Raw genomic sequence first — 56,543 nt, forward strand, 5'->3', positions numbered from 1 at the left:
CCCCCCAACCCCGGGGGCAGGCCTTCCCTGGCGGCCCGCGCCCTGCCGTAGCGACCGCTACGGCAGAGCCCGTGACGCAATGAAAGACCTGACCCCGGATTCAACAGCTGGGGCTGGCGCCGGTGGAGAGCGCGCGCACGGCTTTGGCGATGTCGGCGGCGACGCGGGTGATGGCGCGGCGGTGGCCGGCGACGAGGTCGTCGTAGCCGGCGCCGACCGGCTCCTGCGCCGTGCTGCGGCAGGTCAGCACCGCCGTGCTGCCGACCTGGCGCACGCTCCACACGGCGTCGATCAGGGCGTACCGGCCGGGCGCGGATTCGAAGCGCTGGATGTTGGTGCTGATGCGGTACACCGTGGCCTTTTCCGGCGCCGGCGTGCGGAATACGTCCACCGTGCCCAACTCGCCGGTGACGGCCAGCGACAGCGCCTGCTGGATCTCGGCCGCCGGCGGCGATGCCCAGCGTTCCTGCTCCAGCAGGTCCATGCGGCCCGAGCCCGTCGTCACCAACAGCTGGCTGCGCGCGACCTGCTGCGGCACCGTCACCGCCGGAATCTCGACATAATAGGCGGCGCGCGCGGCCGGCGTTGGTGCCACGCCCATGCCGTTACTCAGGCTGTAGAAGTGTTCCGGCGGTGAACTGGCGCAGCCGGCCAGCGCCAGCACCGTTGCCACGGCAAGTGCACGCATCATTTCTGTTCTCCTTTTTTCTCGGCCTTGCCGCGTATCAGCGATTCGGGATGGCGCTCGAGGTAATCCGACAACGCGTTCAGCGATTGCAGCGTCTGCGTCAGCTGCTGCAGCGCTTCACGCAGGTCCGACTGCACCGGCGAGTCTTTTTGCAGCAGCTGGTCGGCTTCGTTGAAGGTCTTGCGCGCGGCGCCCAGGGTCTCCTTCATCTCGGGCACCACCTGCGCGTCGACCTGCTTGAACAGCTGGTTGGCGGTTTTCAGCGTGTCGCGCAGGTTGTTGCCGATGTCCTCGAACGGCACTTTGTCGAGCTTGCGGGCGATGCTGGAAATCTGCGTCTGCAGCTCGTCCAGCGAATTCGGCACGGTCGGCACCTCCAGCACTTCCTGGGTGGTGTCCAGTTTGACCGGCGCCGCGTTGGGGAAGAAGTCCAGCGCCACGTACAGCTGGCCGGTCAGCAGGTTGCCGGTGCGCAGTTGGCCGCGCAGGCCGCGCGACACCAGCCGTTCCAGCACCGCCGGCCCGGCGCTGCGCTCCTGATCGTCGGCGATGGTCTTGGCAAAGCTGCGGCCCAGCCGCGCCGGATACATGTCGACCGTGACCGGCATGCGGAAGTTTTTCTTGACCGGATCGAATTCCACTCCCACCGAGCGCACTTCACCGAGCACGATGCCGCGGAAGTCCACCGGCGCCCCGGCCGACAGGCCGCGCAGCGACTGGTCGAAGTAGAACACGGTGGTGATCGGCACGCCGTCCGGTTCGCGCAGCGCGCTGGCCTGGTCCGCCGCCAACGCGAAGTGGCTGCCGCCCGGCGCCTGCACCTGCGGTTTCTGGCCGGTGATGGACTCGAACGCCAGTCCGCCCACCAGCAGCGCCGCCAGCGATTGCGTGTTGACCTTGAAGCCGCTGGAATCCAGCCGCACGTCGACGCCGCTGGCATGCCACCAGCGCGTGTTCTTGCCGACGTACTGGTCGTACGGCGCGCCGACGAACACCGTCATCTTGATGCCGCGTCCCGAATCATCGAGATCGAAGCTGGTCACCTGCCCCACCTGGATGCGACGGTAGAAAATCGGCGAGCCGACGTCGATCGAACCGAGGTTATCGCCATGCAGGATATAGCTGGAGCCCTTCTCGTCCCGCGCCACCTGCGGCGGCTTTTCCAGTCCGGTGAATTCGGTGGTGGTCTCTTCCTGCTTGCCCGCGTCGACGCCGATGTAGGAGCCCGACAGCAGCGTGTTCAGCCCGGTGATGCCGCTGGCGCCGATGCGCGGCTTGACCACCCAGAAGCGCGTGTCGGCCGCGGTGAAGCGCTTGGCGTCCTTGCTCATGTCGATGGTGACGATCACCTTGGACAAGTCCTTGGCCAGGGTGATCGAGCGCACCAGCCCGATATCCACATCCTTGTATTTGACCTTGGTCTTGCCCGGCTCCAGCCCGTCGGCGCTGCGGAAGCTGACCGTCACGGTCGGTCCCTGCTCCAGCACCGTGCGTATCACCAGCGTCAGGCCGATGAGCGCCGCCAGCAGCGGTATCAGCCACACCAGCGACGGCAGCCAGCGGTTGACCTGGTCGACCTCCGGCTCCGGCAGCGGCGGATGGCCGCTCTCGTTTTCAGACATGCTTCTCTCCGTGTGTATCGATGGGATCCCAGATCAGGCGGGGATCGAATTGCATGGACGCGATCATGGTCAGCACCACCACCGCGCAAAACGCCATCGCCCCCGGCCCGGCGGTGATCACCGCCAGCGACTGGAAGCGCACCAGCGCCACCGTCAGCGTGATGACGAAAATATCCAGCATCGACCAGCGGCCGACAAACTCCACGATGCGGTACAACAGCGTGCGCTGCATCGGCCGCCAGCGCGAGCGCCGCTGCGCGGTGTACGCCAGCAGCGCCAATGCCGCCAGCTTCAGCACCGGCACCACGATGCTGGCGATGAAGATGATAGCCGCCAGCCCTGCCGAGCCGCTGTGCCAGAAGTAGACCACTCCGCTGATGATGGTGTCATCCTCCTTGCCGAACAGCGAATGGGTGTACATCACCGGCAGCAGATTGGCCGGTATGTACAGGATCGCGGCCGCCAGCAGGAAGGCCCAGGTGCGGCCCACCGAATCGGGATGGCGGCGGTGCAGCCTCGCGCCGCAGCGCGCGCAGTACTGGTGGCGCACCGTTTTCTGCAGCGATTCGACCAGGCCGCAGCTGTGGCAGGCCACCAGCGGCACGCCCTTGGCCAGCGCCGCGTAATGAAAAGTCTTTTTCGCGGTGCGGCGCGGTCCGGGCAGATGCTCGCCGATATTCCACAGGATCTGCGGATCGAAGGACACCACGATGGCCAGCATCAGCGTCAGCGCGCCAAACGCGAATACCCCGGGCTGCACCATGACCTGCGCCAGGCTGGTCATCTTGACGATGGTGATCAGGATGCCGATCATCAGCACCTCGGTCATGCCCCAGCGCCGCGCCGCGCCCACCGCGCGCAGCAGATGGTCGAAGCCGGGCGGCCGCCGGCCCTGGCGCAACGACAGCGTCACGTACAGCAGCGACGCCAGTTCCACTGCCGGCAGCAGGATGGTGAACACGAACACCACCGCCGCCACCGCCTGCATGCCCTCGGTCCACAGCACGCGGATGGCGCCCAGCAGCGTGGCGCTGGTGCTGTAGCCGCCCACCTCCAGTTCGACGATGGGGAAGAACTGCGCGATCAGGAAAGTGAATACGGCGGCCAGCACGATGGCCGCCATGCGGCTGGCATCCGAATAAATCCCGCGATACAGGACCGAGCGGCAACGCACGCACCGCGCTTTCTGGCGCGGGCGTACCGGGCGGCGCTTATGCAGCACGCCGCAGTCGTGGCAGGCGATCAGATCGTAGCGATGCACAGGATGGGATCAAGTAACAATCGTTGTTGTAATCCAATCTGCATCATACGACATTCCGTTCGGCTCCACCGTTCAACTGATAACATAGTGCAAATATAAAAAGGAGGAAAATTCAGTGCTAGTACGCTATCGCCTGGCCGTCTGCCTGCTGGCACTGGGTGCACAAGGCGTCGGCGCGCAGGGGCCGGACATTCTGGTATTCGGCAGCACGCACGAACCCACCTCCTTTGCCTACCGCTACGCCAGCGACTATCTGCAGCGGCTGTGCGCGGACATCCGCCAGCGCTGCCAGTTACAAAGCCTGCCGGGACGGCGTGGCGCCGCCATGCTGGCCGCCGGCAGCATCGCCGGCGAGGTCGGACGGGTGAGGGAGTACAATCGCCAGCATCCGGAATACCGGCGCATCGAGGAGCCGTTCCTGATCATCCGCACCTATGTCTTCACGCGCACCGATGGGCCGGAAATCGACAGCTGGGACGCGCTGGCACGGAAAGCCGGATCGGTCAGCTACAAGCGCGGCGTGTACACCTATCAGACGCGGTTGGAAGCGATGAAGCCGCGCACGCGGCCGCACGATGTGCAGAACGTGGCGGCCTGCCTGCGCATGGTGCTGGCAGGCCGCGACGACGCCTGCGTCTTCGACGACGGCAATCTGGATGCGGAAGCCGAAGCGCTGCTGCCGCGCGGGCGCCTCAGCAAGGCCCTGGAAGACCTGCCGCTGTATATCTACCTGGGCAAGGACCATGCAGTCCTGGCGCCGGCGATGAACGATGCCGCGAAACGCCTGAACGCCCACGGCATCAAGCATTTCACCTTGCTTTGACGCTGGAGGGAAGCTGCTGGAAGTCGTCGGTCTGCTCCAGCGCCTGCCAGGTGGCCATCAGCGCCGGCGGCGGGGCGATCAGCCTGCGTGCTTCGAGGTCCAGCCAGCCGCCGGTGCTGTTGACGCGCGCGGCCAGCTTGCCGTCGGGGCGGATGATGTCGGAGCGCAGTATCCAGCGGCTACCGTCTTCCGCCAGGCCGGCCAGGCTGAGGGTGACGGTGATCTCTTCCAGCAGCAGCACTTCCTTGAAGTAGGAAATCTCGTCCTTCATCACCACCGGACCAAGGTTCAGGCGCATGAACTCGCGCATGGGGAAGCCGTGCTCGGACAGGAACAGCATGCGCACGTCGCCGGCTTTGTCGAGAAAGGCGGTGTTGCGCATATGGCTGTTGAAGTCCATGTCGCCCCAGCCGGCCATCAGCTTTTTCGAAAACATCTCACGCTCCAAGAAAATCGAACAGGGTGCATGCTACCACCTTGGTCGCTTTCCGCAGGTCTTCCAGGTAGAGACGTTCATCGGCTTTCTTGGCGTTCGACTCCGGCACGGTACGCGGGCCGGCGCCGTACAGCACCGCCGGGATGCCATGCTCGCCGTACAGCCGCGCGTCGGCGTACAGCGGCGTGCCCTGCGCCGGGATCTTCTCGCCGATGAAGATTTCGGCGTTCCGCTGGATGCTGGCCACCAGCTTTTCCGTACCGGGACGTTCGCGCAGAGCGTGCGACAGCAGCAGGCGCCTGATCTCCAGCGTGATGCCCGGCACGTTCCGCACCGCGTCTTCGATCAGGGCGCGCAACTGGGCTTCCACCTGCGCCGGGTCTTCCTCCGGGATCATGCGACGGTCCATTTTCAGCACCACTTTGCCCGGCACCACGTTGGTATTGGTGCCGCCGTCGATGCGGCCCACCAGCATGGTCGGCGAGTCGATGCCGGCGACCTTCGACTTGATCTTCTTCAGTTCCGGCAGCTGGCCGTATATCGCGTTCAGGATGCGCGTGGCGGCCTGCAGGGCGTCATGCCCCGTCTCCGGCATGGCGCCGTGGCCGGACTTGCCGTGCACGGTGATTTCCAGCTGGAGGCAGGCGTTGTGCGCGGTGACGATGTTGTAGCTGAATCCCGCCGCGATTACATAATCGGGCCTGGTCAGCTTCTGCTCCAGCAGCCAGCCGGGGCCGAGCAGGCCGCCGAATTCTTCGTCGTAGGTGAAGTGCAGTTCCAGCGCGCCCTTCAGCGGCACGCCCAGCGCTTCCAACGCGCGCGTGGCGAAGATGTAGGTGGCGAAGTCGCACTTGGACACGGCCGCCGCACGGCCGTAAATGTAGCCGTTGTCGACCACGCCGCCATACGGCGGATAGGTCCAATTGTCGCCCGGCGGCACCACGTCGCCGTGCGCGTTCAGCGCCACGGTCGGCCCGCCGGCCTGATAGGGGCGGCGCACGATCAGGTTGGTGATGGTCTCCATGCCGTAATCGCGCACGGTCTGCTCCGGCACCGCGTGCTTCTCGGCGCGCCAGCCGTATGCCGACACCAGATCGGCGACCATGTCGGCATGCGGCGCGTTGTTGCCGGGCGGGGTATCGGTGGGCACGCGCAGCAGCTGCTGCAGCACGCCGACTTCTTCGTCAAAATGCGCGTCGATCCACTGCGCCAGTTGTTCTTTGGTGTTCATGTCATTCCTCATTTGGCGCCGGCTTCATACCAGGCGGCGATCTGCGCCCGTTCGGCGTCGGTCATGTTGGTCAGGTTCGCCAGCGGCATGGCCTTGGTCTGCACCACCTGCTTGTAGATTTTTTCCGCACTTTGATGAATCTGGTTGGCGCTGTCGAACATCACGCCCGCCGGTGCGGTGGCAAAGCCGGCCTGTCTTGGCGTGGCCGAATGGCAGGCCACGCAGCGCTGGTCGATGATGGATTTCACGCCGGCGAATTGCGCCGCCGGATCGGCCGCCGGCGCCACGGCCACCGGTCGCGCCGGCGCGATCGCCACCGCCACGCAGGCCAGCAGCGCCACGCCGATGGCCGGATAGCGCCACTCGATGCGGCCCTTGTGGCGCAGATTGAAGAAGTGGCGGATGAACACCCCGGCCGCCATGATAAACGCCAGCACCAGCCAGGCATGGTCGTTCCGGTAGGTCATCGCGTAGTGGTTGCTGATCATGATGAACAGCACCGGCAGCGTGAAGTAGTTGTTATGCACGCTGCGCTGCTTGGCCTTCTGGCCATGTACCGGGTCCGGCATGCGGCCGGCCGACATGGCCTCCACCATCTTGCGCTGGCCCGGAATAATCAGCATCAGCACATTGCCGACCATGATGGTGCCGATCAGCGCACCAATGTGGATATAGGCCGCGCGCCCGCTCAGCACATGGGTCAGGCCATACGCCGCCGCCACGATCAGCGCGAAGATCACCACGCCGAACAGGCCATCGCGTTTGCCCAGCGGCGAACGGCAGAGGAGATCGTAGACGGTCCAGCCGATCACCAGCGTGCCGATGCCGATGCCGACTGCCTGCAGGCTGCCGATGTCCGCCACCGACTTATCGATCATCATCGCCTGCGCGTTGAAATAGTAGGCCACGGTCAGCAGCGCGATGCCGGACAGCCAGGTGGAATACGCCTCCCATTTGAACCAGTGCAGCTCCTTGGGCAGTTCGGCCGGCGCCACCAGGTATTTCTGCGGGTTGTAGAAGCCGCCGCCGTGCACCGCCCACAGTTCGCCCGAGACGCCCTTCTTCGCCAGTTCCGACCCCGGCGCCGGCGGACGGATGGAATTGTCCAGCCAGACGAAGTAAAACGAGGCGCCTATCCAGGCGATGCCGGTGATGATATGCAGCCAGCGCACCAGCAGGTTCGCCCACTCGAGGCCATAGGGGATCAGGTATTCCATGTAGTTTGAAAGGTCAGAATGTGGCTAATTTACAGAAGATAAACGGATTTGATTCCTGCTACATGAACATTAGAGTATATTAAACATATCCATTCCCGTATAAACGAAACACGCACATGTCCGCTTTGCCGCAACACCTGGACCTCCACCTGATCCGCATCCTGTATCTGCTGCTGGTGGAGAAAAACGTCTCCCGCGTCGCCCTCAAACTGAATCAGCCGCAGCCCTCGATCTCCGCCTCGCTGCGCAAACTGCGCGAACTGACGGGCGATCCACTTTTGGTGCGCGGCGCGCGCGGCATGGTGCCGACCCAGCATGGCGAAAGTCTGCTTGCACCAGCAAAGCGCATCCTCGACGAGACCGAGAACCTGTTTTTGAAGAAGGCACCTTTCGTGCCACATGAGGAAGCGCGCACCTTCAACGTCGCCGCGCCCGATTATCTGGACAGCCAGTTTCTGCCCAATCTGGTTGCGCTGCTGCGACGCGGCTCGCCCAACAGCCGGGTGAAAATCCACGGCCTGGGGCCGGGCACCGACTACGTGCGCCTGCTGTCGGACGGCGACATGGACCTGGTGATCGCCAACTGGGAGGAGCCGCCCGAACATCTGCACATGTCCAAGCTGTTCGAGGACCCGATCATCTGCGTGATGCGCGCCGATGCGCCCTATGCGCTGCGCACCGCCAGCGACAAGATGACGCTGGAAGACTACCTCAGCCTGCCCCACGTGGCGCCGACGCAGATCCTGCCCGGCTACCTGGGCGTGATCGACGACTTCCTCGACCGCCAAGGCCTGCAGCGCAACGTGGTGGTGGAATCGGCCTACTTCGGCCTGATCCCCAACATGCTGGCGCAGACCGACCTGGTGCTGACCACCGGCCGCCAGTTCGTGCGCCGCTACGAACAGCAGATGGACCTGAAGATTTACACGGTGCCGGTCAAATTCCCGGCCATGCGCTTCTACCAGCTGTGGCACGAACGCGTGCACCAGGCGCCGGAACACAAATGGCTGCGCGAACAGGTGGCGGCGGCGGCGAAGTCGCTCAAATAAATCGTCCCCATATCGGACGCGATATGTCGCGCCGCCTGCGGCGCGTTAAGATGCTGGTCATGATCACACTCTCCGACCTGAACAGCTGCGACAGCGGAACTTTTGTCGAACGCCTGCGCGGCATCTACGAACATTCGCCATGGATAGCGGAACGCGCCGCCGCGCAGCGGCCGTTCAACAGCGTCACCGCCCTGAAACAGGCGATGCAGGCCGTGGTCAGCGCGGCCTCGGTGGATGAACAACTGGGACTGATACGCGCTCACCCGGAGCTGGCCGGCAAAGCCGCCGTCGCCGGCGAACTGACGGCCGAATCGACCAGCGAGCAGGCCAAATCCGGTCTGCACCTGTGCAGCGCCGAGGAATTCGCCACCCTGCACCAGCTGAACGCCGACTACAACGCCAAATTCGGCTTTCCCTTCATCCTGGCCGTCAAAGGCCCGACCGGACAGGGACTGACGCGGCAGCGCATCATCGAGACTTTCACGCGCCGCCTGAAGAATCAGCGCGCCGATGAAATCGCCGAGTGCCTGCGCCAGGTCAAGCGCATCGCCGAGTTGCGCATCAATGACCTGCTGGGCGTGGCGCTGGCATTCGGACCGGCCATCATGCAGTGGGCCGAGACCATCGGCGCCTGGAGCGACGACCAGGACGGCCTGACCTGCGCCTACATGACGCCGTCGCACCGCCAGACCGCGGCCCAGCTGCTGGACTGGATGCGCGAAGCCGGCATGGAAGCGCACATCGACGCCGTCGGCAACGTGGTCGGCGTCTATCGGGCGGCCGCCGCCGATGCCAAAACGCTGATGACCGGCTCGCACTACGACACCGTCCGCAACGGCGGCAAATACGACGGCCGCCTCGGCATCCTGCTGCCGATCGCCATCGTGCGTCACCTGCATGAGCGCGGCGAACGGCTGCCGTTCAACGTCGAGATCGTCGGCTTCGCGGAAGAGGAAGGCGTGCGCTTCAAGAGCACTTTCCTCGGCAGCACGGCGATCACGGGGCGCTTCGACCCGGCATTGCTGGAACAGGCGGATGCCGATGGCGTCACCATGCGCGAGGCCCTGCTGGCCGCCGGCCACGACGTGGCGCGCATTCCCGCCATCGCCCGCAACCCGGCCGACCTGCTGGGCTACGTGGAAGTTCATATCGAACAAGGTCCGGTGCTGCTGGAACGCGACCTGCCGCTGGGCGTGGTCACCGCCATTGCCGGCAGCTCGCGTTATCTGCTGGAGCTGACCGGTCTGGCCAGCCATGCCGGCACCACACCGATGAGCATGCGCAAGGATGCCGCCGCCGCCGCCGCCGAAATCGTGCTGCTGGTCGAACAGCGCTGCGCGCGGGCGCCATCGCTGGTCGGCACGGTCGGCCAGTTGCAGGTGCCCGGCGGCTCGGTCAACGTGATCCCCGGCGCCTGCAAGCTGTCGCTGGACATCCGGGCCGCCGATGACGCGGTGCGCCTGGCCGCCGTCAAGGACGTGCTGGACGGCGTCGCCGCCATCTGCGCGCGCCGCCAGATCGAATACACCCTGCGGCAGATCGTCGACGCCGCCGCCGCGCCATGCGCGCCGCGCCTGATGCGGCAGCTCGGCGACGCGGTCGAACGCGCCGACCTGCCGCGTTTCGAGCTGCTGTCCGGCGCCGGCCACGATGCCATGGAGATGGCGGCCATCACCGATGTCGCCATGCTGTTCACCCGTTGCGGCAACGGCGGCATCAGCCACAATCCGCTGGAAACCATGACGGCCGACGACGCCGACATCGCCGCCCGCGTGCTGCTCGACTTCCTGCGCAGTTACGTCGCCTGATCGCGCACGTACTGGCGCGGCGAGCAGCCCATCACCCGCTTGAAGGCGGTGCTGAAGGCGCTTTCCGATTCATGGCCCAGCGACTGCGAGATCAACGATACCGGCTGGCTGGAATTCAGCAGCCGGTCGCCCGCCACCAGCATGCGCCAGCGCGTCAGGTATTCCATCGGAGAGGTGCCGACGATCTGCTTGAACTTCAAAGCCAGCATGAAGCGCGACATGCCGACATGCTGCGCCAGCGTCTCCAGCGTCCAGCGTCCAGCGTTGCGACGGATCGGCGTGCAGCGCCGATCGCGTCGCCGATCTGCGGATCGGCCAGCGCATACAGCCAGCCTACACCGCCGCTGTCCTCTTCCGACAGCACCAGCCGCAGCGCCTGCACCAGCATCATGTGCGCCATGTGCTGGGCGATCAGCACGTGGCCCGGACGCTGCTCGCGCAATTCGGTCGCCAGCCTTTGCAGCGGCCAGCGCAAGGTGTCGCGGTCGGACTCCATGTGCACATGGGCGATGGGCGGCAGCGGCTCCAGCAGAATACCGGTGTGCTGTGATCCGCCTCCCGCATCCAGCGCGTGGACGCAGCAGCAGACGGGCTGGTGACCGGCCGACATCGGACTCATAGACGACCTGCTGCGACACTACGCAGCGCCGCCGCCACCTCGGCGATGACGGGCGCCCAGCCGCCCGCGCGCGGCTGGCGGAACAGGCGCATGGAAGGATACCAGGGCGAGTCGCCGCGCTCCTTCATCCAGCGCCAGTCGCAGCGATAGTCCGGCAACAGCAGCCAGCATGGCTTGCCCAGCGCGCCGGCGAGGTGGGCCACCGCCGTGTCGACGCTGATTACCAGATCGAGATTGGCGATGACGGCGGCCGTGTCGGCGAAGTCGCCGAGCTGCGGGCCGACCGGATACATGGTCATGCCGACCGGCGGCTGCAGGGCTTCCACCTCGCCGGCACCCTTCTGCAGACTGACGAACTGCGCGCCGCTGCCGGACAGCGGTGCAAGCGTCAACAAGGAAGGCAAGGAGCGGTCGGCATCGTTCTCGAAGTTGGCGTTGCCGCGCCAGGCCAGGCCGACGCGCAGCCCTTGTTGCGGCAGCGCTTCGCGCCAGTGTGCGAGCAACGCCGGCTCCGCCCGCAAATAGGGCACGTCGGCAGGAATCGTCGACATGCCGGTGCCGGACAATCCCGGCAAACGCATCGGGCGTGTCCAGTAATCCCAGCCGCCCGGCAGCGTCTCGCCCAGCGCATGAACGCCGTCCACACCCGGCAGCGTGGCCAGCAAGCGTCGCAGACCCGGGTGACAGACCAGGTCGACGCGCACCGCTCCGCGCGCTTTGAGCAGCGGCGCGTAACGGCAGAAGTGGATCATGTCGCCATGGCCGGCCTCCAGCCCGATCACGACGGACTTGCCATGCAACGCCTCGCCTTCCCAGAACGGGCAATCGAAGGATAGCGGGAAGCGATCGAACTGCCAGCGCGCCTCCAGCATCCGCCATCCTTCCGCGAAACGCGCCTGGCGCAGCAGCAGATAGCTGAGATTGAATTGTGCCCGCACATGCCGCGGATCGATCGCCAGCGCGCGGCGGTAGCATGCTTCGCCTTCTTCCTCGCGGTGCGTGCACACCAGCAGCACACCCAGCTGACTCCACGCGGTCGGCGCATCGGGCGCCAGCTCCAGCGCCTGGCGCATCGCCGCCTCGGCCTCCTCGAAGCGCTTTTCCTTCAGCAGCAGCGCACCCAGGTTCTGATGCAGTTGCGTGTGATCGGGCATCAGCGCGATCGCCTGCCGGTAGTGAAACTCCGCTTCCGCCGCCGCGCCCTGGCGCTCCTTCACGAAACCCAGATTCGCCCGTGCCGCCGCATGCCAAGGCTGCAAGGACAGCGCCGCAAGGTAACAACGTTCGGCCGCCGCCAGTTCGCCGGCGGCCAGTTGATGATTACCATCGAGGTAGGCTTGCTGAGGATCGGTATAGGTCATGCCACCGATGATAACGGAAAACCGCTACGCCACGCGCGCACGCTCCAGCATCGCATGCAGCAGCACGTTGCAGCCGGCTTCCAGATGCTCCGGCTTGGCGTCCTCGATTTCATTATGGCTGATGCCATCCTTGCAGGGCACGAAGATCATGCCGGACGGCGCCAGCCGCGCGGCGTAGATGGCGTCATGTCCAGCACCGGATACCACGTCCATGGTGCTGTATCCCAGCTTTTCGGTGGCGCCGCGCACCGCTCCCACGCAATCGGGATGGAAGGGACAAGGCGGATAATAGGACACGCGTTCTACCGATATCCTCAAGCCCGTTTCGCCGCGGGTCTTGTCGATAAAGGCCAGCATCTCTTGGTGCATGGTGTTGAGCAGCTCATCGCTGACGTTGCGCAGGTCGATACTGAACTTGACTTCACCCGGAATCACATTGCGGCTGTTGGGGAACACCTGCACCATGCCGACCGTGCCGCGTCCGTACGGCGGATAGCGGTTGGCGATGGCCACCACTTCCTGCATGATCTTCGTCGACACCTGCAATGCGTCCTTACGCAGATGCATGGGCGTCGGACCCGCGTGCGCCTCCATGCCGGTGACGACACAGTCGTACCACGACAAGCCCATCACGGCGGGCACCACGCCGATCACTTTGTCGGCATCCTCCAGCACCGGGCCTTGTTCGATGTGGGTTTCGAAGTAGGCGCCGATCGGATGGTCGCCCGGCACCTGCGTCCCCTTGTAGCCGATGCGCTCCAGTTCCTCGCCCACCGTTTTGCCGTCGATATCCCTGGCGGCGTACGCCGTCTCCAGGCTGAAGGCGCCGCAGAACACGCCGGAGCCCATCATCACCGGCACGAAGCGCGAGCCTTCCTCGTTGGTCCAGAAGGCCACCTCGATCGGCGCTTCGGTCTTGATTTTCAGATCGTTCAGCGTGCGCACGACTTCCAGGCCGGCCAGCACACCGTAATTGCCATCGAACTTGCCGCCGGTGGGCTGGGTATCGATATGGCTGCCGGTCATCACCGGCGGCAGCGCGTTGTTCGTGCCGTCGCGGCGCATGAACACGTTGCCTATCTGGTCGACGGTGATCGACAGCCCGGCCTCTTTGGCCCAGCCGACCACCAGATCGCGGCCCTGCTTGTCGAGGTCCGTCAGCGCCAGGCGCTTGACGCCACCCTTTTCCGTCGCACCGATCTTCGCCAATTCCATCAGCGATGCCCACAGGCGATCACCATTCACTTTCATCTCGTACTCCTTAACGCGCCGACGTTGTGCTGAACGCCGGACGATTGATGTAACGTCCCGCTCCTTCCACCGCCATCAGCACGCCGCGATGGAACACGACGTTGCCGGCGGAGAGCGTGGTGCTTGGGATGCCGCGCACCGTGCGGCCTTCGAACACATTGAATCCGCCTTTGGCGAACTGGGTCAGCGCGGAGATGGTGCGCGTGCCTTCCGGGTCCCACACCACCACGTCGGCATCGGCGCCCGGTGCGATCAATCCCTTGCGCGGGTACATATTGAAAATCTGTGCCGCGTTGGTCGAGGTGACCTTGACGAATTCCGAAGGCGTCAGCATGCCGCTGTTGACGCCTTCGTCCCAGATCACCGACATGCGGTCTTCCACGCCGCCGCAGCCGTTCGGGATTTTGGTGAAGTCGTCCTTGCCCATGGCCTTCTGCTCGGCACAAAAGGTGCAGTGGTCGGTGGCGGTGGTATGCAGGTTGCCGCCGCGCAGACCGTGCCACAGCGCCTTCTGATGATGCTTGCTGCGGAAAGGTGGGCTCATTACGTGTCCGGCGGCGAATTCCAGATCATCGCTCTGATAGACGCTGTCGTCGATCAGCAGATGGCCGGCCAGCGCCTCGCCATACACGCGCTGGCCGTGCGCGCGGGCGCGCGTGATGGCTTCCAGCGATTCGGCGCAGGACACGTGCACGATGTAGATCGGCGTATGCATCACGTTGGCGATGGCGATGGCACGGTTGGCCGCCTCCGCCTCCACTTCCGGTGGCCGCGACAGCGGATGCGAACTCGGTCCGGTCAGGCCGCGCTTCAGCAGGTCCTGCTGCAGCTGGTACACCAGCTCGCCATTCTCCGCATGCACGGTCGGCATCGCGCCCAGCTCCAGGCAGCGGCGGAAGCTTTTCACCAGCGTCTCGTCATCGGCCATGATGGCGTTCTTGTACGCCATGAAGTGCTTGAAGCTGTTGACGCCATGGTCGCGTACCAGGATGCCCATGTCGCGCTGGACGGTGTCGTCCCACCAGGTGATCGCCACGTGAAAGGTGTAATCGCCGGCCGACTTTTTCGCCCATTCGCGCCACTGCTGGTAAGCCTCGATCAGGTTCTGCTTCGGCGCCGGGATGACGAAATCGATGATGGTGGTGGTGCCGCCGGCCAGGCCGGCCGCCGTGCCGGTGTAAAAATCATCCTGCGTCACCGTACCCATGAAGGGCAGGTTCATATGGGTGTGCGGATCGATCCCGCCCGGCATCACGTACTGGCCACCGGCGTCGATGATCTTGGCGCCGTTGGGCACATCCAGATTTTCCGCCACGGCGATGATCTTGTCGGCCTCGCACAGCACATCTGCGCGGAAGGCGCGGTCGGCATTCACCACGGTGCCGCCACGGATGATAGTCTTCATGTAGTCTCCTTATGGGTGAGCCGGCGCCCGCACCGCGGGGACGGTCTTCCCTTTCATCATAAGCCCGTACACCACGGCCGAGATGGCGATGCCGACGAACCAGGCATAGGTATAAATGGTCTTGAATCCCGCCGACACGTCGGGGAAGGACGCGGGAAAAGCGGCATTGAGAAACCCCGGAATATTCGGCGCCACGCCGATCACGAAGGCCACCAGCGCCGCCGTGTTCCAGCCATTGCCATACGCGTACTGGCCGGCTTCGCGATACAGCTCGGCCACGTTCAGCTCCGTCTTGCGCACCAGGTAGTAATCGACGATCAGCACGCCGGCGATAGGCCCCAGCAGCGCGGAATAGCCGATCAGCCAGGTGAAGATGTAACCCTGCGTCGACTCCAGTATCTTCCACGGCATCATCAGGATGGCGATGGCCGCGGTGATGTAGCCGCCGGTCTTGTACGAGATCAGCTTGGGCGCCAGCGAGGAAAAATCATAGGCCGGGCCGACCAGATTGGCGGCCAGATTGACCGACACGGTATCGATCAACAGGATCAGCAACGCCACCAGCACCGCCACACCGGTCATGCGCGCCGACAGGTCGACCGGGTCCCAGATCGCCTTGCCGTACAGGACCACGGTGGCCGAGGTGACGATCACCGCCATCGCCGCCAGCAGGCCCATAGGCACCGGCAGGCCGACCGTCTGGCCGATCACCTGGTCGCGCTGCGTTTTCGCGAAGCGGGTAAAGTCCGGAATATTCAGCGCCAGCGTGGCCCAGAAGCCCACCATCGCCGTCAGCGACGGCCAGAAGGTGGACCAGAACTGGCCGGCCTTCTTGCCGCCCTCGACGAACTGCGACGGCGTCGACAGCAGATCGCCGAAGCCGCCTGCCTTATTGTAGACCCATCCCAGCAGCACGAAGCAGATCAGGATTTTCAGCGGCGCGGTATAGGTCTCCAGCTTGCGGATCGCTTCCATGCCGTGCACGATGTACCAGAACTGGATCGCCCAGAAAGCCAGAAAGCAAAGCAGCTGCGCGCCATTGATGCCCAGGCCGGCGATCTTGCCGCCGCCGATCTCGCCACCCATCAGCGCCCCGAGCAGCGTATAGATCATCTGCCCGCCGAACCAGGTCTGGATGCCGTACCAGCCGCAGGCCACGATGGCGCGCATCAGCGCCGGCAGCCGTGCACCGGCGGTGCCGAAGGAAGCGCGCGCCAGTACCGCATACGGAATGCCGTACTTGGTGCCGGCATGGCCGATCAGCAGCATCGGCAGCAGCACGATGGCATTCGCCAGAAACACCGTCAGCACCGCCTGGTAACCGGACATGCCGCCCTCGATCAGACTCGCCGACAAGGTGTACGCCGGAATGCACATCACCATGCCGACCCACAGCGCGGAGAAGTGATACCAGCGCCAGGTCCGCTGCGCCGCCGTCGTCGGCGCCAGGTCTTCGTTCCAGAGTTGCGTGCTGCCAGTCGCTTCATTGCTCAAAACGTTCTCCCGAAAGGTTGAGTTATCGCTTTAGCTCTGCAAGTTCCATACCTAGGCTGCCTGCTCCACCTTCAGGTTTTCGGCGCGCGGATTGCGCGGGTCCTGCGTCCAGTTCATGTAAGGCTTGCCGGTATCCTGCGGCACCATGGTGATGCACCCCTGCACCGGACAGGTGATCTCGCATAGATTACACCCAACGCACTCCTCCTTGATCACTTCATAGGTGCGCGTACCGGTAGCCGCATCGATCAGCTGCGCAATCGACTGGTGCGAAGTGTCCTCGCAAGCCACGTAGCAGCGGCCGCACTTGATGCATTCATCCTGGTTGATCTGGGCGATCACCTTGTAGTTCATGTTCAGGTATTTCCAGTCGGTGGTGTTGGGCACCGCCCTGGCCTGGAAGTCGCTGATGCGTTGATACCCCTTGTCGTCCATCCAGCGCGACAAACCGTCCTTCATCTGCTCGACGATGCGGAAGCCGTGCAGCATCGCCGCCGTGCAGACCTGCACGCAACCGGAACCGAGGGCGATGAATTCGGCCGCGTCGCGCCAGCTGCCGATGCCGCCGATGCCGGAAATCGGCAGGCCGGCTGTCTGCGGATCGCGCGCGATCTCGGCCACCATGTTGAGCGCGATCGGCTTGACCGCCGAACCGCAATAGCCGCCATGCGTGCTGGCGCCGCCGACCACCGGGAAGGCCACCATCTGGTCCAGGTCCAGGTGGGTGATCGAGTTGATGGTGTTGATCAGCGAGACCGCATCCGCGCCGCCGGCCTTGGCCGCGCGCGCCGGCGCGCGCACGTCGGTGATGTTGGGCGTCAGCTTGACGATCACCGGCAGCCTGGTGTTTTGCTTGCACCAGCGCGTGACCATCTCCACGTATTCCGGCACCTGGCCCACGGCCGCGCCCATGCCGCGTTCCGGCATGCCGTGCGGGCAGCCGAAATTCAGCTCGATGCCGTCGGCGCCGGTGGCTTCGATCTTGGGCAGGATATCGGCCCACAGGCGCTCCTCGCAAGGCAGCATCAGCGAAACGATGATCACGCGGTCCGGCCAATCCTTCTTCACCTGCGTGATCTCCTGCAGGTTGATCTCCAGCGAACGATCGGTGATCAGTTCGATGTTGTTGAAGCCGAGGACTTCGCGGTTCTTGCCGTAATGCGCCGAGTAGCGCGACGACACGTTGACGGCGGCGGGGTCTTCGCCCAGCGTCTTCCACACCACGCCGCCCCAGCCCGCTTCAAACGCGCGCACGACGTTGTAGGCCTTGTCGGTCGGCGGCGCGGACGCCAGCCAGAACGGGTTGATCGATTTGATGCCGCAGAATTCGATACTCAGGTCAGCCATGATGCAGCCTCACTTTCATTGCGTTGATATCGTTATGAATGGCGTGGGCCGCCAGCTTGCCATGTTGGACCGCCTGCACGGTCAGATCCTGTCCGGGCGCCACACAGTCGCCGCCGGCGTAGATACCCGGCAGCACCGTGCGGAACTGATCGTCGACATGGATCTTGTCGCCGTCGCGTTTCAGCGTTTTCGCCAGCGGATCGCTGATGCTGGTTTCGTCCATGCTCTGGCCGATGGCCTTGAAGATGGCGTCGGCGGCGATCTCGAAACTCTCGCCGGTGCCGGCCAGGCGGCCGTTGACCATGGCGGTCTTTTCGAAGCGCATGCCGCGCACGCGGCCCTGTTCATCCAGCAGCACCTGCTGCGGCTGCGACCAGGTGCGCATGCGCACCTGGTTTTCCCTGGCGATGTGTTGTTCGTGTTCGGTCGCGCTCATGGCCTCGAAGCCGCGCCGGTAGACCAGCGTAACTTCCTCCGCACCCAGGCGCTGGATCTGCACCGCCATGTCGATGGCAGTATTGCCCGCACCGATGACGATGGCGCGCGCCGGCACCGGCAGCTTGCTCAGGTCATCCGCCTGGCGCAGCGCGGCGATGTAATCGACGGCGGCCAGCAGGCCGTGCGCATCTTCGCCGGTCAGGCCCAGCTGCCTGCTGGCGCCGAGGCCCAGGCCGAGAAACACGGCATCGTATTGCGCGTGCAGATCCTTCAGTTGCACGTTCACGCCCAGCGTCTGACCATGCTTGATGGTGATGCCGCCGATCTGCAGCAGGAACGCCACTTCCTTCTGCGCGAAGTTATCGGTCAGCTTGTACTTGGCGATGCCGTACTCATTCAGGCCGCCGGATTTCTCCTTCGCTTCATAGATCACCACGTCGTTGCCCAGCATCGCCAGCCGGTGCGCGCACGACAGTCCGGCCGGACCGGCGCCGACCACCGCCACGGTCTTGCCGGTGGCGGCCATGCGCGAGAACGGATGTTCCTCGAATTTCATGTTATCGATGGCGTAGCGCTGCAGCAGGCCGATTTTCACCGGCTGGCCTTCCGCGTCGTGGTTGCGCACGCAGGCGTCTTCGCACAGGATCTCGGTCGGGCAGACACGCGCGCAGCTGCCGCCCAGGATGTTTTGTTTCAGGATGCCGGCGGCGGCGCCGTTGACGTTGTCGTCGTTGATGTTGCGGATGAAGCCCGCCACGTCGATCTCCGAGGGACAGATGCGCGTGCACGGCGCGTCGTAACAGTACAGGCAGCGGGCCGACTCGATTGCCGCCTGGCGCGCGCTCAGTGCCGGCGCCAGGTCGGTGAAGTGTTTCGCCAGTGATTCATTGGCTTCCTTCGATTTCGGCAGGTAGCTGATCGATTCCAGAATCATGATTTTCCTCGGTATTTACTTCATCTGTGGGAATGCAAATTCTGCGCCAGCACTTGCCGTGTTGGGCCAGCGCTGCATTACCGCCTTGTGGCGCGTGTAGAAGCGCACTCCCTCGGGACCGTAGGCATGGTGATCGCCGAACATGCTGCGCTTCCAGCCGCCGAAACTGTTGAACGCCATCGGCACCGGCAGCGGCACGTTCACGCCCACCATGCCGACCTGGATCTGCCGCACGAACTCGCGCGCCACGCCGCCGTCGCGCGTGTAGATGGCGACGCCGTTGCCGTACTCGTTGCGGTTGATGAGTTCCACCGCGCTGCCCACGTCCGAAGTGCGCAGCATGCACAGCACCGGACCGAAAATCTCTTCCTTGTAAATCGACATATCGGGCGTGACGTGATCGAACAAGGTGCCGCCGATGAAGAAGCCGTTCTCGCGTCCAGGCACCTTGTAGTTGCGGCCATCGACCACCAGTTTCGCGCCTTGTTCCACGCCCTCGCCGATCAGGCGTTCGATGCGCTGCTTGGCGGCGCTGGTCACCACCGGTCCCATTTCGGCATCGGACGCCATGCCATCGCGCACTTTAAGTGCGGCGGTGCGCTTTGCCAGTGCATCGACGATCTTGTCGCCGGCATCGCCCACCGCGACCACCACGGAGATGGCCATGCAGCGTTCTCCCGCGGAGCCGAAGGCCGCGCCCATCAGCGCATCGACCGCCATGTCCATGTCCGCGTCCGGCATCACCACCATGTGATTCTTGGCGCCGCCCAGTGCCTGCACACGCTTGCCCGATGCGCTGCCGCGCGAGTAAATGTATTCCGCAATCGGGGTCGAACCGACAAAGCTTACCGCCTGCACCGCGGGGTGATCGAGCAGGCCGTCGACCACCGCCTTATCTCCCTGCACGACGTTGAACACGCCGTCCGGCAGCCCGGCTTCCTTCAGCAGCTTCGCATGCAGCAGCGATGGCGAAGGATCGCGTTCGGATGGCTTGAGCACAAAGGTATTGCCGCAGGCGATGGCGATCGGGAACATCCACATCGGCACCATCACCGGGAAGTTGAACGGCGTGATGCCGGCCACCACCCCCAAAGGCTGGCGCATCGACCAGGCGTCGATGCCGCGCGAAATCTGGTCGGTGAATTCGCCTTTCAACAGCTGCGGGATACCGACCGCGAACTCCACCACCTCGATGCCGCGCGCCACCTCGCCCTGCGCGTCGGCGAAGGTCTTGCCGTGCTCGCGCGTGACCATGGCCGCGAATTCGTCGGTATGCTGCTGGCACAACTGCAGATACTTGAACAGAACCCGCGCACGCGTCAGCGGTGGCGTCGCCGCCCAGGAAGGAAAGGCCTGTTCGGCTGCGCGCACTGCGGCGGCGACATCGTCCGCCGTGCCCAGCGCCACCCTGGCTACCGGTTCGCCCAATGCGGGATTGAACACGTCTGCATGGCGGCCGCTCTGCGTATCGACCGCGCTGCCGTTAATGAAATGGGTGATGGTATCCATGGTGCTCTTTCAAATAGGCGGATCAGCCCAGCAGGCTGTCCGCGTCGACATAGTTATAGCCTAGGCCGTGCGCCACCGCTTCATAGGTGACGTGGCCGCGGCAGACGTTCAAACCGTGCTTCAGATGCGGGTTGGCTTTCAGCGCTTTCTGCCAGCCCTTGTCCGCCAGCGCCAGCGCGTGGCCGATGGTGGCATTGTTCAGTGCGAAGGTGGAGGTGCGCGCCACCGCGCCCGGCATGTTGGCCACGCAGTAGTGCACCACGCCGTCCACCACATAGGTCGGCTGCTCATGCGTGGTGGCGTGCGAGGTCTCGAAACATCCGCCCTGATCGATCGCCACGTCCACCACCACCGCGCCCTGCTTCATGCGCGCGATCATGGACTTGGTCACCAGTTTGGGCGCCGCCGCGCCGGGCACCAGCACGCCGCCGATCACCAGGTCCGCATCCAGCACCGCTTCCTCGATCGAATGGGCGTTGGAATACATGGTGGCCACGCGGTTGCCGTACACCAGGTCCAGCTGGCGCAACCGGTCGACGTTCTTATCGAGGATGGTGACGCGCGCACCGATGCCGACCGCCATCTGCAGCGCGTTGGTGCCCACCACGCCGGCGCCGATGATGGCGATGTGGCCGGGCGCCACGCCGGGCACGCCGCCCAGCAACAGTCCCATGCCGCCCTTGGATTTTTCCAGGTGCGCGGCGCCGGCCTGGATCGACATGCGTCCCGCCACCTCGCTCATCGGCGCCAGCAGCGGCAGGCCGCCGTTAGCACCGGTGATGGTTTCGTAGGCGATGCACACCGCACCCGACGCCACCAGCGCCCTGGTCTGCTCCGGGTCCGGCGCCAGGTGCAGATAGGTGTACAGGATCTGCCCCTCGCGCAGCATGGCGCATTCCTGCGGCTGCGGCTCCTTCACTTTCACGATCATCCCGGCGCGGGCGAAGATCTCTGCCGCGCTGTCGATGATGTTGGCGCCCGATGCTTCATACATCGCATCGGTCAGGCCGATGGCCGCGCCGGCATTTTTCTGTACCAGTACTTGATGACCACGCAATACGAGTTCCTTCACGCTGGCCGGGGTAAGGCCAACGCGGGACTCCTGGTTCTTGATCTCTTTTGGGACGCCGACCAGCATGGTAGTTCTCCTCATTCCAGGTTTTTAAGGACTTCCCTCAACTTTCCGAACAACTCATCAATGTGTTTTTTCTCGAGGACCAGCGGCGGCGACAGGGCGATGATGTCGCCGGTGACGCGGATCAGGATGCCGTCGGCGTAGGCCTGCTTGAAGGCGGCAAAGGCGCGCGCCCCCGGCTTGCCGGCGATCGGCGCCAGCTCGATGCCGGCGATCAGGCCGATGGTGCGGATGTCGATCACGTGCGGCAGACCTTTCAGCGAGTGCACGGCGTCGGCCCAGTACTCGGCCATGCCGGCCGCGTGGTCGAGGATCTTCTGCTCCCTGAATACCTCCAGCGTCGCCAGCGAGGCGGCGCAGGCCACCGGGTGGCCCGAGTAGGTGTAGCCGTGGAATAGTTCGATGCCGGCCGGCGCGTCCATGAAGGCATCGTAGATATGCTGTTTGCTGAACACCGCCCCCATCGGAATGGTGCCGTTGGTGAGGCCCTTGGCGGTGGTCATCATGTCCGGCTCGACGTCGAAGTAATCGCCGGCGAACGGCGTGGTCAGGCGGCCGAAGCCGGTGATCACTTCATCGAAGATCAGCAGGATGCCGTGCTTGGTGCACAGCTCGCGCAGGCGCTTGAGGTAGCCCTTGGGCGGAATCAGCACGCCGGTCGATCCGGCCACCGGCTCGACGATCACCGCGGCGATGGTGGAAGCGTCGTGCAGCGCGACGATGCGTTCCAGCTCGTCGGCCAGGTTGGCGCCGTGTTCCGGCTCGCCGCGCGTGTAGGCGTTCTTTTCCAGGTTGTGCGTGTGCGGCAGGTGATCGACGCCCGGCAGCATCACGCCGTACGGCTTGCGGTTGCCGGCGATGCCGCCCACCGAGATGCCGCCGAAGCCGACGCCATGGTAGCCGCGCTCACGGCCGATCAGGCGCGTGCGGCTGGCTTCCCCGCGCGCCTTGTGATAGGCCAGCGCGATCTTCAGCGCGGTATCCACCGCTTCGGAACCGGAGTTGGTGTAGAACACGTGGCCGTAGCGATGGTTGGTGTATTCCATCAGCTTCTCGGCCAGGTCGAACGCGGCCGGGTGGCCCATCTGGAAGGTCGGCGCGAAATCCAGCTGGCCGACCATCTCGCGCACGGCGGCGACGATCTTCGGCTGCGCATGGCCGCACGGCACGCACCACAGGCCGGCGGTGCCGTCCAGGATGCTGCGCCCGTCCACGTCCTTGTAGTACATCCCTTGCGCCGACACCAGCAGGCGCGGATGGGCTTTGAAATCGCGGTTGTTCGTGAATGGCATCCAGAAGGACGACATCGATTCTGGTCGGGACTCGTTCATGCACCTCTCCTATGAAACAACTTTCTTCGGATTTTTTTGACAAACCGTAAAAAAATTTACCAGTTGGCAAAATGATGATGCAATAATAGACAGCAGGACAACTATGGCACAGATACACAAATCATCAAAACTGTCCAACCGTACTGGCAACAAAAACACTACAGTTTTGTTTTCACGCTGCGTGGAGTCAAGGATGGAAGAAGCAAGTCCTGCGCTCGATCAAGCCGGCTGGCCCGTGCTGAATATCGAGCGCAAACACAAGGGCAGCCTGGTCGAGCAGATCGTGGCCGCCATCAGCGCCATGGTCGGCCGCCGCGAGTTGCGCGTCGGCACCAAAATGCCGTCGGTGCGGCAGTTCGCCAAGTGTAATGGTGTCAGCACCTTTACAGTTGTCGAGGCCTACGACCGATTGGTGACGCTGGGATTGCTGTCGTCGCGGCGCGGGTCCGGCTACTTCGTGGCGCGTCAGGACCTGCCCGCCGCGCTGGCGCCGGCCGTGCTGCAGGCCACGCCGGCCGCCATCGACGCGCTCACGCCAGAGCTGTATTCGGGCGTCTCGGAAGCGCTGCCGGTGGGCGCCGGCTGGCTGCCGCCCGAGTGGTACGGCGAGGATACCATCCTCGATGCCGTGCGCCAGGCCATGCGCATCCCGGCCAACCGCCTGCGCGGCTACGGCCACCCGCTCGGCTTCCCGACACTGCGCCAGTACATGGCCAGTACGCTGGGCGAGGAACTGTTCGCGGTCGAACCGGAACAGATCCTGCTCACCCATGGCGCCACCCACGCCTTCGATCTGGTACTGCGCACGCTCACCCGTCCCGGCGACACGGTTTTCGTGGAAGATCCCGGTTACAGCAACCTGCTGTCGCTGATACGCCATCACGGCTGCATCGCGGTCGGCATCCCGCGCGGCGAACATGGCCTCGACCTGGAGGCGCTGGCCCGGCAGGCGGCCGAGACCCAGCCCAAGCTGATGTTCGTCAACACCGTGCTGCAAAACCCGCTGGGCACCTCGCTGACCGTCGCCCAGGCGCACCGCCTGCTCGCGCTGGCCGAGCAGTTCGATTTCTGGCTGGTGGAGGATGACATCTATCGCGAGCTGGCGCCGCGTGGAGAAGCTTCATTGGCCGCGATGGACGGCCTGCGGCGTGTGATCCGTGTCGGCAGCTTTTCCAAGACGCTGTCGCCGGTGCTGCGCGTGGGCTCGATCTGCGCCTCCGCCTCGCTGATCCCCGAGCTGTTGCGGGTAAAGATGCTGGCCGGTCTCACCACCTCCGAGATCAACGAGCGCGCCGTCTACCACGCCATCACCGCCCGCCCCTACCGGCGCATGGTGGAGAAGCTGGTGACCCAGCTCGACGCCGGCCGCGAACGCGCCATGGCCAGCCTGCGCGAAGCCGGCATGACGCTGCTGGCGCGCCCGCGCGGCGGCATGTTCGTCAGCGCCGGCTGGCACGACGCGCCGACGCCGGAATGGAACGGCAAACTCATCGCCGACCAGGCGCTCAAGCACGGCATCCTGCTGTCGCCCTGCGATTTCTTCATGCTGCGGCCACCGGAAGCGATCTGGTTCCGTTTCAACGTGGCCTACGCCGATCACCCCCAACTCCTGACCTTCCTGAGACTCATATGCCGGCAGAAAAACTGAAGATCAATCGTCGTCTCCTCAACCGCGACAAGCTGGAAGCGGAGATCACGGCCGAAGCGGTGCGGGTGTTCGCCGAATTCGGCTACGAGGGCACGTCCATCGCCACCGTGGCGGAGAACGTCGGACTGTCCAAGCAGAACCTGATGTACTACTTTCCCACCAAGCAGTCGCTGTACCAGCGCGTGCTGGACGAGGTGCTGGACGACTGGCTGGCGCGCATGGAAAGCCTGGCCGACGCCGCCCAGGACCCGCGCGAAACGCTGCGCACCTATGTGCAGGCCAAGCTGAAATTCTCGCGCGAGAATCCGTGGGCCTCGCGCGTGTATGCGATGGAAGTGATCAGTGGCGCGCCGCTGTACGGCGGCCAGATACAGAGCCGCGTGGTGCCGCTGGTGCGCAAGGATATCGAAGTGTTCGAGCAGTGGATCAGGGAAGGCCGCATCGCGCCGGTGAACGCGACCCACCTGCTGTTCGCGATCTGGGCGATGACGCAGTCCTATGCGGACTTCTCGGCCCAGATGGCGCTGGTGTTGAACCGCAAGCAGTTGAACAAAAAGGATTTCGACGATGCCGAAAAGGTCATCGTCGACATGGTGCTGGCAGCGATCAGCGTGCCTTTACCGCGGCAGGCTGACGGCGGCGGCGCGCCGTAACAGCGACCAGCGCCAGGCCGCCGAGCAGCATGGCGTAAGTCGACGGTTCCGGCACCGCGGTGGCAAAGCCCGGCACATTCGCGGCCTTGAAGTAGTGATTGGCGTTGATCTGGATCGACGAGGCCCAAGAGTCCACGATCACGTTGCCGTTGATGACGCCACTGCCGCCGTTGACCGCGGCCTTCGGCGCCAGGATGTTGGCGGTCAGGCCGGTGTTCACGCCCAGGCTGGTGGCGTCGTAGAAGTTGAACAGCACGTTGTAGTTTTCGAAGCCCTGGTAGCCGCCGCCCAGCTTGGCCGAACTACCGCTGATGTTGAAGATCAGGGTCGAACCGGCGTTCAGGTTGCTGAAGTTAAAATAAGTCACCGACGACAGCGTGGACGCCGAGATATCGATGATCTCCACCGCGCTCTTGGAACCCTTGATGTTCAGACCGCCCCACTGCACGCTGGCGCTGCCGGTGGTGGCCAGCTTGGACAGCGAAGACGAGGTCGCCGTCAGTTGCGAACTCATCGTGCCGAGGTTGGCCGGCGATGTACCGGACTGCACTTTCGAATACACGTCGGCATTCTTGATGCTGCTCTTGCCGCCGACATAGGTGTCGCCGTTCTTGATCGAACCGCCGGTCAGGGTGAGGTTGCCGCCGGCGATCAGCGAATAATGGCCGAAGGCGTCGACATTGTTGGCATTGACGGAATAGCTGCTCAGGCTGACGTTGCGACCCGCTAAGATGGCACCCTCCACATCCGCGCTCGGCGCCGAGAAGTCGGTGAAGGAAAATACGTTGGCACCGTGCAGGCCCAGATCCAGCACGGCGGCATGGGCCGTGCCCAGCGCGGCAACGGCAAGCACGGCGGCGGAAACAGCGGTTTTGGTCATGGCAGCCATAGAATTTTCCTCATGAGCAATTTAAGTTACTCTAACGATATCATAATCCAAGCCCATCTTTCCACATGGAAAATAAAAATCCCCGGCAAGCGCGGCTTGCCGGGGATTTTGCCGGGACCTGCTGTGTCTTATTTGCGACGACGGCGGGCGATCGCGCCCACCAGGCCCAGGCCGGCCAGCAGCATGGCATAGGTTTCCGGTTCCGGCACCGGCGCGGCCGGCAGCACGCCGGTGAACGCCTGCTGGTGAATTTCGCCGTACTGGTTGAGGGTCTTGGCGAACACGCCGCCTTCGACGTTGGCGCCGCCGGTATTGCTGAAGGTGCCATCCGCCACCAGCACCTGGCCGCCGAAAGTGCGGCCGACGCTGACGCTGGTATTGGCGCCGGCGAAGTTCCAGATCAGTTCGCTGCCCAGACTCTGCGCCTGGTTGAAGTTCGCCGACAAGTTCAGCGTTTTATCGTCGGTGTTGAAGATCACCGTGCTGGCGCCGGTCAGATTGAAATGCAGGTCGGTGGTGGTGGACGAGAAGATCTTGCTGTCCAGCGCGGTCAGGTCGAACACCAGCACGCCGTTGACGGCCTTGCCGTTGAAGGTGACGTCGTGATCGTTGTTGCTGAATACGACCGAAGTGCCGGCCGTGCCCTTCAGCGCCGACAACTGGCTCGACAGCCCTTGCATCACCGACGAAAAATTGGTCGAGGTCGATGCGGCCAGGGTGCTGTTCATGGTGCTGGTGGTGGCGTTCAGCACCTTGTTGTTCAGGTTGATGTTATCGTAGCTGGCCGCATGGATGTTGTTGCTGAAGTTCACGCTGCTGGCCGCGCCATTGATCCACACATCGCCGCCGCTGAAGCTGGAGTTCCTGGCGCCGCCGCCGACATACGCTTCGCCGGTATTGACGGTCGAGTTGTTGAAGTCGCCGGCCACCACCGCGCCCAGGCCGTTGACGTGGACGTTGTTGCTGACGCTGCCGCCCACGGTCAGGCCGGCGTAGGCCGAGGCTGGCGTGGTGTTGGTATGCTGCACATAATCGCCGCCCGACACATCGCCACCCACATAAGTGCGGCCGTCGACGTGCGAGGTCGAGGTCAGCTTGCCGCTGACGACCACATTGAACTGCTGCAGCATCTGGGTGGCGGTCAGCGGCGTAGTGGCGGCCTGGGCTGCGCCGGACAACAGTACGGCGGCGGCAATAGCGATACGGGTGCGAGCGATCATGTATCTATCCTTGAGAGATTAATAACAATTATTGCAATTAGGATAGCATGATTTATTAAAGCTTGCATAATGAAATAGTCGTCCATCTGTTAAAAATCCGCTAAGCTAGCCGTTATGAACAGTTTCCAGCCCATCCAGCTCCACACACCGCGCCTGACGCTGCGCTTTGTCGAGAGCGGCGACGCCGCCGCCGTGTTCCGCATCCTGTCCGATCCGGAAACGATGCGCTATTTCAGCAGCACGCCATGGCTGCATATCGCGCAGGCGGTCGACAATATCGAACAAACCCTCAAAGGCTACCTGGACGGCAGCGCCTTGCGGCTGGCCATCGTCCCGCGCGAGGGGGAACAGGCGGGCGAACTGATCGGCAGCGTCACCCTGTACGCCTTCGACCGCCGCAACCACCGCTGCGAAATCGGCTATATCCTCGATCGCCGCCACTGGGGCAAGCGCTACGCACAGGAAGCCCTGCGGGCGACGATCGAGCACGCCTTCGGCCCGCTGGAACTGCACCGCCTGGAAGCGGACATCCATCCCGACAATATTGCGTCCGAACGCCTGCTGGCCAGCCTGCATTTCCAGCGCGAAGGCCACCTGCGCGAGCGCTGGTTCGTCGGCGGCGAGATTTCGGACAGCGTCATCTACGGCCTGCTGCGCAAGGACTGGCACGCCGCCGTTCATCGCCCGGAATGACCGGTTATCCCCGTCAAACCGCAGTTGATCGGAATCCGCTGTCGTCGCCGGAAACGTCTGGTTACAGTGATCCCATCGCAACACGTTTTGATGGAGAGACAAGATGAGCAAATTGAACATGCAGTCGGTGCTGGACCTGTTCGAGGAAATTTTCCAGGCCCTGTGCCGCATGGCGCGCTACGGCGTGCGCCTGATCGGCCGCATGTCGCCGCAGGCGCTGCTGGGCGCGGCGCTGGTGCTGGCCTTCATCTGCTCGATCCTGCCGCTGGCCCTGGTGCTGTTCGTGATCTTCCTGCTGATCAAACTCGCGGTCGGCGCCAGCGTGCTCGGCGCCCGCCGCCACCGCCGCCACCAGGAGCACGTTGAATGAAGAAACACCGGCTGGCCGAGGCCGGCTACAACAACGCCCGCAGCCTGCTCGACATCGTGCGCGAAGTCGGCGAAACCGCCATCCACCTGTGGTGGCGTTTTTTCGACTGGCTGGCCCAGGTCGAATGGCGCAAGCTGGCGATGATCTGGGTGGTGCTGATGCTGGCCGCGGCGCCGTTCGGCATGCCGCGCCAGGTCGGCATGTTCATCCTGTTTTCCTGCGGCCTCAAGGTGCTGGCCGGCGGCAAGCGCAAGGCCGAGCTGGAGGCGCGCAGCGCCGAGTCGCACGCCGACGAGGAAAGCATAGAACGGCGCGTGGTCGAGGCGCGCATGGCGGCGCTGCAGGCCCAGGTCGAGCCGCACTTCCTGTTCAACACCCTGGCGCTGATCGGCCAGCTGATCGAAACCGATCCGCCGCAGGCCGCGCGCATCCACCAGAACCTGATCGACTACCTGCGCGCCACGCTGCCGCAGATGCGCGCCAAGGGCGCCGGCACGCTGGGCCGGCAGATCGAGATGTCGCGCGCCTACCTGGCCATCATGCAGGCGCGCATGCGCTCGCGGCTGGCGGTGTCGATCGACGTGCCGGCGGAAATGCTGAGCGCCACCTTTCCGGTGATGATGCTGCAGATTCTGATCGAGAACGCCATCAAGCACGGGCTGGAACCCAAGATCGACGGCGGCCGCATCGACATCCGCGCCGCGGTCGACCACCAAATGCTGCAGGTCGACGTGATCGATGACGGCGTCGGTTTCAATCCCTTCGCCGGCGACGGCGTCGGCCTGGCCAATGTGCGCGAACGCCTGCGTATCCAGTACGGCAACCGCGCGCAGCTGGTGATCGAGGCGCCCCTGACCGGCGGCACCCGCGCCAGCATCCGCGTGCCCTACGCGCCCGACATTTTTGCAGCGAGTGCCAAATGAACCGCCCTACCGCACTGATTGCCGATGATGAAGAAGGCATGCGTCAGCAGCTGCGCAGCCGGTTGCTGGAAGCCTGGCCGGCGCTGCAGATCGTGGCCGAGGCCAGCAACGGCATCGAAGCCGTGGCCCTGGCCGGCCAGCACCAGCCCGACATCGTGTTCCTCGACATCCGCATGCCGGGCCTGTCCGGCATCGAGGCGGCGCGCATGCTGTTCAACCGCTGCCACCTGGTGTTCGTCACCGCCTACGACCAGTATGCGATCGAGGCCTTCGAACAGGGCGCGCTCGACTATCTGCTCAAGCCGGTCGGCGGCGAACGCCTGAAAGCCGCCTGCGCGCGCGTACAGGGCCGGCTGGGCCGGCAGCCGGCCGACATCGAACGCCAACTGAGCCAGCTGCTGGCGCAGCACCGGCCGCCGGCCGCGAAGCAGGAATATCTACGCTGGATACAGGCCGTGGTCGGTGCCAACCTGCGCATGATCAGCACGCGGGAAGTGCTGTTCTTCCAGGCCGACGAAAAATATACGCGGGTCCAGACCGGGCAATCGGAAGTCCTGATCCGCAAGACGCTGAAAGAGCTGGCGGACGAACTGGACCCGAACGAATTCTGGCGCATCCACCGCTCGACGCTGGTACGGGTGGATGCCATCGCCGAAGTCACGCGCGACCTGCGCGGGCGACAGATGGTTCGCATCCGCAACCATCCGGCGCTGTTGGAAGTGAGCCGCGGCCACACACATTTATTCCAGCAAATGTAACGCCTCCGGCATCGGCGCGGGGCTATACTGATCCTTCTAACTCAAGGGAGGCTCCGCGATGTCCAACATACCCAAGCAAACGCTTTGCAACGTCATGCCCTGCATGCGCTACCGCGATGCGCCGGCCGCGATCGACTGGCTGTGCGGCACCCTGGGCTTTGAAGTGCAGTTCGTGGTGCCGAACGAAGACGGCACCATTGCCCACGCCCAGCTCACCTTCGGGAACAGCATGATCATGCTGGGCTCCGCCTTCGACACCGAATACGGACGCCTGCTCAAGCAGCCGGACGACATCGGCGGCTACGTCACCCAGAGTACCTACCTGGTGGTCAACGATGCCGACGTGGTCTACGACCGCGTGCGCGAAAACGGCGGCCGCATCCTGCTGGATATCAAGGATGAAGACTACGGCGGCCGCGGCTTCACCTGCAGCGACCGCGAAGGCCATGTCTGGAGCGTGGGCACATACGATCCCTACGCCTGATGCCTACAGGCCGGCGAGCCAGTTGTAGCCGTGCGATGGAAGGCAGGACCGCGCACGTCGAAAATATTTCCGCAAGCTCGATTGCAATACCCGCGCCGCCGCCCCCTGAAGGCGACGACCTTGCGGCTACTGTAGGGCAGCGATCAACGCCCGGTCCGCAACCTGCGTGGGACGGATGCGGATGACGCTGCGGTACAGCGGCGGCATGGCCGCACACAGCGCCGCCAGTTCGTCTTCCGGCAGCGACGGCAGCACATATTGCAGCTGCGCCGGATTCTTCAACGGCAGCGGGCCTTCCATGGTGGAGCCGTACGCACCCAGGTTCATGAAGCTGACGGCGCCTGCGTCCGGCCCCTGGGCGAACACGAAAGTACCGTCCTTGGGATGGCCGAGATAGTGGCGGATTTCGTCCTGCTGTTGCGGCGTGGCGCCGTTCATCAGCTTGTAGCGCAGCTGGGCGTAGGAGCGCGTGGCTTCCATGAACGCGCTGCGGATGCCGGACTGGCTCATGCGGCCGGACATGCACAGCAGCAGATTGCCGTAGGAATCCAGCAGCGCGACGGCGTCCCCTGCCCCGCCATGTTCGCGGTCGCGCGCCATGGCTTGTCGCAGAAACGGCGCCAGTCCCGCATCCGGCTGATGTGGCTTGGCGCGGTAGGTCAGCGCATCCGGATACATCTGCTTGAGCGCGCGCACCACCGAATGATCGGCCGGCAGCGTGGCGGGGTCTTGCAGTTGGTCTTGCGACGGATCGGTGTCGAACATGTTCATCACATCTGACGACGTGGCCTCGAACACCAGTGAACACAAGGCTTGCGTCGGTTCGGCGATGGTCTTGCCGATGAAGAACGACTTTGGCGCGGCGCCGCTGCTGGCGCGCGCGTACTGCGACGAGCCGAGAATGGCGGGATAGCTGAAGCTGTCCGCGGCCTGCGCGCGCAGCGCTTGCGGCAACGCCCGGAAGCTGGCGCTGTTGTCGTAATTGATGCCGGCGTTCTTATCCGGCGCGGCCACCACCACGTTAAAGCCGCCGGCCAGAATGGCCCCGCTGCACATGCAGCATGGGTCCAGCGAGGTGACGATGGTGATGTCCTGCGGCGCGGGCAATTCGCGGCCCTTGGCGCGCTCGGCGTAATACCAGTCGATCAGCTGGCGCTCACCGTGCGCGGTGGGGTCGAAGATCAGACCATCCTTGACGACGTTGTTGTGCAGCGACTGCAGCACGTTGCCATGCTGGTCGAGCATCAGGCCGCCGACGCCGAACGTGCCCTGGGTCTTGGCGGCGATGGCTTCGGCGGCGGCGATGGCCACTGCCGCCTGCACATCGATCGTCTTCTTGTGCGCCATTACTTCTTCTTCAGATCCTGGCCGCCGAAGGCGTTCGGCAGCTGTTCGGCGGCGGTGGTTTCGAAGATGTCGCCTTTCAGGTTGGTCAGCAGGACCGGCAGCTCGTTGCCGCCCAGTTCCAGGATCACCTGGCGGCAGGCGCCGCATGGAGCGATCGGGCCATCGGTTTCGCCGATAACGACCAGTTGATCGAAATCGCCCGGCTGGTAGCCGTGGGCCAGGGCGCTGAAGAAGGCGGTACGTTCGGCGCAGTTGCACAGGCCATAGGAGGCGTTTTCCACGTTACAGCCGTGGAATACCTTGCCATCCTTGGTCAGCAGCGCGGCGCCGACCTTGAAGTTGGAATACGGCGTATAGGCCTTCAGGCGCGCGGCGGCGGCTTCTTTGATCAGTTGTTGCTTGTCCATGTCAGATATCCTCGGCTCCGTCGCCCTCGCGAAGGCGGCGCCCCATGGAACGTCGGCGCAGCGCCAGCGTGCCATGGAGTCCCGCCCTCGGGAATGACGGGGGTTGGTATTAGGGGCGGATAGTACGATAGATGACCGGGTTCGCGGCGGGCGCGGCGTCGGCGATCTGGTAGGCCGCCTGGATTTCGCGGATGGCCTGCTCGGCCGCCTCCCGCGTGCGCGCGTGCACCATCGCCAGCGGCTGGCCGGCTGCCACCTTTTCGCCCAGTCCCACCAGGTCGGTCAGGCCGACCGCATAATCGATCGGATCGGCGGCGCGACGGCGTCCGCCGCCCAACGACACCACCGCCAGGCCAATCTCCCGGCAGTTGGTCGACGTGGCATAACCCGACTTCAACGCGGGCGCCGGCAGCACGATAGGGGAACGTTCCAGGTACTTGTCCGGAGTGGCCATCAGATCGGCCGGGCCGCCCAGCGCCACCACCATGCGGGCGAAACGCTCGGCCGCTTCGCCGCTGTCCAGCGACGCCTGCAGCTTTGCGCGCGCTTCTTCTTCGGTCGCCGCCAGCTTGCCCAGCACCAGCATCTCGGCGCACAGCGCCATGGTCACTTCATGCAGACGCGCGGGGCGCGACTTACCGGTCAGGTAATCGATGGCGCCGCGCACCTCGATCGCGTTGCCGGCATATGGCGCCAGCGATTCGTTCATGTCGGTCAGGATGGCCGAGGTCATCATGCCGGCGCCATTGCCCACCTTGACGATACTGTCGGCCAGTTCCACCGACTTCTCGTAGGTCGGCATGAAGGCGCCGCTGCCCACTTTCACGTCCATGGCCAGCGCATCCAGTCCGGCCGAGAGTTTCTTCGACAGGATGGAGCCGGTAATCATCGCCACCGATTCCACCGTCGCGGTCACGTCGCGCACGCCGTAGAAAATCTTGTCCGATGGCGCCAACGAAGCGGTCTGGCCGATGATGGCCACGCCGACTTCCTTGACCACCTTGCGGAACAAGGCATTGTCCGGCACCGTGGTGTAGCCGGGGATGGAATCGAATTTATCCAGCGTGCCGCCGGTGTGGCCCAGGCCACGACCCGAGATCATCGGCACGAAGCCGCCGCAGGCTGCGACCATGGGGCCGAGCAGCAGCGAGACCACGTCGCCGACGCCGCCGGTGGAATGCTTGTCGACCACCGGGCCCGGCAGGTCCAGCGAGCGCCAGTCCAGCACTTCGCCCGAGTCGCGCATGGCCTGGGTGAAGGCGACGCGTTCGTCCATGGTCATGTCTTTGAAGTAGACCGCCATGGCCAGCGCGGCGATCTGACTTTCGGTCACGCGGCCGGAGGTGATGCCGCCTACGAAGAACTGTATTTCTTCGGCCGACAGGATGCCGCCGTCGCGCTTTTTGCGGATGATCTCTTGAGGTAGGTAAGACATGAATTATCCGTTGATTAATCGTGGTCTGTCCCCGGGGACAGACCCCGGGGACAGACCACGTTTTTGAAACGTTAGACGCCGTAAGGAATCCAGATGTTTTTTACCTGCGACGCGTGCGCCAGCACGGCGCGGCCGCCGGACTGAGCGGTGCTGTACCAGTCGCGGCCCTTGGCGCCGCCGACCCAGGTGCGCTTCAGCGATGCCGCCGACAGACGCTCCACTTCGGCGCAGCCCTCGGCCGAGCCGTCGTGACGCCACACCGCATCGATATCCGCGTGCGACGCCAGCGTGCGTGCCAGCTCGTCGGCCGAACCGGTGACGATGTTGACTACACCGCCCGGCAGGTCCGAGGTATCGAACACCTGATACAGATCGGTGGCCGACAGCGGATGCGTTTCCGATGGCACCACCACCACGCGATTGCCCAGCGCGATCGCCGGCGCCACCAGCGAGATGAAGCCTAGCAGCGGCGCCTCGTTCGGGCACACGATGCCGATCACGCCCAGCGGCTCGTTCAGCGCCACGGTGATGCCGTGCATCGGCGGCTGATGCGCCAGACCGTCGTACTTGTCGGCCCATGCAGCGTAGTAGAACAGACGCTCGACCGACGCCTGCACTTCTTTCTCGGCGTTTTTGGAGCCGGTCATGGCGGCGATGCGGGCCGCGAATTCCTCGCCGCGCGCGGCCAGGTTTTCGGCGATGTAGTACAGCACCTGCGCGCGGTTATGCGCGGTGGCCTTGGTCCAGCCGCTGGCCTTGTGCGCGGCTTCCACCGCGTTACGGATATCCTTGCGGTTGCCCTCGCCCACTTCGGCGATGAAGGCGCCGTCGGCGCCGTGGATCGCGCGGCTGTAAGCGCCGTCAGGGCGGGCCTGCTTGCCGCCGATGTACAGTTTGGCGGTGCGGTCGATGCCGAACGGACTGCCGGCCGGCACGCCGCCCCTGGCTTTCGCCTTCGGCTCCACCACCGGCGCTGCGGGACGCGCATCTTCCGCCAGTGCGGTCATATATTCGTACATGCCTTCGCGGCCGCCCTCGCGGCCGTAGCCGGATTCGCGGTAGCCACCGAAGCCGCAGGCGGCGTCGAACTGGTTGGCGGTGTTGATCCATACCACGCCAGCCTTGATCTGTGGCGCGACGTCCAGCGCCAGCGAGATGTTCTCGGTCCACACGCAGGCGGCCAGGCCGTAGACGGTGTTGTTGGCCAGTTGCACGGCTTCCGGCGGTGTGCGGAAGCTCATCGCCACCAGCACCGGGCCGAAGATCTCGGCCTGCGCCACGGCGGCCGACGTCGATGCGCCTGTGATCAGCGTCGGCGGGAACCACGAGCCGTCGGCCGGCAGTTCGCAGGCCGGCTGATACACGCTGCAACCCTCGTCGCGCGCCGATTGCACCAGACCTTCGATGCGTTGCTTCTGCACCGGATCGACCAGCGCGCCGATGTCCATCGACTTGTCCAGCGGCGAACCGAGGGTCAGCTTGTCCATGCGCGCGCGCAGCTTGCCCAGGAATTTTTCCTGGATCGATTCCTGCACCAGCAGGCGCGAACCGGCGCAGCAGACCTGGCCCTGGTTGAACCAGATCGAATCGACCAGCCCTTCGACGGCGGCATCGAGGTCGGCGTCTTCGAACACCACGAACGGCGATTTGCCGCCCAGCTCCAGCGAAAGCTTCTTGCCGCTGCCGGCGGTGGCTTCGCGGATCAGACGACCCACTTCGGTCGAGCCGGTGAAGGCCAGCTTGTCGATGCCGGCATGCTTGACGATGGCCTCGCCGACGCGGCCGTCGCCGGTGACGATGTTGACCACGCCGGCCGGCACGCCGGCCTGCACGCAGATGTCGGCGAACAGCATCGCGGTCAGCGAGGTGAATTCGGCCGGCTTGAACACCACGGTGTTACCGGCGGCCAGCGCCGGCGCGATTTTCCACGCCAGCATTAGCAGCGGGAAGTTCCACGGCACGATCTGCCCGACCACGCCGACGGCGCGGTAGTCGGAAAACTCTTCGGCCTGCAGTTGCGCCCAGCCGGCGTGGTAGTAGAAGTGACGCGCCACCAGCGGCAGGTCGACGTCGCGGGTTTCGCGGATGGTTTTACCGTTGTCCAGGGTTTCCAGCACGGCGAACAGGCGCGCATGCTTTTGCATCAGGCGCGCGATCGCGTACAGCACCTTGGCGCGGCCATGACCGCCCAGCGCCTGCCAGCCCGGCTGCGCGGCGCGCGCGGCGGCGACGGCACGATCGACGTCTTCCGCGCTGCCCTGGGTCAGGTCGGCCAGCTTGGCGCCGTTGGCGGGATTGATGGAGGCGAACAGCTCGCCCGCTTCGCTCCACTCGTTGTTGATGAACAGGCCGAACTGGCGGCCGCGCTGCTCCAGCCACGCTTGCGCTTCTTTCGTGCTTTCCGGTGCTGGGCCGTATTCCATGGTGTTCAGGATCTCTTTGATGGTTGGCATGACGGTGTCCGTAATTATGGTTGCGCGTGGCGGTGAGCGGCCGAATAGTTGCCGGTCACGTAGTGTTCGAGCTGACGTTCGATATCGGTCAGCAGGCTCGATGCGCCGATGCGGAACAGGTGCGGCTCCAGCCATTCGTTGCCCAGTTCTTCCTTCATCAGGGTCAGGTACTGCAGCGCGGCCTTGGCCGTGCTGACGCCGCCCGCCGGCTTGTAGCCGATCTTGAAGCCGGTCTGCTCGTGGTAGTCGCGGATCGCGCGCACCATGGTCAGCGAGACGGGAATCGTCGCGTTGACCGGTTCCTTGCCGGTCGAGGTCTTGATGAAGTCCGCGCCGGCCATCATGCAGACCCACGATGCCTTGGCCACGTTTTCCAGCGTGACCAGTTCACCGGTGGCCAGAATCGCCTTGACGTGGGCATCGCCGCAGGCCTTGCGGTAAGCCAGCATCTCGTCATACAGCGCCTGCCAGTTGCCGGTCAGGACGTGCTGGCGGGTGATGACGATGTCGATCTCGCTGGCGCCGGCGGCGACCGACAGCTCGATCTCGCGCACCTTGGTTTCCATGCTGGTCAGGCCGGCCGGGAAGCCGGTCGACACCGCGGCGATCGGCAAACGGCCCTGCAGAACCTGCACGGCCGGCTTGATCATCTCGTGGTAGACGCAGACGGCGCCGGTGGCCAGGTTGTAGTCCTGCAGGCCCATGGCCTGCACCAGGTCCGAACGCAGCGGACGCATGGCCTTCATGCACAGGCGCTCGACGCGGCCCGGGGTATCGTCGCCGGACAGCGTGGTCAGGTCGATCAGGCCGATGGCCTTGACCAGCCAGGCGGCCTGGTATTCCTTCTTCACCGTGCGGCGGTTCGCCAGGCTGGCGGCGCGGCGGTCGGCGGCGGATTTGTTGACGCGGATATGGTGAATCCAGCTCAGGTCCAGCGGGACCGCTTCGTTGCGCTTGAAGTCAGCAATGATGCTCATAGCAGGTTGGTTCCGTTCGAGAGTGGCTTGACGCCGAGGTGATGGGCCAGGGTCTGGCCGATATCGGAGAAGGTTTCGGAGATGCCCAGCGACTGCGCCTTCACGCCCGGACCGAAGAAGATCATCGGAATGTGTTCGCGGGTGTGGTCGGAGCCCGGCCAGGTCGGATCGCAGCCATGGTCGGCGGTGATCACCACCAGGTCGCCGTCCTGCAGCTTGGCCATGAATTCGGGCAGGCGCGCGTCCATTTCGTGCAGCGCGTTGGAATAGCCGTTGACGTCGCGGCGATGGCCGAAGGCCTGGTCGAAGTCGACGAAGTTCACGAAGGTCAGCGATTTGTCGCCCGCCTCGTCGGCCACCTTCAGCAGCGCGTCGAACAGCGCCATGTTGTCCTTGCCCTTGACCACGCGCGACACACCCTGGGTGGCGAAGATGTCGCTGATCTTGCCCAGCGCGATCACTTCGCCGCCATCGTCCTTGACGTGGTCCAGCAGCGTCGGCGCCGGCGGCGCGACGGCGTAATCGTGGCGGTTGGAGGTGCGGGTGTAGTTGCCATTGGCACCGACGAACGGACGCGCGATCACGCGGCCGATGTTGTACGGCTCGACCAGCCTGAAGGCGATCTCGCACACTTCATACAGGCGCTCCAGGCCGAACGATTCCTCGTGCGCGGCGATCTGCAGCACCGAATCGGCCGAGGTATAGATGATCGGTTTGCCGCTGGCGACGTGCTCGTCGCCGTGCTTGTTGATGATCTCCGTGCCGGAAGCGTGGCAGTCGCCGAGGAAGCCCGGCACGCCGGTCAGTTCCTGCAATTTGGCGGTCAGTTCGGCCGGGAACGACGGCACGGTTTTCGGGAAATAGCCCCAGTCGAATTCCACCGGCACGCCGGCGATCTCCCAGTGGCCGGACTGGGTATCCTTGCCGGTCGAGCGCTCGCGCGCGGCGCCGTAGGCGGCGGTAAAGCCTTCGCGCCGGGTGAAGCCGGTGGCCCACTCGCCGCTGGCCAGATGGGCGGCGGCGGTCAGGCCCAGTTTTTCCATGGTCGGCAGCGACATCGGCTTGCCGCTGTTGGCGACCTGCGCGGCGATGTGGCCGAAGGTATTGGCGCCGGCGTCGTTGTACTTCGCCGCGTCGGGCGTGGCACCCAGGCCAAAGGAATCGAGCAAGAGGATAAATGCGCGTTTCATGATGTACTCCTAAAAAGCAAAAGGGGCGGACCTCGCCGCCCCTTGGGTGTCTTACGCCTGCGGCGTTTTCGCTACCGTTTTTTCCACATTCGCGAGGAAGCCCAGGATCACTTCCACCAGCGAGGTCGCCGCGACGGCGGCGTACTTCAGCGTCTGTTCATGCGACAGCGGGAACGGCGACAGGCCTTCCGCCAGGTTGGTGATGGCCGATACGCCCACCACCTTCAGGCCGCAATGACGGGCCGACACCACTTCCGGCACCACCGACATGCCGACCACGTCGGCGCCCAGCGTCTTGAACGCGCGGATCTCGGCCGGCGTCTCGAAGTTCGGGCCGGCGTAGGCGATGTACACACCTTCGTGCAGGGTGACGTTCTTTTCCTTGGCCGCGGTGTGCAGCAGCGCGCGCAGTTCGGCGTCGTAGGCGTTGGCCATGCTGAAGAAACGCGGACCGAAACGCTCGTCGTTCCGCCCCATCATCGGCGTGCCCGGCAGGAAGTTGATATGGTCGGTCAACGCCACCAGCGAACCGGCGTCCACCTCGGTGCGCAGCGAGCCGGCGGCATTGGTCACGAACAGCATCTCGCAGCCCAGCAGCTTCATGGTGCGCACGGCGCTGGTCATCACGCCCAGGCCGTAGCCTTCGTAGACGTGGCCGCGGCCTTTCATGCACACCACCGACACGCCAGCCAGCGTGCCGATCACCAATTCGCCGGCGTGGCCGTGCACGGTGGAGATCGGGAAGCCCGGCAGTTCGTCGTAGCCGATGGTGACGGCGTCCAGCATCTGTTCCGCCAGCACACCCAGGCCCGAGCCGAGGATCAGCGCCACGCGCGGCTTGAAACCTTCAGGGAGACGGGCGCGAATGATGTCCGCTGCCTGGAATGGAGAGTTATTAGACATGAAGATCCTCTGTTTTTTTGATATGGCTGGGGAAGCTGACACTATGCATCATCGTCCATATGTATGGCAAATACCATTTTTCTTAGCCATTTATATTTAAGTGATATAAATCGGCGGTATTATAAACCAAGGCAAACTTCGTTGCAGTCTTGGGTTTGACTTGGTTTGGACAAATGTTTACCATTCAAGACAAATGTTTAACTGGGCCACCGCCGTGACCGACTCCTCCAAAAAGGAACAGCTTTACCAGCTGATCCGCGCCAACCCTTTCATCTCCCAGCAAGACCTGGCGGTGGAACTGCGCCTGTCGCGTTCCGCCGTGGCCGGACACATCGCCGGCCTGATACGCGAACGTCGCCTGCTGGGTCGTGCTTACGTGTTGCCGGACAAGCGCCCGGTGATGTGCGTGGGCGCCGCCAACCTGGACCGCAAACTGCGCACCATCGCGACCATGCAGCTGGGCACCTCCAATCCCGCCACCGCCGAGGAAGTCTATGGCGGCGTGGCGCGCAACATCGCCGAAAACCTGGCGCGCCTGAATCTGCCGACCGCCCTGCTGACCGCCCTGGGCGACGACGGCGCCGGCCGCGCCCTGCAGGACCATGCGGAGGCGGCCGGCATCGATACGCGCGGCAGCCTGAAACTGCAGGACACCGCCACCGGCACCTACACCGCCATCCTCGACGACAAGGGCGAACTGGTGGTGGCGCTGGCCGACATGGCGCTATATGACCGCATCACCCCGGACTTCCTGGCCAGCCGCGCGCCGCAACGCGCGGCCGCCGCGATGACGGTGGCGGACCTGAACCTGCCGGCCGACAGCATCAGTGCGCTGCTCGACAGCGCGCGGCTCGATAATGTGCCGCTGGTGATCGTCGCCGTGTCGCAGCCGAAGATGGCGCGTCTGCCAGCCGATCTGCAAGGCCTGCGCCTGCTGATCCTCAACCGCGGCGAGCTGGAAACCCGTACCGGCCGCGCGCTGCCGACCGAAGCCGATGTGCGCCTCGCCTGCGCCGCGCTGAAGCAACAGGGCGCGCAGGATGTCATCGTCACCTGCGGCAGCCAGGGCGTGTATCACACGCGCGGCGCCGAACTGGTTTGGCTGGCCGCGCACCAGGTGGACGTGGTCGACGTCACCGGCGCCGGCGACGCCTTCTCGGCCGCCGTCTGCTGGTCGCTGTACCAGGGCAGCGATGATCTGACGCTGGCTTGCCGCCGCGGCCTGAAGGTGGCGGCCATGACGCTGGAAAGCCAGGAGACCGTGTCGCCCGTGCTGGCCGCCGACGTGCTGGACGAAATACACGACTTTGATATGAGCGCTCCGCTCTTCCCGAATAAAGGATAAACCCATGCACCAATACCTGCTCTTTTCGCCGGAAGTGGCCGCCGCCCGCGCCGCCGGCAAGCCCGTGGTCGCGCTGGAATCGACCATCATCTCGCACGGCATGCCATATCCGCAGAACGTGCAGATGGCGCGCGAAGTGGAACAGATCATCCGCGACGGCGGCGCCGTGCCGGCCACCATCGCCATCATCGGCGGCAAGATCTGCATCGGCCTGTCGGATGAACAGCTGGAGCTGTTGGCCACGTCCAGCGACGCGCTCAAGGTGAGCCGCCGCGACCTGCCCTACGTGCTGGCGCAGAACAGGCTGGGCGCGACCACCGTGGCGGCGACCATGATCTGCGCTGAACTGGCCGGCATCCAGGTGTTCGTCACCGGCGGCATCGGCGGCGTGCATCGTGGCGCCGAAACCAGTTTCGACATCTCGGCCGACCTGCAGGAACTGGCGCAGACCTCGGTGGCGGTGGTGTGTGCGGGCGTCAAGTCGATTCTCGACATCGGCCTGACGCTGGAATACCTGGAGACGCACGGCGTACCGGTGATCAGCGTGGGTCAGCGCGGCTTCCCGGCCTTCTTCACGCGCGAGAGCGGCTTTAACGCCGACTTCCAGATCGATACGGCGGCCGAACAGGCGGCCTTCCTGCAGACCAAATGGGCGCTGGGCCTGAAGGGCGGCGTGGTGGTCAGCAATCCGGTGCCGGCGGCCGAGGCGATGCCGAAGGAAGAAATCGACCGCATCACTGAACAAGCCTTGCTGGAAGCGGATCAACAGGGCATCAGCGGCAAGCACGTGACGCCGTTCCTGCTCAGCCGCATCAAGCAGCTGACCGGGGGCCGCAGCCTGGCGACCAACATCGCGCTGGTGAAGAACAATGCACGCTGCGGCGCCGCGCTGGCGGTGGCGATGCAATCCACGCACTGACGATCAACCAATCTCGCTTGCCATGTCCATCGATCTGAAACAACTCAAGTACTTCCTCGCCGTCGCCGAAGAAAAAAGTTTCAGCCGCGCGGCGGAGCGCCTGCACATCTCGCAGCCGCCGCTCAGCCAGCAGATCATGAAGCTGGAAAGCGAATTGGGCGTCAAACTGTTCGCCCGCACCACCCGCACCTTCGAACTGACCGTGGCCGGCAAGGCGCTGATGGCCGAGGCCAACGAGCTGCTGGCCAAGATGCGCATGACCATCGACACCATCCGCCAGATCGACCGCGGCGAAGTGGGGCGACTGCGCGTCGGCATTGTCGGCTCGGCGATGTGGGGGCCGATCCCCAGTCTGCTGGAAGAATTCCAGACCAAGTTCCCGCGTGTCACCTGGACCCTGCATGAACTGGGGCCGACGCTGCAATACGACGCGCTGCGCGCCAAGCAGATCGACGTCGGTTTCTGGCGCGAGCCCAAACTGGACGAGGACGATCTCAAGACCGACAACCTGCGTCAGGAACTATGCTTCCGCGAAGACGTGTGCGTGGCGCTGAACGAGCATCATCCCTTGGCCAAACAGGACTCCATCGAACTGACCGACATCGCCGAAGAACCCATGCTGACACTGGCGCTCGACAAGTCCTCGTTCCCGCGCTACCTGATTCAATGCTGCGTGAAAGCCGGCTTTCAGCCGACCATCTTCCAGGAAGCGTCCGAACCGCAGACCATTCTGGCGATGGTGGGCGCCGGGCTGGGCGTGGCGCTGATGCCGGAAACGACCAGCCGCATCGGCTGGCCCGGCGTGGTGTTCGTGCCGATCCGCAGCAACCCGCCGTCGGCCAATCTCTACATCACCTACACCACCACCGACGACGCGCCCGTGGTGCGCGCCTTCCTGAATATCCTGAACCCGCCGGCGCGCGGCGATTGACTCAGCGGTCGAGGAAACCGATCAGCGAGGCGTTGAAGCTGGGCGCGTCCTGCCAGGGCGCGAAATGGCTGACGTCGCGCAGCAAGAGCAGGCGCGCGCCTGGGATGGTTGCCGCAAGGTGGGCAAAATAATCCGCGCCGATGAATTCATCGTGGTCGCCGCCGGCAATCGCCACTTGCGGTCCTTTGATCCCGGCCAGTTGAGCATCGCTGTAATGCGGCTCGTTCTTCTGCATGCTGCGCACGGCTGCGGTGAGTCGCTCGAAATCGGCCGGGCTGGCGACACGCTCGTATTGCGCCTGCAGGCGCGGACCGACCAGAGGCAGCACCGGAGACGGCGCCGGCGTCGCGCCCACGCTGGCATCCATGTTGGCGCCGAAGGCATATACCTTGCTCACACGCTCCGGATGCTTCATCGCCATGATCAGCGCGAGGATGGCGCCATCGCTCCAGCCGGCCACTGCTGCCTTACGAAAATGCAGCCGGTCCATCACGGCCACCACGTCGGTTTCCATCAATTCGTAGGACAACGGCCGTTCGCCCAGCGTGCTGCGGCCATGGCCACGGCTGTCGATCAGGATCACCTGATGATGGCTGGCGAGCAGCGCCGGCACCTGGTTGCCCCATGTGAGGGCGCTGGCGCGGCCGCCGTGCAACAGGATCACCGGCTGGCCCTCGCCGGCGACGGCATACCAGATGCTGGCGCCATCATGGTCGACGCGCCCCTCCCGCAATTGCGCCGGCAAGGGCTGCTCGGCCGGCAACGTTTCCCACACCGGGGTGGCGGCCAGGGCGGACGATAATGACAGTGCTGCCGCAAGCAGCGTAGCGACGAAAGATTTCATGGCGCCTTCTGAAAAACGGAAAGGCACGTATTCTAAACTAGTGCGTCAGACCGCCCGCTTCGCGCATGTCGACCGTGTGCGCGAGCGTGGTGCGGACGGCGATGCGCAAGCCTTCGACCATGTCTTCCAGCTTCATGCTGGCGGTGCCAGGATGGCGCGCCGCCTGCTCGGGCAGATACGGAATGTGAATGAAGCCGGCGCGCATGGTGGTGCCCCATTCGTGCGTCTGATGCATCAGGCCATAGAACACGTGGTTGCAGACGAAGGTGCCGGCACTCTGCGACACCGACGACGGCAGGCCCGCCTCGCGCAGCTCGTGCACGATGGCCTTGATCGGCAAGGTGGAGAAGTAGGCGGCCGGGCCGCCGTTGACGATGGGCTGGTCCACCACCTGGCGCTGGTGGTTGTCGGGAATCGGCGCGTCATCGATATTGATGGCGATGCGCTCCACCGACAGATCGACGCGGCCGCCAGCCTGGCCGACCGCGATCACGATACTCGGCTGCAGTTCTTCCACAGCCTGATGCAATACTTTTAACGAACGTCCGAACACGCAAGGCAGCTGCCGCGCATGCACCACGAATTCACCTTCGTGCCAGCCATCCAGCTGGCGTACCGCTTCCCATGAGGGATTGATCAATTCCTTGTTAAAAGGCTCAAAGCCCGTTAACAATATTATCTTTTTCATTACCTACTCCGGTCATGCTAGTGCCGAAGCGTCTCACATATTCATCAAAAAATAAAGCAGCGCGATATTGACTAGCAAAAGCGGCAATGCTGTCGGAATCTGCATTTTCACGACCGCATTCTTGTCCGGCAGCTCCAGCAGCGCGGCCGGCACGATGTTGAAATTGGCGGCCATCGGCGTCATCAGGGTACCGCAGTAAGCGCTGAACATGCCGATCGCCGCCATCACCGCCGGGTTGGCGTGGTACACGCCGACCAGCACCGGTATGCCGACACCGCCGGCGATCACCGGGAAGGCAGCAAAGCCATTGCCCATGATGATGGTGAACAGCGCCATGCCGACGCAATACACGGCCACTGCCACCAGCCGCACGTCCATGTTGATGTAGGAAGTGACCACGTGCGCCACCGCCTTGCCCATGCCGGCTTCGGTGAAGAGCAGGCCCAGCACCGCCAGCATGTGCGGCAGCACCACTGCCCAGCCCAGGTGATCGATCAGCCGGCGCGACTCGCGCATCGCCTGCAACGGCGAGGAGCGCGTCAGCCAGCAGGCGGTGGCCACCGCGAACAGCGAACCGATGCCGAGGCTGACCAGCGTCAGGTTCTTCGGATCGAGCAGGAACAGGCCGTCCAACTTGACGTCCTTGAACGCGGTCGAGCCGATCACGGTGGTGATCGGGATCAGCAGCGCCGGGATCAGCAGCTTGTGGCCGAGACGCTGTGCGCTGGCGCGGCGCTCTTCCGGCGAGCGGTCGCCGTAGCGGCCAAGCGTGACGCCACCGAAGCCGGCGATCAGCGCCATCAGCACCATTGTGGCACCGGCCGTCATCGGCGGCAGCGCATCGCCGGCCAGGTAGATCAGCGCGTAAAGGGCCCAGAACAAGGCGCTGCTGTAGCGCCTGGGATTATGGCGGTCGCGCAACGCCATCCAGGCCACCATCAGCAGGATCGCGCCCAGCACGTAAAAGAAGAAGTCCAGCGTGACGATCATGGCGCGCTCCCGACGCTGCGGGCGATCTGCGCGTCGAAGCGGTACAGCCGCCAGGAGTGGATCATGAAAGCGCAGAGAGAAGTCGGGATACCCCACAGCGCCATGTGCAGCGGATCGACATCCAGCCCCTCGCCGCGCAGGATGGTCTGCATCAGCACGATCGCGCCGAAGGCCACGAACACGTCCTCGCCGAAGAACAGGCCGACGTTGTCGGTGGCGGCGGCCATGGCGCGGATGCGGTGGCGCATGGCCAGCGGCAGGTCCGGGTAGCGCACTTCGGCGGCGCCCTCGGCCATGGGCGCGATCAGCGGACGCACCATGTTCGGATGGCCGCCGATGCTGGTCAGGCCGAAGGCGGCGGCGATCTCGCGGATGGCCAGGTAGACGATCAGCAGGCGGCCGGTGGTGGCCGAGCGGATGCGCGCGATCGAGGCCTGCGCATGCTCCTTCAAGCCGTGCCGCTCCAGCAGGCCGATGGCGGCGATCGGCAACAGCAGGATCATCGGCAGATTGCGGGTCTTGATGAAGGCCGTGCCCAGCGTCGCCAGCAGGTGCTCGACCGGCATGGCGGCGGCGATGCCGGTGACGAAACAGGCGGCGATCACCACCAGCACCGGATGCGCACGCAGCGCAAAGCCCAACACGATAACGGCCACGCCCAGCAGCGGCCACAGATTGATGTGCTCCAAATCCTGCTCCCCAATAAAAAAATCCCCGCGATGTGCGGGGATTTTAACCAAACCAGGACTGCCTTAGAAGTTGTACTTGAAGGTCGCGCCGTAGGTGCGCGGCTCGTTCAGCATACCGGTCAGGTTGTCGAAGTCGATGGCGCCGATGATCACGCGCTTGTCGGTGATGTTGCGGCCGTAGGCTGCCACTTCATACTTGCCGTCGCCCCACTTGTAACCGGCGCGCACGCCGCCTTCGGTGAGCGGCTTGGCCTTGTACTCAGGCGCTTCGTACAGGAAGAAGTTATAGCTGCTGCGGTAGGTCCAGTCGGTGTAGGCATAGAATTCGCCGTTGCCGATTTCGGTGCTGTACTTCAGCGTGAAGTTGAACTGGTTCTTCGGCGCGCGTGGCAGCGGGTTGCCGTTGATGCGCGAGGTGCCGGCGAACGGACCGGCCGGATTGGTCGGGGTGCAACCGCTGGCGGCGTTGTTGGTCACGTTGCCGCAGTACTGCACGAACAGGTTCGGATCCTTGATCTCGGTGTCGTTGTAGCTGTAACCGACGGTGCCGCTGAAGCCGTAGCCCAGGTTGGCCTGCAGGTCCAGTTCCACGCCCTGGCCGATCACCTTCTCGGCGTTGATCAGCTGGTTCATGTTGACGTTGCCGCTGCCGGCAGTCAGCTGTTTGTCCTTGACGCGGTAGCGGAAGATCGACGCGCTCAGACGCGCGCGCTTGTCGAACAGGTCCTGCTTGACGCCGGCTTCGAACGACAGCGCCTTCTCGGCGTTGGCTTGCGACGGCAGGTCGCCCAGGCCGTTCAGACGACCCTGCATGGACGGCGCACGGTAGCCGGTCGCCGCGCGGGCGAACAGGTTGGTGTTCTTGTCCAGCTCATAGGTGCCGCTCAGGTCCCAGCTCAGGTTGTTCGAATCGCTGTGCAGGTCGTGGGTGGCGGTGGTCAGGGTGGTCGAGCCGGTCGGATAGTCCACGCGCGAGGCGGTGAAGTCCTTCTTGTCGTTGGTGTAGCGCAGGCCGCCGCGTACTTTCAGCTTGTCCGACACGGTGTAGTTCAGGGAGCCGAAGGCCGCCCAGGACTTGGTCTTCTGGTACTGGATCGCGTAAGGAATGTTCTGCGGATTACCCGGCGCGAACGAGTTGAAGCTGATCGAATCGATCTGGATGTTCTCGTCGAAGAAGTACAGGCCGCCGATCCACTGCAGCGGGCCGCTGTAGTTCGACTCGGCGCGGAACTCTTGCGAGAACTGCTTGTGATTCGGCAGCAGGTCGGCGGTCTCGACCGGGAACGGGATGTAGCCCGGGCCCGATGGCGGCGCGAACACGGCGCCATAGCCGCCGTCGACGTCGGCGCGGCTGTTGAACTTCAGCGTTTCATAGCCGGTGATCGAGTGCAGCGTGATGTCGTTCAGGTTGTACTTCAGGCGGATGTTGCCGCCCTTGTTTTCCAGACGCTGGTAGTTGACGCCGTCGGTCGGGTAGGAATCGTAGTCGAAGCCCGGCACCAGGTTGTTGGTGCCCTTCTGGATGATGTTGGCGCGGAACAGGGTCGCGGTGCCGTGGTAATTACGCTCGTGGTAGTTGAACAGCGCGTCGAAATCCTTGTTCGGACGTACCAGCGCCTGCAGGCGGAAGGCGTTGTCGGCGTAGCCTTCGAAGTCCTGGGTGGCGGTGTTCGGATTCGGGTTGGTGTTGTGCACGCGGTCGCCGCGGTGCTGGCTGGTGCCGGAGAAGCGCAGCGCCACAGTGTCGCTGACCGGGATGTTGAACACGCCTTCGGCGGTCTTGGCCGAGTAGTTGCCCAGGCCCAGTTGCAGATAGCCTTCGGTCTTGAACACCGGCTTGGCCGAGTCGAACTTGATCACGCCGGCCGGCGAGTTACGGCCGAACAGGGTGCCCTGCGGACCGCGCAGCACTTCCACCTGCTCGACGTCGAACACCGGGAAGCCCTTCAGCATGGCGTTTTCCTGCACCACGTCGTCCATCACGTAGCCGACCGGCTGCGAGGCGTTGAGGTCGAAGTCGGTGTTGCCCAGGCCGCGGATGTAGAAGCGCGGGAAGGTGCGGCCGTAGTCGGACTCGACGTTGACCGATGGCGAACGGCCGGCCAGGAAGCGGATGTCAGCCGCGCCCGAGGTCAGCACGTCCAGCTTGTCGCCCTTGAGCGTGGCGATGGACATCGGCACGTCCTTGATGTTTTCCGCACGGCGTTGCGCGGTCACGATCACGGTTTCCAGCTGATCCTTGTTGGCGGCGAACGGCGCGCCGCCGCCCTCCTGTCCGTCGGCTGCTGCCGGCTGGGCGGACGCCTCAGCTTCGGTGGCCATGGCCGCGTGCAGCGGGAAGGCGCTTGCGACGGCCAGGGCGATCAGCGATCGCGCTGCGAAACCACTACGGTGTTTGCTCATGAGTCTTGCTCCCTTGATGTGTAATCCGATTATTTTTTCTTGATAAATGTGTATCGAGTCTGCTGGTTTGCACATATCGATATACAAATTACCAAGCATGCTAGCACGCAAAAAAATTAACCGAAACTCACAGTTGGCAAGTCTTCATTCATATCGGTTTTGTATAAATAGCCAAGAAAAATCGAATTTGTCGTACATATCCGCGCTGATGCATAGTAGTGTGCTGCCCTGGACGCGCGGCGCACGGCCGCTTTGGCTATGAAACCGCAGGAAAATGCGGCAGCCCGGCGGCGGCGAAATCTTGTCCGAACGGACAAAAAAGCAACACGATAAACATTTAAAATTCGGCGGCCGCTGTTGTTGCGTTGCGACATACATGCAAAGTTGAGAATTGATAGAGCGGCAATCAGTTAGCAAGTTGCCAGCGCTTAACGCGTGAAATCAGGGATTTAGCTTAAGAAAGCGGCACGGAATTACATGTTTCGGCCAATAAAAATATACAATAACGATCTTCCAGGAGCCTATTCATGAAACTTTCACAACTTAGTTTGACGGTTGCAGCACTGTGTGTGGCTGCCAGCGCGTCCGCGGCTGACCCTAAGCTGGGCATCGTGTATGACGCGGGCGGCAAGTTCGACAAGTCGTTTAACCAGTCCGCTTTTGAAGGCGCCTCGCGCTTCAAGAAGGAAACCAATATCAATTTCATCGAGGTGCAAGCCTCCAGCGATACCCAGGCCGAGCAGGTGTTGCGCGGCCTCGCGCGCAAGAACCTGGACCTGATCGCATCGATCGGCTTCGCCCAGCAGGCTGCCGTGCAGAAGGTCGCCAAGGAATTCCCCAAAGTCCGCTTCGTGCTGATCGACGGCGTGGCGCAGGGTCCGAACATCGAATCGATCACCTTCAAGGAAGAGGAAGGCTCGTACCTGGCCGGCGTGGCCGCCGCCATGGCGTCCAAGTCGAAGAAGATCGGCTTCATCGGCGGCGTCGACATCCCGCTGATCCGCACCTTCTCGTGCGGCTACGCGCAGGGCGCCAAGGCCGTGAATGGCAAGATCGACGTCACCGCCAACATGGTGGGCACCAGCGCGCAAGCCTGGAACGATCCGGCCAAGGGCGGCGAACTGGCGCGCTCGCAATTCGACCGCGGCGTCGACGTGGTGTTCGCCGTGGCCGGCGGTTCGGGCCTGGGCACGCTGCAGACGGCCAAGGAAAAAGGCAAGCTGGCGATCGGCGTCGACTCCAACCAGAACGGCCTGTATCCGGGCACCATCCTGACTTCCATGGTCAAGCACGTGGACATGGCCGTGTATGACGCCTTCATGCAGATGAAGAACGGCACCTGGAAGGCGGGCGTGTATTCGAAGGGCCTGAAGGAAGGCGGCGTCGATTGGGCGCTGGATGAGAACAACCGCAAGCTGATCACGCCGGAGATCGAGAAGCGCGTCATGGGCGCGCGCAAGGACATCATCGACGGCAAGGTCAAAGTGATTGATATCCGTTCGGGCGCGGCCTGCCCGGTATAAAACTTGTTTGACATAGAGCGCGCCGCCGGGGGGCATACCCCGGCGGCGCGTTTTACTTAACTGAAAACGATCCTATGCAGCCAGCAGTAGAATTTCGCGGCATCTCCAAGCACTTTGGGGCTGTAAAAGCGAACACGGACGTCAGCTTTGCCATCGCCAAGGGTTCCATCCATGGCCTGGTGGGCGAGAATGGCGCCGGCAAATCGACCCTGATGAGCATCCTGTACGGATACTACCGCGCCGATGGCGGCGAGATCCTGCTGGATGGCCAGGCGCGCCGCATCCACAACAGCCAGGAGGCGATCGCCCTCGGCATCGGCATGGTGCACCAGCACTTCATGCTGGTCGAGAACATGACCGTGCTGGATAACGTCATGCTGGGCAGCGAGGGCGGCTTCAAGCTGAATAAAAACCGCGCGCGCGTCGAGCAGGAACTGCGCGACATCTGCACCCGCTACCGCCTCGACGTCGATCCGCTGGCCACCATCCACGACCTGTCGGTGGGCGCGCAGCAGCGCGTCGAGATCCTCAAGCAGATCTACCGCAGCGCCAGCATCCTGATCCTGGACGAGCCGACCGCCGTGCTGACCGCGCAGGAAACCGAATCGCTGTTCGAAATCCTGCGTCTGTTCAAGGACCAGGGCAAGACCATTATCCTGATCACCCACAAGCTGCAGGAAATCCTCGACATCACCGACACCGTCACCGTGATGCGTGCCGGCCGCGTGATCGGCGCCGTGCCGACCGCCGGCACCACCAAGGAAGACCTGGCCAACATGATGGTCGGCCGGCCGATCGAAAACAACCTGCCGCGCAAGCCCTACAACCCGGGCGCGCCGGTGCTGGAAGTCGACAACCTGCAGCTGCTGGACGACCAGGGCGTCAAGCTGCTGGCCGATATCGGCTTCACGCTGCGCGCCGGCGAGATCGTGGCGGTGGCCGGCGTCTCCGGCAACGGCCAGAGCGAACTGATGGAAATCCTGTCCGGCATGCGCCTGCCGACGTCGGGCAAGCTGCAATTCGAGGGCAAGCCCCTGCCCTTCGCCGGCCGCTCGAACCCGGATGGCCTGCCGCGCGTGTTCCGCGAACTGGGCATCGCCCACGTGCCGGAAGACCGCCTGCGCGACGGCGTAGTCAAGGCTTTCTCGGTCATGCACAACACCATTCTCGGCTACCAGGACAAGCTGAAAAACCGCTGGGGCCTGCTCGACTTCAAGGCCATCGCCGCGCGCTGCGCGGACCTGATGAAGAACTTCGACGTGCGTCCTAACAACCACGATCTGCGTATCGGCCTGCTCTCGGGCGGCAACCAGCAGAAGGTGGTGATCGCGCGCGAGGTGCTGGCGCAGCCCAAGGTGATGCTGGTCGGCCAGCCGACGCGCGGCGTCGACATCGGCACCATCGAGAGCATCCACACCCAGCTGCTCAAGCTGCGCGACGAAGGCGTGGCCATCCTGCTGGTCTCCGTGGAGCTGGAGGAAGTGCGCGCGCTGGCGGACCGCATCCTGGTCATGTGCGGCGGCCGCATCACCGGCGAACTGGAAATTGAAGAATTCGACACCACCCGTATCGGCCTGCTGATGGGCGGGATGCACAAATCATGAATAAAGACTTGCCACGCTGGGCCACTGCGTTTGTCATGCCCGTTCTGAACCTGCTGTCGGCCCTGCTGGTGACCGCGCTGGTGATCCATCTGCTGGGCGAGAGCCCGACCGAATCGCTGGCGATCCTGGTCAACAGCGCCGTCGTCAATCCGGAAGGCTTGAGCTACACGCTGTTCTACGCCTCGACCTTCATCTTCACCGGACTGGCGGTATCGATCGCCATGCAGGCCGGCTTGTTCAACATCGGCGCCGAAGGCCAGATGTATTTCGCCGGCCTGGGTCTGACGCTGGCGATGCTGACGTTTGACGCCTCGCTGCCGGCCTGGCTGCTGATCCCGGTCGGCATGCTGGGCGCGGCGCTGTTCGGCGCGCTGTGGGCCTTCGTGCCCGGCTACCTGCAGGCCAAGCGCGGCAGCCACGTGGTGGTCACCACCATCATGTTCAACTACATCGCCGCCGCGCTGATGAACACCATCATCGTCAAGCTGGTGCCGCCGGGCGAACAGAATCCGGCCAGTCGCGCCTTTGCCGCCGCCGCCGAGATGCCGCGCCTGAACCAGTGGTTCCCGATCCTGGGCGAGACGCCGCTCAACATCAGCTTCTTCCTGGCCATCATCGCGCTGGTGATCTACGGCGTGGTGGTGTCGCGTTCGGCCTGGGGCTTCAAGCTGCGCGCCACGGGACTGAACAAGCACGCGGCCCACTACGCGGGGGTCCGCATCAGCAAGATGATCATCATCGTCATGCTGATCTCGGGCGCGCTGGCGGGTCTGGGTTCGGTCAACTCCATCATGGGTTCGACCCACTACCTGTCGCTCAACTTCGTCGGCGGCGCCGGCTTTATCGGCATCGCCATCGCGCTGATGGGCCGCCAGAACCCGGTCGGCATCTTCCTGTCGGCGGTGCTGTTCGGCGCGCTGACCCAGGGCGGTTTCGATCTGTCGCTGGAAAAGCAGAACATCCCGCCCGAGACCGTGATCATGGTCCAGGGTCTGATCATCCTGTTCTGCGGCGCCATGGAAAACCTGTACGGCCCGGCCATCGCCAAAGTGCTGAACCTGAAGAAGCGAGGATGAGATGACTTTTGACGATCTCCATATCGGCAGTATCCTGGTATCGACCGTGCGCAACGCGCCGGTGCTGATTTTCGCCGGCATGGCCGGCCTGTTCGCCGAACGTTCGGGCGTGATCGACATCGGCCTGGAAGGCAAGATCCTGGCGTCGGCGTTTGTGTCGGCGGCGGTGGCGTTCGCCACGCAGAACCCGTGGTACGGCGTCATGGCCGGCATGCTGGTGTCGGTGCTGCTGGCGACGCTGCAGGCTTACATCGCCATCACCCAGAAGGGCAACCAGCTGGTGGGCGGCATCGCCATCAACATCGCCATGAGCGGTTTGACCTTCGTGGTGGCGCAGTATTTCTTCCAGCAGGGCGGGCGCACGCCGGACCTGGGCTCGGCGCGTCTGTTCGACGTGGTGCTGCCCGGCTCCGCCGCGATCGAGGGCGTGCCCTTCGTCGGCTGGCTGTATGCGCACCTGATCGGCGGCCACTCGGTGCTGGTGTACCTGGCGTTCGCGCTGGTGCCGCTGGTGCACTGGGTGATCTACCACAGCCGCTTCGGCCTGCGCCTGCGCGCCTGCGGCGAGAACCCGCACGCGGCCGACGCGGCCGGCATCAGCGTCGAGCGTCAGCGCTACATGGCGATGCTGATCGCCGGCGTACTGTGCTCGTTCTCGGGTGCTTACATGTCGATCGTGCAGAGCGGCTTCTTCCTGCGCGATATGTCGGCTGGTGCCGGCTACCTGGCGCTGACCGCCATGGTGTTCGGTAACTGGCGTCCGCTGTACACCTTCCTGGGCTGTCTGATGTTCGGCTTCTTCGGCGCGGTGCAGATCCAGATCGAAGGCGTGGAACTGCCGCTGGTGGGCCGTCTGCCCGGCTCGATGATCCAGATGGTGCCGTACGTGCTGACCGTGATCGTACTGGCCGGCCTGATGGCCAAGTCGGTGGCGCCGAAAGCGCTCGGCACGCCATTCGTCAAGTCGCGTTAAAGCGTCTTCATATAGGACAGCAGGTCGGCGATCTGCTGTTCATCCTTGATTCCCCAGAAGCGCATCTTCGTGTCGGGCACCACATCGTGCGGGGCACGCAGGAATGCCGCCAGCGTTTTCTCATCCCACACCAGTCCCGATTTCTTCATCGCCTCCGAGTACTTGTAGTCCCTGGTGTCGCCGGCGCGGCGGCCGATGATATGGTTGAGCTGCGGACCATAGCCGGCGGTTGCATACGGCCCCACCGCGTGGCAGGACGCGCAGCGCTGGAACAGCAGCTTGCCGTTAGCCGGATTACCGGCAGCGCCGGCAATCAGAGGCACAGCGCTCATCAATGCAGTCAGAATAAGTCGTTTCATGATAGAAACTTGGGGACAGACCACGTTTTTGCAATGTTTCAAAAACGTGGTCTGTCCCCGAAGTTACCGCTGTTATGGCCAGATGGCTTTCAGCACGGCCGCAAGGTGGTAGCCGCCCTGGATCAGCTGCCCTTTGGCTTCGGCCGAGGATGGCACCGGATAGTTGTCCGGAATCGCCAGCGGCCAGACGTTGTACTGCTCGCCCGTGGTCTTGCTGGTCTGCTGCGTCATCGCGCCCGGCACCACGTCGGCATAGGCCAGCTTGGATACCACCAGCGTCTGGTCGGCCCACTCGTAGGGCCAGCTCACCGGGTCGCCGGTGTTCGGCGCCACCACCGGGTTGCCCGCGATGACCAGCAGCGCAAACTGCGACGGCGTGCGCGCACCGATGCGGCGGAAGGCATAGTTGACCACCGTCGTGTCCCAGTACGAATGGAACGCGCGCGTGGTCTGCGGAGGACGTGGCGCGGCAGCGGCGGCAGGTGCGGCAGCGGCGCTGGCCTGTGGCGCCACGGCCGGCTTGTCCTCCGCCGGCGCTGCCGGGATCAATTGCGTGCTGTTGGAAGCCAGCTTGACATCGTCCAGCAGCAGGTTGTTGCCGCCCTGGGTGGCGAAAGCTTCCTTGTCGTCCAGCTGCTTCCGGGTCGGGATCACGAAGCCGCCGCTCTTGCCGACATAGCCCTCGCCCACGTGCAGCGGCTGCGCAATGTCGCCGGTCAGGTGGGTCAGCATCAGCAGCGCCTGGCGCGGCGTGAAATTGTGCGGATTGGTGGTCTTGTCGGCCTTCCCCTGCAGCACCAGAATGCACTGCTTCAGCGTCTGCACGATGTCGTGATCGGCCGTGCCGACGCCGTGGTCCTCATAATGCGACAGCTGGAACGGCACATCGGTGTAGTGATATTCGCTGTGCTGCGGGTTGGCGGTGGTGTAGGCCACCATCTCGTCCGTCTGCGGACCGCAGGAGGTTCCTTTCACGCAGTCCGCCCAGGTGGCGATCTTTTCCAGGCTCTCGCCCGGCAGCAGCAATGCCTGCACGTGCTGCCCGGCGCTGGTGCCCCTGATCAGCTGATCGGCGATGGCGCCCACCGCGCGGTGGCCGTCATAGCCCCAGGCGAACGCGTTGACGGAAACGAAAGCGCTGCTCAGCGCCAGTATGCATGCGAGCTTTTTCATTCAGGGCTGCCTTTGGCTGGTTTCGGATACTGCTTGTTGATGTCGAGCGGCTGCGCGTAGGCCGAACTCCAGGTCTGCTCGTGCAGCGCGGCGATACGCTGCGCCATCTTCTCGTTGCGCATCACCACCTCCAGATTGCGCGACAGGTCCATGTAGCCGCCGGCCCAGTTGCTGGTGCCCACCCACGCCACCTGGTTGTCGATCACCATGGTCTTGCTGTGTATGACGCGCGCGAACGGCACGAAACCGGTCGAGGCCACCGGCAGCGTCACCACGCGGATTTCCACGTTCGGCAGGATCGCCAGCGACTTCAGATAGACCTGCGCCGGTTGCTCCAGGTTCCAGTTGGACACCATCAGCTTGATTTTGACGCCACGGTTGGCGGCCGAGCGCACCGCGTTGTCGATCACCGCGTAGTAAGGCCGCGTGCCTTTCGGACCGTAGCTGAGCGGCGCGTAGTCCAGCAGCTGGATACGCACCTCGCTCTTCGCTTCGGCCAGCAGCGCCGGCAGGCTGGTCTCGGAATCGCCGACGCCGGCGGGGTTGTACTTGTTGGGGCTGGACAGCAGGAACTGCGGCTGGTGGATGTCGGCCGTCACCGTCTTCTGGTTCAGCGCCGGCACCTGCATGGACTGCGTGGTCAGCGCCTGCGCGCGCCAGTCCTGGTTGAACACCGCCAGCACCTGGCTGACGATCTTCGGATCGGTGATGCGCAGGCCGGTTTCGTGGATATGCTCGAACGAGCGCCAGTCGAAATTCTGGCTGCCGATGTACGCCGTGGCGCCGTCCACCACCAGGTACTTGGCATGGATGATGCCATTGCCGGTCAGCTGGTTGTAATCGAGGATGCGGAACTCCAGGTTCGGGATCGCCTTCAGCCGGTCTATGGTCGGCTGCTCCGACAGGCCCACGCCCTTTTTGTCGAGCAGGAAGCGGATCTTGACGCCACGCTTGCCGGCCGCCTCCAGGTGCTCGACCACCTTGTCGAACACGCTGCCCGGCTTGATCACCGCGTAGAACTGGCCGATGACGATTTCGTTTTTGGCGTGATCGAACAACTCGCTCCACACCACCGCCGGGCCGCGCAGATCGTCGCTGTGCAGCGACGTCTCGACCGGCGCGGTCTGTACCAGCTCGAAGCCGGGAATGGAAAACTCGGCGCGCGCCGGCGCGGCCAGCACGGCGGCCGACACCAGGGCGGAAAGGAAAAAACGACGCATAAAGACTCCAGTAAGTTATTGCACGCTCTTGTAGCGCGTGAGCGGCGCGGCGGCGCCGGCCGGCTTGCGCTCCTGCTCGCGCCTGATCAGATAAGCGGTCAGCGCATCCACATCGCGGATGCCGGTCGGCGCGCGGTTGGCGCCTTTGGTGAAGGTGGGGAAGCCATCGCCGCCTTCGGCCAGAAAGTTATTGGTGACGACGCGGTAGCTGGCATCCATCTGCAGCGGCATGCCGTTCAGCCGCACACTGTCCGGCACCACGCGGCCGCCTTCCGGTCTGGCCGGGTCCCACTCGTAGCTGAAGCCATCCGACACCTGCAGCAGGCCGCGCTTGTTGTCGCGGCCATCCAGCCACTGTTCTTCCAGCAGCTGCACGATCTGCGCGCCACGCAGGTTCATCACCGTCAACGTGTTCGAGAACGGCAGCACCGCCAGCGCATGGCCGACAGTGACACGATTGCCCTCGCCGCTGCCCAGATCCTGGCGGATGCCGCCCG

Annotated in this window: 52 protein-coding genes (1 of these 52 running past the window's edge); 17 read left to right on the forward strand and 35 right to left on the reverse strand. The window is 64.2% G+C overall.

The window, feature by feature from the left end:
- Window positions 1–100: 100 nt before the first annotated feature.
- From E4L98_RS02045 to E4L98_RS02055, 3 genes are read right to left on the reverse strand one after another with little or no spacing between them, the layout of a single operon-like run.
- Complete coding sequence (locus E4L98_RS02045) at window positions 101–691, reverse strand: PqiC family protein (RefSeq protein WP_135199904.1); 591 nt, start codon at window positions 689–691, stop codon at window positions 101–103.
- A complete protein-coding gene (locus tag E4L98_RS02050) occupies window positions 688–2,310 on the reverse strand; it encodes a PqiB family protein (RefSeq protein ID WP_135199905.1) in 1,623 nt (540 codons plus the stop codon). The genes E4L98_RS02045 and E4L98_RS02050 overlap by 4 nt, the downstream gene beginning before the upstream one ends.
- On the reverse strand, window positions 2,303–3,571 hold the full coding sequence (locus E4L98_RS02055; protein ID WP_135199906.1) for a paraquat-inducible protein A: 1,269 nt from the start codon (window positions 3,569–3,571) through the stop codon (window positions 2,303–2,305). The genes E4L98_RS02050 and E4L98_RS02055 overlap by 8 nt, the downstream gene beginning before the upstream one ends.
- A gap of 115 nt (window positions 3,572–3,686) precedes the next feature.
- On the opposite strand from E4L98_RS02055, the gene E4L98_RS02060 reads away from it, so the two are divergent.
- Window positions 3,687–4,394, forward strand: a complete 708-nt coding sequence (locus E4L98_RS02060) for a substrate-binding periplasmic protein (RefSeq protein WP_135199907.1) — start codon at window positions 3,687–3,689, stop codon at window positions 4,392–4,394.
- Here the strand turns inward: E4L98_RS02060 and E4L98_RS02065 are convergent.
- The 3 genes from E4L98_RS02065 to E4L98_RS02075 are packed head-to-tail and all read right to left on the reverse strand — an operon-like array spanning window position 4,381 to window position 7,278.
- Window positions 4,381–4,830 (reverse strand): thioesterase family protein, encoded by a 450-nt coding sequence (locus E4L98_RS02065; protein WP_135199908.1) that lies wholly within the window; start codon window positions 4,828–4,830, stop codon window positions 4,381–4,383. The genes E4L98_RS02060 and E4L98_RS02065 overlap by 14 nt on opposite strands.
- A 1-nt stretch (window position 4,831) precedes the next feature.
- Window positions 4,832–6,061 carry a M20/M25/M40 family metallo-hydrolase gene (locus E4L98_RS02070; protein ID WP_135199909.1) on the reverse strand — a complete coding sequence of 410 codons (1,230 nt, stop codon included), beginning with the start codon at window positions 6,059–6,061 and terminating at the stop codon, window positions 4,832–4,834.
- Window positions 6,062–6,069: 8 nt separating this feature from the next.
- Window positions 6,070–7,278, reverse strand: a complete 1,209-nt coding sequence (locus E4L98_RS02075) for a urate hydroxylase PuuD (RefSeq protein WP_135199910.1) — start codon at window positions 7,276–7,278, stop codon at window positions 6,070–6,072.
- Between the two features lie 116 nt (window positions 7,279–7,394).
- On the opposite strand from E4L98_RS02075, the gene E4L98_RS02080 reads away from it, so the two are divergent.
- Complete coding sequence (locus E4L98_RS02080; RefSeq protein WP_135199911.1) at window positions 7,395–8,327, forward strand: LysR family transcriptional regulator; 933 nt, start codon at window positions 7,395–7,397, stop codon at window positions 8,325–8,327.
- A 59-nt stretch (window positions 8,328–8,386) separates the two neighbouring features.
- Entirely contained in the window at window positions 8,387–10,135 is a 1,749-nt protein-coding gene (locus E4L98_RS02085; protein WP_135199912.1) for an allantoate amidohydrolase, read from the forward strand.
- Here E4L98_RS02085 and E4L98_RS30300 read toward each other — a convergent pair.
- Genes E4L98_RS30300 through aptA form a run of 11 tightly spaced genes read right to left on the reverse strand, consistent with a single transcriptional unit; the run spans window position 10,123 to window position 22,959 of the window.
- On the reverse strand, window positions 10,123–10,356 hold the full coding sequence (locus tag E4L98_RS30300) for a helix-turn-helix transcriptional regulator (RefSeq protein WP_205746644.1): 234 nt from the start codon (window positions 10,354–10,356) through the stop codon (window positions 10,123–10,125). The genes E4L98_RS02085 and E4L98_RS30300 overlap by 13 nt on opposite strands.
- The gene (locus E4L98_RS02090; protein WP_205746645.1) at window positions 10,332–10,754 is read right to left on the reverse strand and encodes a cupin domain-containing protein; all 423 of its coding nucleotides are present in this window, start codon (window positions 10,752–10,754) and stop codon (window positions 10,332–10,334) included. Before E4L98_RS02090 ends, E4L98_RS30300 begins: the two co-directional genes overlap by 25 nt.
- Complete coding sequence (locus E4L98_RS02095; RefSeq protein ID WP_135199913.1) at window positions 10,751–12,115, reverse strand: tetratricopeptide repeat protein; 1,365 nt, start codon at window positions 12,113–12,115, stop codon at window positions 10,751–10,753. Before E4L98_RS02095 ends, E4L98_RS02090 begins: the two co-directional genes overlap by 4 nt.
- Window positions 12,116–12,139: 24 nt before the next feature.
- A complete protein-coding gene (locus tag E4L98_RS02100) occupies window positions 12,140–13,366 on the reverse strand; it encodes a Zn-dependent hydrolase (protein WP_135199914.1) in 1,227 nt (408 codons plus the stop codon).
- A 10-nt stretch (window positions 13,367–13,376) separates the two neighbouring features.
- Window positions 13,377–14,771 (reverse strand): dihydropyrimidinase, encoded by a 1,395-nt coding sequence (hydA, locus tag E4L98_RS02105; protein ID WP_135199915.1) that lies wholly within the window; start codon window positions 14,769–14,771, stop codon window positions 13,377–13,379.
- Between the two features lie 9 nt (window positions 14,772–14,780).
- Window positions 14,781–16,265 (reverse strand): NCS1 family nucleobase:cation symporter-1, encoded by a 1,485-nt coding sequence (locus E4L98_RS02110; protein WP_135199916.1) that lies wholly within the window; start codon window positions 16,263–16,265, stop codon window positions 14,781–14,783.
- A 51-nt stretch (window positions 16,266–16,316) separates the two neighbouring features.
- Window positions 16,317–17,612: an NAD-dependent dihydropyrimidine dehydrogenase subunit PreA gene (gene preA / locus E4L98_RS02115; RefSeq protein ID WP_205746646.1), complete on the reverse strand. Its 1,296-nt coding sequence runs from the start codon at window positions 17,610–17,612 to the stop codon at window positions 16,317–16,319.
- Window positions 17,605–18,984, reverse strand: coding sequence for an NAD(P)-dependent oxidoreductase (locus tag E4L98_RS02120; protein WP_135199918.1), 1,380 nt, complete (start codon window positions 18,982–18,984; stop codon window positions 17,605–17,607). The genes preA and E4L98_RS02120 overlap by 8 nt, the downstream gene beginning before the upstream one ends.
- A gap of 15 nt (window positions 18,985–18,999) precedes the next feature.
- Window positions 19,000–20,493, reverse strand: coding sequence for a CoA-acylating methylmalonate-semialdehyde dehydrogenase (locus tag E4L98_RS02125; RefSeq protein ID WP_135199919.1), 1,494 nt, complete (start codon window positions 20,491–20,493; stop codon window positions 19,000–19,002).
- Between the two features lie 22 nt (window positions 20,494–20,515).
- Window positions 20,516–21,631: an alanine dehydrogenase gene (ald, locus tag E4L98_RS02130; RefSeq protein WP_135199920.1), complete on the reverse strand. Its 1,116-nt coding sequence runs from the start codon at window positions 21,629–21,631 to the stop codon at window positions 20,516–20,518.
- An 11-nt stretch (window positions 21,632–21,642) separates the two neighbouring features.
- Complete coding sequence (aptA, locus tag E4L98_RS02135) at window positions 21,643–22,959, reverse strand: omega-aminotransferase AptA (protein WP_135199921.1); 1,317 nt, start codon at window positions 22,957–22,959, stop codon at window positions 21,643–21,645.
- A 193-nt stretch (window positions 22,960–23,152) separates the two neighbouring features.
- On the opposite strand from aptA, the gene E4L98_RS02140 reads away from it, so the two are divergent.
- Both E4L98_RS02140 and E4L98_RS02145 read left to right on the forward strand, forming a co-directional pair.
- Window positions 23,153–24,607, forward strand: a complete 1,455-nt coding sequence (locus E4L98_RS02140; protein ID WP_135199922.1) for an aminotransferase-like domain-containing protein — start codon at window positions 23,153–23,155, stop codon at window positions 24,605–24,607.
- On the forward strand, window positions 24,589–25,260 hold the full coding sequence (locus tag E4L98_RS02145) for a TetR/AcrR family transcriptional regulator (protein WP_135199923.1): 672 nt from the start codon (window positions 24,589–24,591) through the stop codon (window positions 25,258–25,260). Before E4L98_RS02140 ends, E4L98_RS02145 begins: the two co-directional genes overlap by 19 nt.
- Here the strand turns inward: E4L98_RS02145 and E4L98_RS02150 are convergent.
- On the reverse strand, window positions 25,214–26,149 hold the full coding sequence (locus tag E4L98_RS02150; protein ID WP_135199924.1) for a choice-of-anchor A family protein: 936 nt from the start codon (window positions 26,147–26,149) through the stop codon (window positions 25,214–25,216). The genes E4L98_RS02145 and E4L98_RS02150 overlap by 47 nt on opposite strands.
- Window positions 26,150–26,277: 128 nt before the next feature.
- Window positions 26,278–27,369, reverse strand: coding sequence for a collagen-binding domain-containing protein (locus E4L98_RS02155; protein ID WP_229257195.1), 1,092 nt, complete (start codon window positions 27,367–27,369; stop codon window positions 26,278–26,280).
- 114 nt (window positions 27,370–27,483) lie between these two features.
- On the opposite strand from E4L98_RS02155, the gene E4L98_RS02160 reads away from it, so the two are divergent.
- From E4L98_RS02160 to E4L98_RS02180, 5 genes are all read left to right on the forward strand, one after another.
- The gene (locus E4L98_RS02160; protein WP_135199925.1) at window positions 27,484–28,062 is read left to right on the forward strand and encodes a GNAT family N-acetyltransferase; all 579 of its coding nucleotides are present in this window, start codon (window positions 27,484–27,486) and stop codon (window positions 28,060–28,062) included.
- A 103-nt stretch (window positions 28,063–28,165) separates the two neighbouring features.
- The gene (locus E4L98_RS02165; RefSeq protein ID WP_135199926.1) at window positions 28,166–28,432 is read left to right on the forward strand and encodes a hypothetical protein; all 267 of its coding nucleotides are present in this window, start codon (window positions 28,166–28,168) and stop codon (window positions 28,430–28,432) included.
- A complete protein-coding gene (locus tag E4L98_RS02170; RefSeq protein ID WP_135199927.1) occupies window positions 28,429–29,355 on the forward strand; it encodes a sensor histidine kinase in 927 nt (308 codons plus the stop codon). Before E4L98_RS02165 ends, E4L98_RS02170 begins: the two co-directional genes overlap by 4 nt.
- Entirely contained in the window at window positions 29,352–30,113 is a 762-nt protein-coding gene (locus E4L98_RS02175; RefSeq protein WP_135199928.1) for a LytR/AlgR family response regulator transcription factor, read from the forward strand. Before E4L98_RS02170 ends, E4L98_RS02175 begins: the two co-directional genes overlap by 4 nt.
- A gap of 58 nt (window positions 30,114–30,171) precedes the next feature.
- Entirely contained in the window at window positions 30,172–30,597 is a 426-nt protein-coding gene (locus tag E4L98_RS02180; protein ID WP_135199929.1) for a VOC family protein, read from the forward strand.
- A gap of 126 nt (window positions 30,598–30,723) precedes the next feature.
- Here E4L98_RS02180 and E4L98_RS02185 read toward each other — a convergent pair whose 3' ends face one another.
- From E4L98_RS02185 to xapA, 7 genes are all read right to left on the reverse strand, one after another.
- Window positions 30,724–31,944: a nucleoside deaminase gene (locus tag E4L98_RS02185; protein WP_135199930.1), complete on the reverse strand. Its 1,221-nt coding sequence runs from the start codon at window positions 31,942–31,944 to the stop codon at window positions 30,724–30,726.
- Window positions 31,944–32,351 (reverse strand): cytidine deaminase, encoded by a 408-nt coding sequence (locus tag E4L98_RS02190; protein ID WP_135199931.1) that lies wholly within the window; start codon window positions 32,349–32,351, stop codon window positions 31,944–31,946. The genes E4L98_RS02185 and E4L98_RS02190 overlap by 1 nt, the downstream gene beginning before the upstream one ends.
- A 109-nt stretch (window positions 32,352–32,460) precedes the next feature.
- Window positions 32,461–33,786 carry a thymidine phosphorylase gene (gene deoA / locus E4L98_RS02195; protein ID WP_135199932.1) on the reverse strand — a complete coding sequence of 442 codons (1,326 nt, stop codon included), beginning with the start codon at window positions 33,784–33,786 and terminating at the stop codon, window positions 32,461–32,463.
- Between the two features lie 71 nt (window positions 33,787–33,857).
- Window positions 33,858–36,239, reverse strand: coding sequence for an aldehyde dehydrogenase family protein (locus tag E4L98_RS02200; protein WP_371857157.1), 2,382 nt, complete (start codon window positions 36,237–36,239; stop codon window positions 33,858–33,860).
- Window positions 36,240–36,253: 14 nt separating this feature from the next.
- A complete protein-coding gene (deoC, locus tag E4L98_RS02205) occupies window positions 36,254–37,216 on the reverse strand; it encodes a deoxyribose-phosphate aldolase (RefSeq protein ID WP_135199933.1) in 963 nt (320 codons plus the stop codon).
- Window positions 37,213–38,406 (reverse strand): phosphopentomutase, encoded by a 1,194-nt coding sequence (locus E4L98_RS02210; RefSeq protein ID WP_135199934.1) that lies wholly within the window; start codon window positions 38,404–38,406, stop codon window positions 37,213–37,215. Before E4L98_RS02210 ends, deoC begins: the two co-directional genes overlap by 4 nt.
- Before the next feature lie 51 nt (window positions 38,407–38,457).
- Window positions 38,458–39,309: a xanthosine phosphorylase gene (xapA, locus tag E4L98_RS02215; protein WP_135199935.1), complete on the reverse strand. Its 852-nt coding sequence runs from the start codon at window positions 39,307–39,309 to the stop codon at window positions 38,458–38,460.
- Between the two features lie 214 nt (window positions 39,310–39,523).
- Here xapA and E4L98_RS02220 point away from each other — a divergent pair, with 214 nt between their 5' ends.
- The 3 genes from E4L98_RS02220 to E4L98_RS02230 are packed head-to-tail and all read left to right on the forward strand — an operon-like array spanning window position 39,524 to window position 42,504.
- Window positions 39,524–40,654 carry a carbohydrate kinase gene (locus tag E4L98_RS02220; RefSeq protein WP_135199988.1) on the forward strand — a complete coding sequence of 377 codons (1,131 nt, stop codon included), beginning with the start codon at window positions 39,524–39,526 and terminating at the stop codon, window positions 40,652–40,654.
- Window positions 40,655–40,658: 4 nt separating this feature from the next.
- Entirely contained in the window at window positions 40,659–41,573 is a 915-nt protein-coding gene (locus E4L98_RS02225; protein ID WP_135199936.1) for a pseudouridine-5'-phosphate glycosidase, read from the forward strand.
- Window positions 41,574–41,595: 22 nt separating this feature from the next.
- Entirely contained in the window at window positions 41,596–42,504 is a 909-nt protein-coding gene (locus E4L98_RS02230) for a LysR family transcriptional regulator (RefSeq protein ID WP_135199937.1), read from the forward strand.
- Between the two features lies 1 nt (window position 42,505).
- Here the strand turns inward: E4L98_RS02230 and E4L98_RS02235 are convergent, their stop codons facing one another.
- From E4L98_RS02235 to E4L98_RS02255, 5 genes are all read right to left on the reverse strand, one after another.
- Window positions 42,506–43,348: an alpha/beta fold hydrolase gene (locus E4L98_RS02235; protein WP_135199938.1), complete on the reverse strand. Its 843-nt coding sequence runs from the start codon at window positions 43,346–43,348 to the stop codon at window positions 42,506–42,508.
- A 37-nt stretch (window positions 43,349–43,385) separates the two neighbouring features.
- Complete coding sequence (gene pcp / locus E4L98_RS02240) at window positions 43,386–44,036, reverse strand: pyroglutamyl-peptidase I (RefSeq protein ID WP_135199939.1); 651 nt, start codon at window positions 44,034–44,036, stop codon at window positions 43,386–43,388.
- Window positions 44,037–44,069: 33 nt separating this feature from the next.
- Window positions 44,070–45,026, reverse strand: a complete 957-nt coding sequence (locus E4L98_RS02245) for a DUF979 domain-containing protein (RefSeq protein WP_135199940.1) — start codon at window positions 45,024–45,026, stop codon at window positions 44,070–44,072.
- Complete coding sequence (locus E4L98_RS02250; RefSeq protein ID WP_135199941.1) at window positions 45,023–45,715, reverse strand: DUF969 domain-containing protein; 693 nt, start codon at window positions 45,713–45,715, stop codon at window positions 45,023–45,025. The genes E4L98_RS02245 and E4L98_RS02250 overlap by 4 nt, the downstream gene beginning before the upstream one ends.
- A 63-nt stretch (window positions 45,716–45,778) precedes the next feature.
- Window positions 45,779–48,118, reverse strand: coding sequence for a TonB-dependent receptor (locus tag E4L98_RS02255; RefSeq protein ID WP_135199942.1), 2,340 nt, complete (start codon window positions 48,116–48,118; stop codon window positions 45,779–45,781).
- A gap of 527 nt (window positions 48,119–48,645) precedes the next feature.
- Between E4L98_RS02255 and E4L98_RS02260 the strand changes: the two genes are divergently transcribed.
- From E4L98_RS02260 to E4L98_RS02275, 4 genes are all read left to right on the forward strand, one after another.
- The gene (locus tag E4L98_RS02260) at window positions 48,646–49,641 is read left to right on the forward strand and encodes a BMP family lipoprotein (RefSeq protein WP_135199943.1); all 996 of its coding nucleotides are present in this window, start codon (window positions 48,646–48,648) and stop codon (window positions 49,639–49,641) included.
- 74 nt (window positions 49,642–49,715) lie between these two features.
- On the forward strand, window positions 49,716–51,245 hold the full coding sequence (locus tag E4L98_RS02265; RefSeq protein WP_135199944.1) for an ABC transporter ATP-binding protein: 1,530 nt from the start codon (window positions 49,716–49,718) through the stop codon (window positions 51,243–51,245).
- A 35-nt stretch (window positions 51,246–51,280) separates the two neighbouring features.
- Window positions 51,281–52,321, forward strand: coding sequence for an ABC transporter permease (locus E4L98_RS02270; protein ID WP_229257197.1), 1,041 nt, complete (start codon window positions 51,281–51,283; stop codon window positions 52,319–52,321).
- Window position 52,322: 1 nt separating this feature from the next.
- On the forward strand, window positions 52,323–53,294 hold the full coding sequence (locus tag E4L98_RS02275) for an ABC transporter permease (RefSeq protein WP_135199946.1): 972 nt from the start codon (window positions 52,323–52,325) through the stop codon (window positions 53,292–53,294).
- Here E4L98_RS02275 and E4L98_RS02280 read toward each other — a convergent pair.
- From E4L98_RS02280 to E4L98_RS02295, 4 genes are all read right to left on the reverse strand, one after another.
- The gene (locus tag E4L98_RS02280) at window positions 53,291–53,626 is read right to left on the reverse strand and encodes a c-type cytochrome (RefSeq protein WP_371857158.1); all 336 of its coding nucleotides are present in this window, start codon (window positions 53,624–53,626) and stop codon (window positions 53,291–53,293) included. The two genes, E4L98_RS02275 and E4L98_RS02280, sit on opposite strands and share 4 nt — an antisense overlap.
- A 99-nt stretch (window positions 53,627–53,725) precedes the next feature.
- A complete protein-coding gene (locus tag E4L98_RS02285; protein ID WP_135199948.1) occupies window positions 53,726–54,826 on the reverse strand; it encodes a S1/P1 nuclease in 1,101 nt (366 codons plus the stop codon).
- Complete coding sequence (locus E4L98_RS02290) at window positions 54,823–56,046, reverse strand: phospholipase D-like domain-containing protein (protein ID WP_135199949.1); 1,224 nt, start codon at window positions 56,044–56,046, stop codon at window positions 54,823–54,825. The genes E4L98_RS02285 and E4L98_RS02290 overlap by 4 nt, the downstream gene beginning before the upstream one ends.
- Before the next feature lie 15 nt (window positions 56,047–56,061).
- A protein-coding gene (locus tag E4L98_RS02295) for a bifunctional metallophosphatase/5'-nucleotidase (RefSeq protein WP_135199950.1) crosses the window boundary here: on the reverse strand, window positions 56,062–56,543 show its final stretch. Its footprint extends 1,204 nt past the window's final position; only the last 482 of its 1,686 coding nucleotides appear in the window; its start codon lies beyond the right edge, outside the window; its stop codon occupies window positions 56,062–56,064.

The sequence above is a fragment of the Duganella callida genome (genome assembly GCF_004614165.1).
Taxonomy (GTDB): domain Bacteria; phylum Pseudomonadota; class Gammaproteobacteria; order Burkholderiales; family Burkholderiaceae_D; genus Rugamonas; species Rugamonas callida.

Excerpts from the sequence above, each read along its gene's own strand:
- E4L98_RS02045 (WP_135199904.1), bottom strand. The coding sequence starts at position 691 with ATGATGCGTGCACTTGCCGTGGCAACGGTGCTGGCGCTGGCCGGCTGC.
- E4L98_RS02050 (WP_135199905.1), bottom strand. The coding sequence starts at position 2,310 with ATGTCTGAAAACGAGAGCGGCCATCCGCCGCTGCCGGAGCCGGAGGTC.
- E4L98_RS02065 (WP_135199908.1), bottom strand. The coding sequence starts at position 4,830 with ATGTTTTCGAAAAAGCTGATGGCCGGCTGGGGCGACATGGACTTCAAC.
- E4L98_RS02070 (WP_135199909.1), bottom strand. The coding sequence starts at position 6,061 with ATGAACACCAAAGAACAACTGGCGCAGTGGATCGACGCGCATTTTGAC.
- E4L98_RS02075 (WP_135199910.1), bottom strand. The coding sequence starts at position 7,278 with ATGGAATACCTGATCCCCTATGGCCTCGAGTGGGCGAACCTGCTGGTG.
- E4L98_RS02080 (WP_135199911.1), top strand. The coding sequence starts at position 7,395 with ATGTCCGCTTTGCCGCAACACCTGGACCTCCACCTGATCCGCATCCTG.
- E4L98_RS02085 (WP_135199912.1), top strand. The coding sequence starts at position 8,387 with ATGATCACACTCTCCGACCTGAACAGCTGCGACAGCGGAACTTTTGTC.
- E4L98_RS30300 (WP_205746644.1), bottom strand. The coding sequence starts at position 10,356 with ATGTCGCGCTTCATGCTGGCTTTGAAGTTCAAGCAGATCGTCGGCACC.
- E4L98_RS02090 (WP_205746645.1), bottom strand. The coding sequence starts at position 10,754 with ATGAGTCCGATGTCGGCCGGTCACCAGCCCGTCTGCTGCTGCGTCCAC.
- E4L98_RS02095 (WP_135199913.1), bottom strand. The coding sequence starts at position 12,115 with ATGACCTATACCGATCCTCAGCAAGCCTACCTCGATGGTAATCATCAA.
- E4L98_RS02100 (WP_135199914.1), bottom strand. The coding sequence starts at position 13,366 with ATGAAAGTGAATGGTGATCGCCTGTGGGCATCGCTGATGGAATTGGCG.
- hydA (WP_135199915.1), bottom strand. The coding sequence starts at position 14,771 with ATGAAGACTATCATCCGTGGCGGCACCGTGGTGAATGCCGACCGCGCC.
- preA (WP_205746646.1), bottom strand. The coding sequence starts at position 17,612 with ATGGCTGACCTGAGTATCGAATTCTGCGGCATCAAATCGATCAACCCG.
- E4L98_RS02120 (WP_135199918.1), bottom strand. The coding sequence starts at position 18,984 with ATGATTCTGGAATCGATCAGCTACCTGCCGAAATCGAAGGAAGCCAAT.
- E4L98_RS02125 (WP_135199919.1), bottom strand. The coding sequence starts at position 20,493 with ATGGATACCATCACCCATTTCATTAACGGCAGCGCGGTCGATACGCAG.
- ald (WP_135199920.1), bottom strand. The coding sequence starts at position 21,631 with ATGCTGGTCGGCGTCCCAAAAGAGATCAAGAACCAGGAGTCCCGCGTT.
- aptA (WP_135199921.1), bottom strand. The coding sequence starts at position 22,959 with ATGAACGAGTCCCGACCAGAATCGATGTCGTCCTTCTGGATGCCATTC.
- E4L98_RS02140 (WP_135199922.1), top strand. The coding sequence starts at position 23,153 with ATGGAAGAAGCAAGTCCTGCGCTCGATCAAGCCGGCTGGCCCGTGCTG.
- E4L98_RS02145 (WP_135199923.1), top strand. The coding sequence starts at position 24,589 with ATGCCGGCAGAAAAACTGAAGATCAATCGTCGTCTCCTCAACCGCGAC.
- E4L98_RS02150 (WP_135199924.1), bottom strand. The coding sequence starts at position 26,149 with ATGGCTGCCATGACCAAAACCGCTGTTTCCGCCGCCGTGCTTGCCGTT.
- E4L98_RS02155 (WP_229257195.1), bottom strand. The coding sequence starts at position 27,369 with ATGATCGCTCGCACCCGTATCGCTATTGCCGCCGCCGTACTGTTGTCC.
- E4L98_RS02160 (WP_135199925.1), top strand. The coding sequence starts at position 27,484 with ATGAACAGTTTCCAGCCCATCCAGCTCCACACACCGCGCCTGACGCTG.
- E4L98_RS02165 (WP_135199926.1), top strand. The coding sequence starts at position 28,166 with ATGAGCAAATTGAACATGCAGTCGGTGCTGGACCTGTTCGAGGAAATT.
- E4L98_RS02170 (WP_135199927.1), top strand. The coding sequence starts at position 28,429 with ATGAAGAAACACCGGCTGGCCGAGGCCGGCTACAACAACGCCCGCAGC.
- E4L98_RS02175 (WP_135199928.1), top strand. The coding sequence starts at position 29,352 with ATGAACCGCCCTACCGCACTGATTGCCGATGATGAAGAAGGCATGCGT.
- E4L98_RS02180 (WP_135199929.1), top strand. The coding sequence starts at position 30,172 with ATGTCCAACATACCCAAGCAAACGCTTTGCAACGTCATGCCCTGCATG.
- E4L98_RS02185 (WP_135199930.1), bottom strand. The coding sequence starts at position 31,944 with ATGGCGCACAAGAAGACGATCGATGTGCAGGCGGCAGTGGCCATCGCC.
- E4L98_RS02190 (WP_135199931.1), bottom strand. The coding sequence starts at position 32,351 with ATGGACAAGCAACAACTGATCAAAGAAGCCGCCGCCGCGCGCCTGAAG.
- deoA (WP_135199932.1), bottom strand. The coding sequence starts at position 33,786 with ATGTCTTACCTACCTCAAGAGATCATCCGCAAAAAGCGCGACGGCGGC.
- E4L98_RS02200 (WP_371857157.1), bottom strand. The coding sequence starts at position 36,239 with ATGCCAACCATCAAAGAGATCCTGAACACCATGGAATACGGCCCAGCA.
- deoC (WP_135199933.1), bottom strand. The coding sequence starts at position 37,216 with ATGAGCATCATTGCTGACTTCAAGCGCAACGAAGCGGTCCCGCTGGAC.
- E4L98_RS02210 (WP_135199934.1), bottom strand. The coding sequence starts at position 38,406 with ATGAAACGCGCATTTATCCTCTTGCTCGATTCCTTTGGCCTGGGTGCC.
- xapA (WP_135199935.1), bottom strand. The coding sequence starts at position 39,309 with ATGTCTAATAACTCTCCATTCCAGGCAGCGGACATCATTCGCGCCCGT.
- E4L98_RS02225 (WP_135199936.1), top strand. The coding sequence starts at position 40,659 with ATGCACCAATACCTGCTCTTTTCGCCGGAAGTGGCCGCCGCCCGCGCC.
- E4L98_RS02230 (WP_135199937.1), top strand. The coding sequence starts at position 41,596 with ATGTCCATCGATCTGAAACAACTCAAGTACTTCCTCGCCGTCGCCGAA.
- E4L98_RS02235 (WP_135199938.1), bottom strand. The coding sequence starts at position 43,348 with ATGAAATCTTTCGTCGCTACGCTGCTTGCGGCAGCACTGTCATTATCG.
- pcp (WP_135199939.1), bottom strand. The coding sequence starts at position 44,036 with ATGAAAAAGATAATATTGTTAACGGGCTTTGAGCCTTTTAACAAGGAA.
- E4L98_RS02245 (WP_135199940.1), bottom strand. The coding sequence starts at position 45,026 with ATGATCGTCACGCTGGACTTCTTCTTTTACGTGCTGGGCGCGATCCTG.
- E4L98_RS02255 (WP_135199942.1), bottom strand. The coding sequence starts at position 48,118 with ATGAGCAAACACCGTAGTGGTTTCGCAGCGCGATCGCTGATCGCCCTG.
- E4L98_RS02260 (WP_135199943.1), top strand. The coding sequence starts at position 48,646 with ATGAAACTTTCACAACTTAGTTTGACGGTTGCAGCACTGTGTGTGGCT.
- E4L98_RS02265 (WP_135199944.1), top strand. The coding sequence starts at position 49,716 with ATGCAGCCAGCAGTAGAATTTCGCGGCATCTCCAAGCACTTTGGGGCT.
- E4L98_RS02270 (WP_229257197.1), top strand. The coding sequence starts at position 51,281 with ATGCCCGTTCTGAACCTGCTGTCGGCCCTGCTGGTGACCGCGCTGGTG.
- E4L98_RS02275 (WP_135199946.1), top strand. The coding sequence starts at position 52,323 with ATGACTTTTGACGATCTCCATATCGGCAGTATCCTGGTATCGACCGTG.
- E4L98_RS02280 (WP_371857158.1), bottom strand. The coding sequence starts at position 53,626 with ATGAGCGCTGTGCCTCTGATTGCCGGCGCTGCCGGTAATCCGGCTAAC.
- E4L98_RS02285 (WP_135199948.1), bottom strand. The coding sequence starts at position 54,826 with ATGAAAAAGCTCGCATGCATACTGGCGCTGAGCAGCGCTTTCGTTTCC.
- E4L98_RS02290 (WP_135199949.1), bottom strand. The coding sequence starts at position 56,046 with ATGCGTCGTTTTTTCCTTTCCGCCCTGGTGTCGGCCGCCGTGCTGGCC.